We start from the raw sequence: 57,671 nt of genomic DNA, 5'->3' as shown, positions 1-57,671 counted from the left end.
CAGCGGTCAAAAATACAAGCGTTGCTGTTTAGAAAAAGATAAAGCCAGCAATGTCATACCTATTACTTCCGGGAGCCGCGCCTCGCATAAAGAGAAAAGCGACGGCAATGCGGAGCCGCAATTGCCGAGCTTTCAACCCGAAAGCGTGAAAGAGCTTATCGAAGATGAATTGAACTGGGAGAGTCCGCAATATCAATCGATTGCCCGCCTCTTCGTCGACAATACGGCGGGCAAGTACGAATGGGACATCATCGGCGCGACGGTATGCTTCTGGCATATGTACGCGCACAAAACGAAACCGAATATTAAAAAAGCGGGAGTTTTCCCTGCAGCGCTCGAATATTTTGTCGGTCAGGCATACGGTTTCGAATCCGTGACACGCTCGTATTTATCCGAGAAATATGATATATCGGAAGGTACGATTACCCAGCGCACGCGGCAGCTGATAGAATTCGCCGAAGAGAGCACCGGCAGGGCGCGATAGATTTATATTACCACTCAAAAGATCGGAGGCAGCGTTAGCGCCTCCGATCTTTTGTTGTTCCCGCTTATCTCCAAGGTTGGATGCACACCGGCTTGCCGACGTGAACTTCCTCGCCGACTTGCCGCAGCCGTCCCGTATCGCCGTCAATTTCGTACGTAACAAGACTGTCTGTGTTTTGGTTCGCCGCGATCAGAAACTTTCCGTTCGGCATAAGGGCGAAATTGCGGGGAAACGAACCGCCCGTCGGAGCGAATTGTACCGGCGACAATTCTCCCGTTTTAGCGTCGATCGAATAGACCGCAATACTGTCATGCCCCCGATTGGATCCGTATAAAAACCGCCCGTCCGCAGAAATATGGATATCCGCGCACCAGCTTTCCCCGGCGAAATCGGCGGGAAGAGTGGAAATCGTCTGAATCTCCGCGAGCGAACCATGTCCCCCGTCGTAAGCGAAGGCTGTAACCGTACTGTCCAGTTCATTGATTACATAACCGAATCGTCCGGAAGGATGGAAGGCGAAATGGCGCGGCCCGGCGCCCGGTTTCAGCGGAACGGCGTCATGGCGGACAAGCGCGCCGCCCGCCGAATTCGTACGGTACACGACGATTCGATCCATGCCCAAATCCGGCGCGAATAGATACGACTCGGACCTATCTGCGACGATGGAATGCGGATGCGCAGCCTCCTGCCGATCGGGCCGTACGCTGCTGCCGATATGATCGATCTTCTCCGTCATGGCGCCGATCCCTTCGTCGCTGAGGGGATAATGGCAGATGTTCCCGCTCGAATAGTTCGTCACGTATAACCGCTTGCCTTGCGAATCGGTCATGACATAACAGGGATCGGCGCCGAGCGTCGGCTGTTCGTTCAAATAGACGAGCTTGCCGGACTCGGGATCGATCATATAACTGACGACGGAGCCTTCGGCGGTTTCGCTGACCGAATACAGACGATTGCGTTTCGGATCCAACGTTAAGAACGAGGGATTCGCTATATTCGAATAGCTTTCAATAAGAGTTAAAACTCCCGTCTCGGCCTGAAACGAAAATAAATAGATTCCAGGCGACGACTTGTCGGCATAGGAGCCGACATATACAAATATTTCATTCTCATTCGCTTTCATAGCATTCCCCTCCACATAAAGAAACTGTTAGTCTAAACATTTCGACATCAAAGATGCAATCCCTCTAAACATGCAGCACGATTTTCAAGTTGCGGCGAGCCTGTAGAAGCGCTTGCTTTCCATTATTTTAACATCACGAAGATTCTCCCTTTCTGGTAGTATAGTATTAATTTCATATTTTGAGTGGAGAGTCGAATATTTTGAAAGTTTTACATATATTTGCTATGTTATTCGTTATATGCTCCGGAACAGCCGGTCTATTTCCCGGATTGGCGGCGGCGCAACCGGATCCGCCTTTCGGCGATATTTCCAATAGTTTTGCCAAAGATGAAATCATAGATTTGTATGAACGGGGCATCGTTACCGGTACGGGCAATCATACGTTCGATCCGAAGAAACCGATCGCCCGTGCCGAATTTATCGCATTATTGATGCGAATGTTCGGCATGCAGCCTGTGAACGCGGCCGTCCCCGCTTTCTCCGATGTGCCGGCAAACGCATGGTATTACGGATGGGTATACGCCGCCTTGCATTTGAATATCGCAAACGGAACGGGAGAAGATACGGCAAGCCCCTTAAATCCGATTACCCGACAAGAAGCCGCAGCCCTTATCGCACGGGCGCTTAAGCAGGAAGGCGCTCAGCCGGCAAACGATAACCTGCCTTTTGCGGATGCGGACGATATTTCCGGTTGGGCGAAGCCGCTTGTCGCGTCAATTCGGCAATTCGATCTGATGTCGGGCGACGAGAGCGGATTCCGCCCGCATGATCCGATCACCCGAGAGGAAACGGCTGCCGTATTGTCCCGCATCCTGCGCTATCCCCGGCTCAAAACCCAATTCGATCGGGAATCCGGTTCCATGCTGCAGATCGGCTGGCAGTATAATGAGCCGGCGGAACAATTTATCCGAAGAGCGGAACAATCCAATCTCGACGTCATATCGCCCCGCTGGTTTTTCCTGGACCGGAACGAATGGTTTCGCGATGAAACGGATCAAACTTTATACGCTTGGGCCAAGCAGAGCGGCATGGAAATATGGGCGATGCTCGGCAACCGGTCCGACGCGGAACTGACGCATGACATGCTGTCGGACGATGAACGGAGAGCGGCATTAGTCCGCACGGTCGCGGACCGGGTACAAAGTTACGGGCTGGACGGCATCAACGTCGATTTTGAAAATGTTGCTCCAGCGGACCGCACCGGAATGACCGCTTTCATCCGGGAGCTTGCCGACGCGCTGCATGCGCTGCAAGCGACGTTGTCGGTTAACGTTTCGCCCGATTTAGGATCGGATTGGACCGCGGCGTTCGATTATCAAGCATTGGGCGAAGCGGCCGATTACATCGTATTAATGGGGTACGACGAGCATTGGAACGGCGCGCCCTCCGCGGGATCGGTCTCTTCTCTCCCCTGGCTCCGCCAAGGAATCGAGACATTGCTGGGGAACGTCCCCGCCGGGAAAACGATACTGGCGCTCCCTTTCTATACGCGCGATTGGGCCTTGCAACCAGAAGGAGCGAAGGCGACGGATATGACGCTCGAGGGGCAAAATGAATGGATGCAGGCAACGCGGGCCAAGCCCGTATGGAACTCTACGCTCGGGCAATATGTCGCCGGATATAAGGTCGGCAGCGTCGAACACCGCTTATGGCTGGAGGACGGCCGCTCCTTGTCCGCCAAATCCGCGATGGCATCGGAATACGGAATCGCGGGATTCGCCTACTGGCATGTGGGAGGGGAAAGCCCGGACATATGGGCAAGCCTGAAAAATGCGGAGCGGTACGCTTTATTTGGGTTCGGGGAATGAGAAATAAATAGCAACGGCCTTAACTCGATCGTTCAAGTTAAGGCCGTTCCTATCAATCTTCTTCGATTAAATCCCGATTCAGATACGTTTCCAATATGTTCGTTCCCCGAAAGACGGTATGCGCCAATTCGTAGTTCGGGAAAGCATGCTCGCATTGTTCTTTATAAGCCATATCGGCGTCGTAATGCGTCAGATGATCCGCCACTTCTTGTTCCGACAAGCCTTGCTGGCGCTGCCTTTGCACGACCGTATCGCGGTCCGCAAAGATGAACAGCCGCACGACATGTTCTCCGTACATTTGCTTCAGGATCTCCGCCCCGTGCGGATTAACTACCAGATAAAACGATCCGTTCTGCTTGAACGCTTCTTCGATATCGCGCTTATTAATCCCGTACCAATTCCCGTTAATTTCAACGCTCTCCAGGAATTCTCCGTTCGCTTCCGCTTCCTTAAATTGCTCCAATGTCACGAAATGATAATCTTGCCCGTTCAATTCGCTAGGACGAGGCTTTCTCGTTGTGTATGATATGACTCTCTTTATTTCCAATGTCGATCCAATCGAATGCGCTACCGTTTTGCGCCCAACGCCGTCCGGGCCGGTAAAAGCAAAAATGAAATCGCGATCCTTCAATTCATACATACTATCCCCTCCTAAAAGTTTGTGAGCGACACTTCAACGATGCGACAAATCGTTTGGGCGAAGCGTCGGATTCGTTTCGTTGCGGAATAAAGCGCTTACTCATGTTTTACTTTCGCAGAGCACAAAAAAGTTGCGTATACATTATTATACAATAAAATTAATAAACATGTGAACCTTCTTTTTTAGGAAATAACGTAATTTACAGCCAAATTCCGCTCAAAAGCTTGATTCCCTCGTCAATCCGCTCCAGCGGAATGCCGCCGAAGCCGATAAAAAACTCCTTTCGCGCCGTCGCGGGAGGACTAAGCCAGGTGAACGCCGCCGAACTGACTCTTATTCCCGCTTCTTTCGCTTCCCGCACCATTTGCTCCTCCGGCTTGGGGCTGTCAACCTCCAATAAAATGTGGAACCCCGCATCCTTGCCGATAACGTTCGCTTTCTCTCCAAAGTGCGTCCGAATCGAATCGATCAACAGATCGTGCTTTTTCCGGTAAACGTTGCGCATTTTGCGGATATGTTTTTCCAACAAGCCTTTCTCCATAAAAAGCTGGAGCGTCGTCTGGTGCAAAGGAGATGAAGACTGCTCGAATAAAAGATCGTATTGCAGCCGCTGATAATCTTCGAGCAGCGAATAGGGAAGAACCATGTAATTGACACATAATGCAGGTGCCAGCACTTGCGAGAATCCTCCCAAATAGATGACGTTGCCGTTTCGCCGTAATCCCTGTAAAGATGGAATCGGCCTGCCGTGGTACCGGAATTCGCCGTCGTAATCGTCCTCAATGATATATCCGCCCGTTTCATCCGCCCATTCCAGCAACTGCAGCCGTTTCGAAATCGGCATGATCATGCCTCGCGGAAACTGATGCGACGGTGAAACGCTCACAAGCTTGGCGCGGCTGGCATTCAGTTCACGAATATCGATGCCGTCCTCCTCAAGCGAAATGGGAACGATCCGGTAGCCGTGCTTCCGAAACGTAGACGAAAACAGAACGTATCCGGGGTTTTCGAACGCGATTTCCCCCGACCGGTCTTTCAGCATCATGCTCAAAAAATTCAATAGCAGATGCTGATCCGCCCCGATTACAATTTGTTCGGGCGAGCATGCGACGCCTCGGAAGCGATGAAGGTACTTGGCGATTTCCTGCCGCAATCCGGGCTCGCCTTGAGGATCTCCATAGAACAGCAACCCGGAACGTTCCGGGCACAGCGCCTGACGGAACAGCTTGCGCCATGTTTGGAACGGGAAGTTCGTAAAATCGTTTTTGGACAGATGGAAATCATATTCATACACCTTATTGTCCCGGGTCGGAAAGGCCCGTTTCCCGTTATATCCGTCATCCGGTCCGCCGTCGTTTCCCAGGCGCGCATAAGGCTCCGGCAGCTTCCTGACATAAAGCCCACGCCTTGGTTCGCTCTCCACGAATCCTTCGGCCACGAGTTGTTGATAAGCGAGTTCGATCGGCGTTGCGCTTAAGTCAAGGAAATCGGCCAGTTTGCGAACCGACGGCAAGCGGTCGTTCTCCTCCAGCCTGCCGGAGACGATCTCTTGTTTGATATGCTCGTATAATTGTACATATTGAGGGACCGGACTGCTCCCGTCCAGTTTTGGAATGAGCATCGCATTCGCACCTGCCAATCTGTCCTTTTCATTTTTGCAAAACTGCATATTTTCAAGTATACAATGATCGGCTATAGTAAGCTATACAAAGCGAAGGAGGTTCATAACACATGCAATCGCAAGCGGAAACAAATTCAGCCGTAAAATTATTGGAAGGCGACAAAGTCTACTTGCGGCCAATCGGCGTGGACGATACGGAACTCTATTTCCGTATGCTGTTTCATCCAGAAACGCGGAGGTTGACCGGAACGAAGAAGCATTTTACAAAAGAACAGATCCGTCAATATATCGAAGGAAAGACGCATGATTCTTCCACCGTTCTCCTGTTGATTGCGCTATGCGAAACGGACGAGGTCATCGGCGACATCGCTTTGCAGGATATCGACGCGACGAACCGCAACGCCAATATCCGCATCGCCATTGCCGGGAGCGGCCATCAAGGAAAAGGATACGGAAGCGAAGCGTTGAACTTGATGCTTGATTACGGCTTCGGCATCCTCAATTTGCACCGGATCGAACTGAACGTTTTCGATTATAACGGTCGAGCCGAGCATGTTTACGAGAAATTGGGATTCAAGCAGGAGGGCGTGCAGCGGGAGGCGCTGTTCTATGATCATAAATATCACGACTCGATAATGATGAGCATTCTGGAGGACGAATACCGACTCATGCGAAATATCCGGTAGGCGGGACGAGGCTAATGCAACGTTCAAATTTGTAACGGAAGTGAAAGAACTTAAAGTGGAAAGAATCAGGTTTTGCGGATTCTAACGGAAATCAGCGCTCTTATTCGTAGTTTTGCCGGCGAGAAATAAACGAATGACCGCAAATAAGGCTTCTCACTTCCGTTACATTTTGAAAAGTCCCGAATTTTCTTAAATAGCGTTCCGTGCATCCGTTAGCCGTAATGTCGAACCGCAACCGCCGTATTCTTGCTTCAAGACGATTGCAGTTCGGTCGCTTATCGATCGGCAAATCGGCAGAAAGCTACAAATTCGGGATTTGCCAATCGATCTCCTCCCGGCCCTGCTCCCGCAGCCATGCATTCACCCGGGAGAAATGCTTGCACCCGAAAAATCCGCGGTGCGCGGACAAAGGGCTCGGATGCGGCGCCCGCAGCACCAGATGCTTCGTTCGGTCGATCAGTTGCATCTTGTTGCCGGCATGACTCCCCCATAATAAGAAGACGACCGGTTCTTCCTTATGATTCAACGTTTGAATGACGCGGTCCGTAAACTGTTCCCAGCCCATCCCTTTATGGGAATTCGGGCTGCTCTCCCTTACCGTCAGCACCGTATTGAGCATCAGCACTCCCTGTTCCGCCCAATGGCGCAAATAGCCGTTATTCGGGATGTAGCAGCCGAGATCGTCCCGCAATTCTTTGAACATATTCAACAGCGACGGAGGCGTCGCCACGCCCGGCTTCACCGAGAAGCTGAGGCCATGCGCTTGCCCGGCGCCGTGATACGGGTCTTGTCCGAGAATAACGGCCTTCACCGCCGCGAAAGGCGTATAATGAAGCGCGTTGTATATATCATGCATATTCGGATATATCGTTTGCGTCGAATACTCTTGTTTCAAGAAGCTTCTTAATTCGGCGTAATACGGCTTTTGGAATTCTTCGTCCAGCCACTCCGCCCAATCGTTTTTCAAAATCGGCATATTCCCTCTCCGCCTTTCTCCGCTGCAATTCTACTCGCCGCCTATTGTAACATGACTATATTCGCTTGAGAATAGGACATGCCTCCCGATGAAGAAAAAAAGCCGAGATTTTAAGAAAAAAGGATTTTCGACCGATAATCGCCCATAATCCCGCTTCCTTTCCGTTCTATGCAAAGTCACCTCTTCATTTCACTCCAAATCTTACGATAACTTCCAATTCCGAACCATTGCTCTCCCTCCCCCGAATTCGCCTTGTTTTCCGTGCTATAATATGGATATTGTGTGGAACGAGGAAACAAAGGTAAAGGAGATTGCAGCAGTGATCGTGGAAGATAACGCAGCACCAAAACGGGTAAATCGTTGGCTTGTATTGGCGAATGTTTCCGTAGGCACCTTTATGGCAACTCTGGACGGGAGCATTGCCAATGTGGCGCTGCCTACCATTGCCGAAGAACTGCAAAGTCCGGTACATGTCGTGCAATGGGTTTTGACCTCCTATTTGCTCACCATTTGCGCCTTGCTGCCCATCATGGGGAAAATATCCGATTTGCTCGGAAGAAGCCGGATTTACAATTTCGGCTTTTTGATTTTCACGGCGGGATCGGCTCTTTGCGGTTTATCGGATACGCTGGCTCTGTTAATCGCGGCAAGAATCGTGCAGGCGGCGGGAGCCGCTTGTTTAATGTCCAACAGTCAGGCGATCGTAGCGGAATTGTTCGCGGGCGGGGGACGAGGCCGAGCATTGGGCATCGTCGGCACCGTCGTGTCTCTCGGATCGCTAACCGGCCCGGCCATCGGCGGCATTCTCGTCGGCAGCCTGGGGTGGCCGTCCATCTTCTGGATCAACGTTCCGATCGGCATCGCCGGCATGATCGCGGGATGGTTCATTTTGCCGCGGCATTCGGGCAAGAGAGCGCAGGAACCTTTCGATTTTCGCGGCTCCGTCCTCTTTATCGTCGGCATCGTCGCCTTCCTGTTTACGGTATCGAACGGCCAAGATTGGGGCTGGTCCTCTCCGGCTACATGGGGACTCGGTATCGGGGCATTCGCGGTGCTCGGCTGGTTTTATCTATGGGAAAAGAAAACGCGCTATCCGATGCTCGATTTCGGGCTATACCGCATTCGTGCGTTCGCCTTCGGCAATATGGCCGCATTGTTGTCGTTCGTCGCCCTTTTCTGCACGAATGTGATGATGCCGTTCTATATGCAGAATGTGCTCCATTATTCGCCGGAGAAGACAGGTTACGCGATGATGCTGTATCCGCTCACGATGGCCGTTATTGCCCCGCTGTCGGGATGGCTGTCCGATAAGATCGGCTATATTTGGTTAACGACAACGGGGCTTGCCGTCAATGCCGCAGCCTTCGCGCTGCTCAACACGTTAACGACGCAAGAAAGCGTCTGGACGGTCGGACTGCATCTTGCCCTGTTCGGGCTTGGAGCGGGATTATTCCAATCGCCCAATAACTCGAGCGTCATGGAAGCCGTTCCCCGGTCCAAACTGGGAACCGCCGGCGGATTAAACGCTTTGGTCCGGAATATCGGCATGGTGCTCGGCATCGCCTTGTCCGTGTCGCTGTACTCTACCCGTTTATATCAAAGCGGAACCGTCTCCGGCGCGGACCCCGCCGCCGATCCGCAAGCCATATTAAGCGCGCTGCATTGGGTGTTCTGGACGGCGATGGCGGTTTGCCTGCTCGCCCTGTTCTTCTCGTCGCTTCGCATTCGAAGCAAGGAACCGTCTGCGCAAAACTAACGGTTGCCGGCGCAATGCCCGTAAATACGCGTAAAGGGGATGATGCTGTTGAACGATCGGGGCTTGCTTATCAGTTATGTCAAAGCGAACTGGCCTTATTATTTATTAGCGGTAACTCTTATTATCGCGTCGAACGTCGACCAAGCCGCCCTCCCCCGCGTCCTCGGCCAATTTACCGACGCTTTGAAGGACGGAACCGCCGACCGGTCCTCGATCGTCAAGTACAGCTTGCTGCTGCTGGCGATCGGCGTTTCGTACGGCGTATTGTTCGGCCTTGGACAGTATACGGTCATGAGGCTCGGGCGCAAGTTCGAATTTCAAACGAGACAAAAGCTGTTCCGGAAATTTACCGATTTAAGCGAGCATTATTTCTCCAAACAAGGAACCGGCAAACTGCTCAGTTACGTGATGAACGACGTCACGTCGGTGCGGGAATCGATTTCGAACGGCGTCAATCAAATGACGAACGCGCTGTTTCTGCTTCTTTCATGCATCGTCATGATGGCGTTAAGCTCCATTCCGGCGTCGTTAATCGCGATCAGCATTTGTCCGCTGTTGGTCATTCCGTTTCTTGTCGTCTATTTCGGTCCGCAAATCCGCAGACGGTCCATGAACGTGCAGGAAGCGCTGGCCACGATGACGGAATCGGCGGAAGAACAACTCGGCGGAATCCGCGTGACGAAAACGTTCGCCGCCGAAGACATCGCCAAACGCCGGTTCGCCGGGCCGGTGGACGGGGTTCGCGACGCGCAGCTTCGTCTGGTGCGGCTGTCTTCCGTTTTCCAAGCTTTGCTGCCGTTTCTCGGCGCGTTATCGTTGGTCGCCTCTTTGCTCGTAGGCGGATATATGACGATTCAACATACGATCACGCTAGGCAACTTCGTCGCGCTGACTCTGTATTTGCGCATCATTATGGGCCCGCTGCAGCAAATCGGCAACGTCATCAACATGATGCAGCGTTCGCGCGCGTCGCTTGAACGGGTGAACCGGCTGCTGTCCGAAGTGCCGGACGTGCGCGAGTCGGAGATGGCCGCTCCGCTTGAGAAAGTCGGCGAAATCCGCGTCAGACGCATGTCGTTCGCTTATCCGAACGCGAATGGGCCTTCGCTGCGCGATATCGATCTTGCCGTACGCCCAGGCCGCACTCTCGGCATCGTCGGCAAAACGGGCAGCGGCAAAACGACGCTGGTCAAGCTGCTGCTGCGCATTTACGAGCCGCCCCGGAATACGATTCGGATCGACGGCAAAGATATTCGCGACATTACGTTGGAAAGCCTTCGCTCCAAGCTCGCCTACGTGCCGCAGGACGGATTTCTGTTCAGCACTTCGATCCGTGACAACATTGCGTTCAGCGACCGCGAGGCACCGCTAAGCGAAATCGAAAAGGGCGCGAAGCAAGCGATGATCTATGATAATGTCATTCAATTTCCGGAAGGCTTTGACACGAAGCTGGGCGAGCGGGGCGTCACCTTGTCCGGCGGGCAGCGCCAGCGCACGAGCTTGGCGCGGGGACTGATGAAAAAAGCGCCGGTACTCATTCTGGACGACAGCATGAGCGCGGTGGATGCGGTAACGGAAAGCAACATTATCGCCAATCTGAAGAATGAACGAAAAAATAAAACGACGATCATCATCTCGCACCGCATTAGCGCCGTAAAGCATGCGGATGAAATTATCGTCTTGGACGAAGGCCGAATTGTGCAACGCGGCACGCATGAGCAACTGATTATGGAAACGGGCGGCATCTACGCTTCCTTGCACCGAATTCAAGAGGAGGGATTGCAGCATGTCGAACCGTGACCGAACCGGCGGCGATTCGGCCCCGCATGCGCCCGGCAGCGGGCGGGCCGCCTCCTTCAAAGCGGTATTGTCGTATGCCAAGCCGCATCGCTTGACGTTTCTGGCGATTTTCCTTTGCTCTATCCTTGGCATATCGGCGGAGCTGCTTCAGCCTTATCTCGTGAAAATCGCCATTGACGATCATCTTGCCGCGGGCAATGCGGAAATGAAATTTCTGATCGTCATCGCGGCCGTTTATTTGGGGCTTTCCGCCGTCAGCTTCCTGTTTACTTATTTGCAAAACAATTTGCTGCAATATGCGGGGCAAAATATCGTCGCCCGCATACGAAAAGAGTTGTTCGCCCACATCTCAAAGCTGTCGATGTCTTTTTTCGACCGGTTTCATATCGGCAGCCTGGTGACGAACGTATCCAGCGATACGGAGACGATCAGCCAATTTTTCACCCAGGTCCTTCTCAGTTTAATTCGCGACGGGATGATGCTTGTGCTTATCATCGCGTTCATGTTTCATCTGGACGCCACTTTGGCTTGGTATTGTCTGCTTGTGCTTCCGGTTATCGCAACGATCGCCTTCTTGTTTCGCAAATATTTGCGCCAAACGTATCAACAGGCGAGAAGCCGGCTATCGCGGCTGATCGCGTTCGTCGCCGAAAACTTATCCGGCATGGGGCTCATCCAATCGTTCCATCAAGAGGACGAGCAAGTCAAACGTTTCGCGGTGCAAAATAAAAACTACTGGGAAGCCAATATCCGGGAAATACGCGCCCACGTATTCTTCAACCGCACCTTCGATATTTTGGGAAATGTGGCCCTTGTGCTTATGGTGTGGTTAGGCGGGATGGCGGTATTTCACGAACAGATTCATTTTGGGGTGTTGTACGCGTTCATCAGCTATATCCGCCAATTTTTTCAACCGATCAACCAAATTACGATGCAATGGAATACGTTTCAATCGACGATCGTCTCGATGGACCGGATATGGAACATTTTAAGCGTCTCGCCGGAAGTGAAGGATCCGAATCCCGAAGAAACGATTGACGTTCGTCCGGAACATGTTCGGGGGAAAATCGATTTTAACGGAATCCGGTTCGGATATCGGGAACACCGTCCGGTCATCCGGCAGCTCGATTTGCATCTGGAGGCCGGAGAAATGGTGGGCGTCGTCGGCGCGACGGGAGCGGGCAAGAGCACGTTGATCGGCTTGCTGAACCGGTTCTACGATGTGAATCAGGGCAGCATCGAAATCGACGGCACGGACATCCGGCGCATTCCGCAGGAGACGCTGCACCGGATCGTGGGCTTGATCCAGCAGGAGCCGTTTCTGTTCTCCGGCTCGATCGTCGATAATGTGCGCCTGTTCCGGGAGGACATATCGAGGGAAAAAGTGATCGAAGCGTGCGAATTCGTCGGGGCCCATCCGATGATTATGCGCTTGTCCCGCCAATACGACACGGTTTTGTCCGAGCGGGGAAGCGGACTGTCCGTAGGCGAGCGGCAGTTGATTTCCTTTGCAAGAATCGTCGTATTTCAGCCGAAAATATTAATTTTGGACGAAGCGACGGCGAATTTGGACTCGCAGACGGAACAATGGGTACAGAACGCCCTGCAATCCGTGTCTGCGGGACGGACGACGATCGTGATCGCGCACCGGCTTTCCACCGTAATGCAAGCTGACCGCATTATCGTGATGAAGAACGGGCATATCGCGGAGCAGGGTACGCATGAGCAATTGCTCGCTATGCGCGGATATTACGAGGAACTGTACCGTCATGCGCGAAATGCGGGAGGCGATCGCACAGAAACGGCGCACGGCGCGGTATGAGTTTAACACGAGGCTAGCTGCGGCTAAGTAAATGATCGGAACCTTCCGGCAAGATGCTCGCAGCGAGCGTTTCGGCCTTCTCGGACCTGCCTTGCCCCCCTTTATTCGCCTTTTGCCGGTATCCCGCTCGCTCATGGCATGGTTTAGCGACAGTCAGAGACCGGCGTTCTGAACGAGAGGGATATCGACAGAAGGGCTAAGAATAAAGTAGAAAAGCCATCCTAGGGAGAATATCTACCCTATGATGGCTTTTTGATTGATGCATTGGATGGCTAAGTGCCGCTTGCCTCCCTCTCGACTCTTACGAGCCGGATATTATCGATATAAATGTTGTAAGGAGCGGGAAGCTCCGCATCCGATTCGTTCCTGCCGAAATCGAACATGAATTTGTACGAGCCGTCATTGCCGACGCGGATGATGCCCTCATACGCTTTCATTGTTTGATCGACGGTAAAAGTTTGCTTGGGGACGCCCGAACCGACCAGTTCCACATAGACCGGTCGGCTATTGTCGGAGCGCATATCGAACGCGATTTTGTAGGTGCCGCTCGTGACGCTGACAGGCTCCTGATAGAATTGAATATGCCACCAATCCCAGCCTTCCGCGGCGATCTCCACCTTCGCTTGGCCATTGTCCGCCGTAATGTTCGCGTCTCCGGCCCATTCTTCATAGTCGCCTTGGTTATGCGTTTTCCATCCGTCCAGCCCGCTGTCGAACGTTCCGTTCTCTATCGCATTGTCCCCGACCTCGATCCAGCCTTCTACGGGACCCGGATTCGTTCCGCCACCGCCAACCTCCGTTAATTCCACATCGTCAAAATAAACCGCATGCCGCTCGCCGGGAGTCGCCTTCGCCCCGTTCACGACATTGCCGACGCAGAAATTCAGCTTCAAGGAAACGTTCTGCGCGGCGGTAAATTGATAGGTATAGACTGATTGACGATCGTCGGTAATGTCAAACTTCGCTTCCTGTACGGGAGACGTGTTTGTAAATTCGACGCGAATCGGACGATCGACGGTCGACCATGCTTTGAAACGGAGCTCATACGTTTTGCCCGCCTGCAAAGGAATGCCTTCCTGGAACAATTGCGTAGTCCAATTTTCCGTCCCGATCGCGCTAATATCGAGCTTGGCCGTTCCGTCCTCCACGGTAAATACGGACGCTCCGCCGTTTCCGGCCCAATGGCCCCAATGCTCGTTCCCGCCAGTCCAATCGCCGTTGCGAATCAAGTTTCCGCTTTCCGCGATAATCGTCTGCTTCACTCTCGCATGGGCATACCCTTCCGCCTCGACTGCAACCGTATACGTTCCCGGCTCGGGGAAACGGTCCGCTGCAATCTCCAGCACCCCTTCCTGCAATTGATATTCGCCGTGCTGCAGCGCCGTGCCGTTTATTTTCACCTTGGTCACCGCCTGTCGCCACTCTTCCCGATCCGCATACGTAATTACAACCGGCCGTCCCGCGGAAGCAGGTTCAGCATACAATGCCGGCGGCCGTTTGACCGGCGCGTCTTTCACTTCAAGCGCGACATTGTCGAGAAATAGATCATGCGCGTTCAAGTCCGGGTCTCCTGCAATTTTACCCAGCAAAAACTTCAAGTCGACCGTTTCGTCCCGCGTCATGCGGAACTCGAACCGATAACGCTTCATGTCCTGTGTGAGATCGACGGTTTGGTCGAAGTAACGGAAGTATCCCGCATTTTCCACCGTAACTTGCATTTTCCGGTTCGCGGTGGAACGCGCGTCGAATTCGAGAATATAGTCGATTCCGGCCGCCAGCTTCAATCCCGATTGAATCATCAGATTCCCATGGGGCGCAGATCCCCGGTTCGCGATTTGCAGTTTCGCTTCCCCGTCTACAACCGAACCGGTGATGGCACCGTCCACCGCGATCACCTCCCACGAATCCAGAGCGCGGTCGAACCCGCCGTTAACGAGCGGATAAAATTCAAGCTCCGGATCGTAATATACGCTCGTACGGATCAGCTTGATATTGTCCATCGCGATCGTTCCTTTCGCTCCGCCCAAGTGAAATACGATTTGCGCCTCGCGGTCCGTTGCGCTCGCCATGGAGAAGGAGGCTGTTCTTGAAGCAAAAGAAGAGTCCAAAGCGACGGTTTGTTTGCCGTAGGATGTCTTGCCGTCTTTGCTTGCGAGCTCGATTTCGATCGTTCTGTCCGTAGACGCGCTTGCATCGAACGTTAACTTGTAATCCTGCCCTTCGATCAAATACAATCCCTTCTGGGCCAAGCGGACGCTATGCTTCGAACCGTCGCCCGGATTCGCGATATTCAGTCTCATCCTGCGCTCCGCTTCGCTCACGCTTGCCGACGCTTCCGCGCCGGAATCGGCATACACATGCCAGTATGTCATGCGATCCGGCTCGCCCTGATCGAACGTGCCGTTGTAAATATGATTGCCGTCGCCGCTCAGCGGCGTTTTCGGGGCGTCGTGGTCATACTCGATGCCGTCGATTTCTTCCATTCTGACGTTGCCGATCCAGACCGGGTCGCCGTTCAAGCCGGCATTGAATTCGATGCGGGCGGCGATGTCCGTATCTTGCTTCATCTGAAATTGCAGTTCGTACCGTTTAAATTCGCCGGTTAACGACAACGTGGAAGAAGGCGAATAAGCGGCAAATCCTCTAGCCTCGCCTCCCGTCACTTTCACGCCGATGTCCCGCGCCGAAGTCGTCTTCGCGTCAAAGCTCAATTGATAATACCGTCCTTTGGCGACGGACACGTCCTGCAGCAGTTGCACGGAATAAGGTTGCGTGCCGGGCGAGGCGATATTCATTTTCAAATAGTTGGCGTCGCCAATCCGGTCGATCTGGACGCTTCCCGCACCGCCTTCCCCTCGGAAGAGTCTCCAATAGTCCGTATTCGGAACATCGTCGAGGTTCGGAACGTCCGGTTCGTCCTCGTCGAAGTTGCCGTTATAGACCAAATTCCCGTCCGGCAGCGGCATTTTAGCGTTTGGCGGCAAATCCTCCTTCGGAATGACAGGCGGCTTCGGTTCGCGGTAAGGCCTTCCCGTCAACTCGTACATGCGCACATAATCGATTTCCATCGTTTTCGGAAATACCGTAGTGTCATCGGGATTGCCGTCGAAATGTCCGCCGATCGCCAAATTCATAATGAGATGGAACGGCTGGTCGAACGGCGCGGGATACGTATTGTTGGCAGGTTGATACAAGCTTCTGCTGTACCAATCGTTTTGCGTCGAATACAACTGCCCGTCGACGTACCACCGGATTTCGCCCGGTTCCCACTCGATACTGTATACATGGTAATCCTCGATCGTTCCGCCGTTCGGGAACTCGTATTCCTTGCCCGAATACGTATTATTCGGCCAGTTTCCGCCGTAATGAATCGTGCCCCCGACCTTATGCGGCATGCTTCCCCAACCTTCCATGATGTCGATTTCGCCGGAAGAAGCCCAGGTTCCGTAAGCGTCGTGTTCCGGCATCATCCAGATCGCCGGCCAATAACCTTTGCCTGCGGGCGCCTTGGCGCGAATTTCGAATTTGCCGTACTTCTGGCTGTACTTTCCTTTCGTCTTAATGCGCGTCGACGTATAATCGAAGCCTTCATACGCTTCCTTTCTGGCCGTTATGACTAAAGCGCCGTTTTCGACCTTCACGTTTTCGGGACGATCCGTATAATATTCCAGTTCGTTATTGCCCCAACCGCCTTCTCCGTTTCCGATGTCAAACGTCCATTTGCCACGGTCGATTTCATCGCCCTCGAACTCGTCGTTCCATACGAGAGTCCACATCGGGCGTTGCGGCGTGCTTCCTCCGCCTCCTCCCGATCCGCCGGAGCTGCCGGAACTGCCGGATCCGCTGCTTGCGGCGCTTGGAGTCTTCCCGGGCGGTTCGTTCTGCCCGCTCGAAACAGGTTTCCCGTTCCAATATACGTCTTGCGCATGATTGATTAGACTGCCGATTTCCCCGCTTCCTTCAATGATCGTCCCTTGCGCCTCTTCACTCACGATCAATTCGGAAACGACGGCGCCTTCAGCCAAGATCACCTTCATCTTGCCGTTCAATACGAGCTTGCCGATCTGGCCCGCGATATGCAGCGTTCTCTCCTTGCCGTCCGTCGCGTTCACCTCGACCTCACTCAGCCGGGAATCGTTCAAATTTACGACTCGCCCGCCGTTAATATAGGTAGTTCCTTTTACCGTTGTCCGTTGCAAACTCACTTCCCCTGTTCCGATCCCTTCCGTAATATACAGATTGCCGTCGATGACACTATCTTTCAAAATAACGCCTCCGCGGGCCACGATCGCATTGCTTCCAACGTCCCCCCCTGTACGTTCTCCCGCTTCATTCGCCAGCAATCCGATCATCCGGTCGACGATAGCAGCGAGCTCCGCTCTCGTCATCGCCCGTTCCGGCCGGAATGTTCCGTCGCCGTAACCTTGCACATAACCGCTTGCGGCCAATGCGCCGATTGCTTCTACCGTCTGCGGATTCAGCGCCCCGACATCCGTAAATATGTATCCGCTTTCACGTTTCGCGTGGCCGAAATCGAACAATATCTCGAATGCAAGCGCAGCTTCCGCTCTGTTCAAAGACTTGTGCGGATACGATTTGCGTTCCCCATCCGGCATCAAATATCCGGCCTTCGCAGCCTTCGCCATTTCCGGGCCGTACCAGGTTGCAGACGGCGCATCCGCAATCGGTTCCGTCACGGTCGCCTGCAGGCCTAGCATCCGGTTCATGATTGCGGCGAATTGCGCTCGGGAAACGTTTTCATTCGGGCGTACGGTTCCATCGCCATACCCCTGGATAACGCCTAGCTCCGTCCAACGTCGCATCGCGTCGGCCGCCCAATGATTGGCGGGCAAATCCTTGAATCGGCTTGCCTCTAATCCGTCAGCCAAGCCCATACCGTGCGGCAGCGTTGTAAAGATAAGCAGACAGGCCAGCAACGAGATTGCGTATTTCCTAACATACCGCTTTACCATTCCAATTCCCCTCCCTTAGAGAATTTTTTGCAATTGTCCCACGTGGGACAATTGCAATTAAAATATATAACGAACCGCTCATCGTTGTCAATGAAGGTTCGTTATACGCTAAGGGCCGCAGCAGGAATCGCGGACGACGAGCTCGGCCGTAAATTGCGGGGACGGCCGGGCGGTTTCCCGCTTCTCGATTAAGTCGATGACGGCATCCGTGACATAGACCGCCATTTCGACCCGGGGGACTCTCATCGTCGTGAGCGGCGGGTGCATATATTGCGACACTAGCAGGTCGTCGAATCCGATCACCGAAACTTGCCGCGGTACGGCAACCCCAAGTCGGGCCAATGTTTTGAGAACGCCGTATGCCGTTAAGTCGTTGGAGCAGAACAAAGCTTGCGGCAGATCTCCCGCCGCTATCCACCGTTCCGCTGCCGCAGCGCCGTCTTCTTCGGTATATTTGCCGTAATAAATGCGCGATTCGGGCAACTCTATCCCACGGTTCCGCAAAGCGTCCGCAAATCCGTGCAATCGTTCGGCCGCGCTTCGATTATTCATGTCTCCGGTCACGATGCCAATGTCGCGATGGCCCAAATCCAATAAATATTGCGCCGCCGCATAAGCGCTCCGGTAATTGTCCAATATCGGCACGGGGATGCCGTCGTTTCCGGGGCGAATCGTGTTCTGGTCGAAGACGCCGACATGAAACCCCGCCCCGGCAATTTGGTCGACGATCGCCTGCAAATCGAACCATCCGACCAGCATGCCGGCGTCGATGCTTTTTTGCTTGTACAGGCTTAATAACGAATCGGTATTCGAAATGTCGTGAATCGAGACGAGCGCATTATAGCCGTGTTCCGCGCAGCGGCTGATCATGGAGCCGATCACGGCGCCGTAAAACAAATCGTCGGAATACAATTTGTAATTTCTTTCATCCTGTACGATAAAGATGCCAAGCGTATTCGTTTTGCGGGCGGACAGCCGACGGGCGGCAGCGTTCGGCTCGTAATGATGTTCCTCCATAATCTTGCGCACCTTGTCCCGCGTTTGTGCGGAAACGTTCGGCGCGCCGTTCAACACCCGCTGGACCGTCTTGCGCGAAACGCCCGCAAGGCGGGCGATGTCGAAAATATCCATTAAAAATTGAAATGATCGGGATCCGGGCCGATGCGGCGATTTTCGTTCAACGCGTCGATTGCGCTCATATCGTCGTCGCTTAATTCGAAATCGAATACCCCTTCTTGAACCTTGTACACGCCCAAGCCGAGCCAAGGCATCTTCACTCCGTTATGAAGCGTTGTCGTATCCTGCAAATGTGCTGGCATATGTATCCTCCTTTTTGTGCAACCTGTCGTGTAATACGTTGCGAAATTACTTGTTTACCACACAACATCTATTATGAAAGAAAATGCGGAAAAATAAAAGCTTTGTGCGGGGCGGCAAAAAAATCGCTTGCTTTTTATTCAAATTTGAATATAATAATTTCATGTTATTTTCTATTCAAATTTGAATTCATTTTTTGGAAAAGGAGTACATAAGCTATGGTTTCTAACAACAGTAAAATCGGCTTCGTCGTCGCGGGCTTAATGCTCGGCATTTTGATGGCGGCGATGGACAATACGATCGTCGCGACAGCGATGGGCACGATCGTATCCGATCTCGGAGGGCTCGATAAATTCGTGTGGGTCACTTCCGCTTATATGGTCGCCGTCATGGCAGGGACGCCGATTTTCGGCAAACTGTCCGACATGTACGGACGCAAACGATTTTTTATATTCGGTTTAATCGTATTTTTAATCGGCTCGGCTTTATGCGGACTTTCGCAAAATATCGTGCAACTGAGCATTTTCCGGGCCATTCAAGGGATAGGCGGCGGCGCATTGATGCCGATCGCGTTCACGATTGTATTCGACATCTTTCCTCCGGAGAAACGCGGCAAAATGTCCGGCCTGTTCGGCGCGGTATTCGGCACCTCGAGCATATTCGGACCGCTGCTGGGGGCGTTTATTACCGACTCGATCAGTTGGCACTGGGTATTTTACATTAACGTGCCGATCGGCATCGTTTCTTTCGCGTTCATCGTCTTCTTCTATAAGGAATCGGTGGAACATTCCAAGCAGCGCATCGACTGGGGCGGAGCGTTTACGCTCGTCGGCGCCGTCGTATGCCTCATGTTCGCCCTGGAGCTTGGCGGCAACCAGTATGCTTGGGATTCCATCGTCATTATCGGCTTATTTGCCGGATTCGCCGTCTTATTCGCCCTATTTCTGTTCATCGAGACGAGAGCGGCCGAGCCGATCATTTCGTTCAATATGTTCAAACAGCGTTTATTTGCGTCAAGCTCGATCGTAGCCTTGTGCTACGGCGCCGCATTTATCGTTGCAACCGTATATATCCCCATTTTCGTCCAAGGGGTGTTCGGCGGTTCGGCGACCAATTCGGGATTGATTCTGATGCCGATGATGATCGGCTCCGTAGTCGGCAGCCAAGTTGGCGGGCTTTTGACGACGAAGACGAGTTTTCGCAACATTATGGTCGTTTCGATCGTATTTTTCGTCGCGGGCATTTATACGTTAAGCACGCTAGCGCCTGACACGGCCCGCTCCATGGTAACGTTGTACATGATTCTTACCGGATTCGGGGTCGGTTTCTCGTTCTCCGTATTGAACATGGCGGCGATTCATAATTTCGATATGCGCCAGCGCGGCTCGGCAACGTCGACGAATTCGTTTCTGCGCTCGCTCGGCATGACGCTCGGCATTTCGATTTTCGGGATCGTGCAGCGCAACGCTTTCACGAACAGGATGGCCGAAGCGTTCGGCGGCGGCGGTCCCCTCCCCGGAGGAGGCGACCCGCGCGCGGCGTTAACGCCGGAAACGCGCGAATTGATCCCGCCGGACGTACTGAAAGTCATTACCGAAGCGCTGTCGTCGTCCATCGCCCAAACGTTTATGTGGGCTCTGGTTCCCGCCGTACTCGGAGCGGTGTTCATCCTGACGATGTCCAACGAACGGGTGGAAATCGCGCCGCAGAAACAATGGAAGCCGGAACCGAGGAGGTAAGCGGCCGTGTCGATGAAGCTCGCGATTCTCGGTTTGCTGCTCGAAGCGGATATGCATCCGTATGAAATTACATTGAAAATGAAAGAACGCGCCATGACCCATTATACGAAGATGCAAATGGGCTCCCTCTATTACGCCGTAGATCAGTTGGCGAAAGAGGAGCATATTGAACCGGTCGAGGTGATCCAGAGCAGCAACCGGCCGGACAAAACGATTTATCGGATTACGGAAAAAGGGAAGAAATTATTTCATCAGCTTTTGCTGCAAAAATTTAAAGAACCCGAGCCCATCTTTCATCCGATGTACTTGGCGCTGGCGTTCTCCGACCATGGCGACCAGAACAAAATGGCCGACTTGTTGGAACAACGAATCAAACAAATCGAGCACCAGGTCAATTTCTATTACGCTTTGTACGAGGATCATATCGATCAAGTGCCAAAAGGAGCGCTTCATCTGATGATCGGCATGTACGAGCATTCCAAAACCGAATTGCATTGGTTGAAACGGCTCTATGCCGACGCCCAGCGCGGCAAGCTCGGGGAAGTCGGAGTTCCGCTCGATCTGGTCGAATAGCATAACAATCAAGAAGGCGAAGATGCCGTCATCGGGGCGCATGCTTCGCCTTCGTCTTTTCAAAGCGAGGCGTTGGCGGGCATACTACGCTTTACCTGCTCGCTCCTCCCCCTCCGGACGAGCCTCCTCCTCCCCGTCCCCCGCGGCCGCCCGGGCCTTGCCCGAAACCGCCGCGCCGGAACATCGACAACAACGCGAACGTTACCATGCCGCCCGTAAACTTGAAATCGAGAATAAGAAGGATGATCAGCACGGCCAGACCCAATAGTTTCATATAACCGGGAATCCCTTCGAACAAGCCCGCATCCCCGTAGCCGTCATATGCGCCGGTCAAATCCGTATTGTAAATTTCAGAAGGATCGATGCCGTACTCGGCGGCAACTTCTTGGATGATGGCGGACTGCGTGTACAGAAACGCATCGTCGGTATTCCCCGCGCTCATATGCGGGAGAAAATACGTATCCAGAATGGCTCCCGCTTTCCCGTCCGGAATCGCTCCCTCCAAACCGTATCCGACTTCAATGCGCACGCGGTTCTCCGCAGCCGCATACAGCAGCAGCACGCCGTCGTTCCTCTCTCTGCTCCCGAGCCCCATTTCCCGAAATCTCGCGACCGCCAATTGCTCGATCGTCGAACCGCCAAGCGAAGGCAGCGTTACGACTCCCACCTGCGCCGACCCTGTACGGTCATGAAGCCACGCCGCGTTTTGATAAAGCGATTGCCTTGCCCCATGCCCGATCAAGGACGCTTCATCCTGAACGTATACGCCGTATTCCGACGGGGCGCGCGCTTCGGCATGAAGCGTTCCGGCAGGGAGAAATGTTAAGGCGAGTCCAATGGCGGCATAACGGACCATGTTCCGGAGTTTCATGTTCAGAAGCTCACTTCCGGTACTTTTTCCGCGCCTTCCGTCGCTTTATACAATTCCTTTCTTTCGAAACCGAACATGGAGGCGTATATCGAATTCGGAAATCTTCGCAGCCGGGCATTGTACGCGGACACGGCGTCGTTATAATCTTTGCGCGCCACCGCGATCCGATTTTCCGTCCCGGACAATTCATCCATCAGCCGCGCAAATTGCGTATCGGCTTTTAACGTCGGATAATTCTCCACGACAACCAACAGCCTCGACAACGCTCCCGTCAGCTCCGCATCCGCCGCCGCTTTTTCCGCGGGCGTGCCGGCTCCGACCAATCTGCTTCTGGCGTCGGCAATAGATTGCAGCACTTCCCGTTCATGCGCCGCGTATCCTTTTACCGTATTGACCAGATTCGGAATCAGATCGGCGCGCCGCTGCAAATTAACGTCGATTTGCGAAAATTTATTTTCCACCGCCGTCTCCGAGGACACCAATCCGTTATAGGCGCCGATTCCGCTAACGAGCGCAATGGCTATAATCGCTCCAACCACAATAAGACCAATTGAAGAACGCCTCATGCAAACACCCTCCATCCTTTTCCAAGTAGTGTTTGCCATTTTCACGGAAAATATATTGGACTTCTTCCTGAATCTGAGCGACGGGGATTTTCACAGAAGGACGAAAAAACGGCTTGCGAAAAACCGTTTTGCGAGAATTATTATTATTTCTTGGTGAGCTCGTCGAAAGCGAGCTTGGCCGCCCCCAATAATCCGGCCTGATTCTTGAACCGGGCGGGGAGAACGACGGGACGGCGCACCGCCTCATTGGCGTAGCGGCCGATCTTCTCCAGCATCGCATCCCACCAATACGATTGCGTCTCGATTAGTCCGCCGCCGATAATGAAGACTTCCGGATCGTAAATATTGCATAAGCTGGCCATAGCGATCGCCAGATCGTCCGTAAACGCGTCGAGCACTTGTCTGGCGATGCCGTCCCCGGATTGCAGCAGGGCGAAAAACTGTTTTCCGGATGAAACCGCATGTTTCCCGCAAAGCTCGTTATACGTTTTAAATAATGCCGTACCGGAACAATACTGCTCCATACAACCCCATTGTCCGCAGTTGCAACGTTTTCCCTTTGGATACAAAATCATATGTCCGATCTCTCCGGCGCTCCAATGGTGTCCGCGCACGATTTCCCTATTGACGAAGACGGCCGCAGCAACGCCCGTTCCAAGCGTCAAGCAGACGACCGAAGAATACTGCTTTCCGGCGCCCAGCCACATTTCGCCGATGCCGGCCGCGTTCACATCGTTATCGACTACGGTTGGGATGCCGAATCGATCTTCCATATGTTGTTTCAAGCGGACTCCGGTCCAATCCGGCAAATTCGGCGTAGCGTAATAAACGGTTCCTTCATAAACGTCAATTCTCCCTGCGCTGCCGATGCCGATGCCATCCGCCGAAGTTTCCGCGAGCAATTCTTCCGTCAGACGTTCCAAATTTTCCAGAAGATACGCTTTTCCTTTTTCCGCTTCCGTCGCACGTTCTACGCTCCGAATCATGTTGCCTTGCTCGTCGACAATGCCGCCGACTATTTTTGTGCCGCCGATATCGATCCCGATTGCCAACATCCTCCTGTTGCCTCCCCACGGATTAAATTGAACGCAAGCTGGTTAAATAACGGTTGATTTCCATTACATTTTTTTGCGTAATAATTTGCGGCCGGGTAATACCCGCCCCGATCACCACGGAATAAGCGCCGAGGGACATGGCTTTCACCGCATTTCGATAGTCCCAGAACCTTCCTTCCGCCACGACGGGAACCTCGATGCGATCGGCCAGTTCCGATATAATATCGAAGTTCGGTTCGCGCAATTCCATCGGCAAATCGGATTTCTCCCTCGTATATTCGGTATAGCCCGCCAATGTGGTGGCAACGATGTCCGCGCCGGCCTTCCATGCGGCAACGCCTTCTTCCGCCGTAGATACGTCTGCCATCACCAACAGGTCGAACCGTTCTTTAATATGATGAATGAATTGTTCGGTCGTTTTGCCGTCAGGCTTTAACAGCTTTGTCGCGTCGACCGCCACAATGTCGGCCCCGGTGTCCGCAACCTCCTGAACTTCCCGGATCGTCGGCGTAATATAAGGATAACAATCCGGATACTGCCGTTTAATAATCCCGATAACCGGAATGGACACCGCCTTACGCACCGCAACGATGTCCGGAACCGTATTTACCCGAACTCCGATCGCGCCTCCCATTTCAGCCGCGACCGCCATTTTGGCCATATAGTCCGATCCGAAGAAAGGCTCGTCCGGCTGCGCTTGGCAAGATACGATCAATCCCCGTTTGAATTCATGTATGTTCAATAGAAACCCTCCGTTTTTTCGTGATGTAGTCGAAGCTGACGGCCGCGAGCAACACGCTTCCCTTCACTACCAATTGGAAATATTCGCTAATATTAAGCAAGATCATGCCGTTCGTCAAAACTCCCATAATAATAATTCCGGTAATGACGCCGGTAATGCGCCCTTCGCCGCCGTTCATGCTGACGCCGCCCAGCACGACGCCGGTAATAACGTCCAATTCGTATCCGGTTCCCGCGATCGGTTGGCCGCTATTCACGCGGGACAATAGAACGATACCCGCCAAAGCGCTCAAAAAACCGCAAAAACAATACGTAATATACTTCACTTTGCGAATGTTGACCCCGGACAGTCGGGACGCTTCTTCATTGCTGCCGATGCCGTATACGTAGCGGCCGAATTTTGTTTTCTCCAGCACAATATATCCGATGGCGAAACAAACGACCATAATGATGACCGGGACGGGAACGCCCAGAACATATCCTTGTCCGATCGCACTGAAGCCTTTGGGGAAACCGTATACGGGGAGCCCGCCAGTTATTAAGTAAGCGACGCCGCGCAATACGGTCATCGTGGCCAGTGTGACAATTAACGGCGGAATTTTGATTTCATGTATAAAATAGGTGTTCAAAAAGCCGATCCCAACGCCCGCCGTTAACGTAATGATAATGGCTATGACGGGATGAACTCCGGAAACCATCAGTTGTGCGGTCAAGACGGCCGATACACCGATCACCGCTCCAATGGACAAATCGATGCCGGCTGTCAGGATGACGAATGTCATGCCGACCGCAACGATTCCGATGACCGCCACCTGTCTCAATATGTTCATAAAATTGTCTACGGATAAAAACGCGTCGGACGCGATAGAAAAGAAAACGATCAGAAATACCAGGACGACATAAATCCCGTATTTCGTAAATATATTCCGCGCACTCATTCGCCTACCGCCTTTCCATCTGATTCTTCGCTTGTAGCCAAAGTTAAAATACGTTCTTGCGATATTTCGGCACCGCGGACTTCTCCTTTGATCCTTCCGTCCTTCATGACGAGAATCCGATCGGACATGCCGATCAGTTCCGGCATTTCCGAAGAAATCATAATGATCGATCTTCCTTCCAATACGAGTTCCCGCATCAACTGGTAAATTTCCTGTTTCGCGCCGATATCGATCCCTCTCGTCGGTTCGTCGAAAATCAAAATATCGCATTGCATCGCCAGCCATTTGGCGAGGACCACTTTTTGCTGGTTGCCTCCGCTTAAATTTTTGACGTATTGATGCTCGGACGGGGTCTTCACGGCAAGGGCGCCGATAAAGCGGTTCGCCATTTCTTTCTCTTTTTTCTTGCGGATGAAACCGTACTTTGAAAGCTTCGGCAAGGAAGCGAAAGAGATATTAAATTTGATATCCATTTGCAGTAAAGCGCCGTGTTGTTTGCGGTCTTCCGGGATGAGGCCCAATTTATGCTTAATCCCGTCCAGCGGATGGCGTATATTCACTTTTTGTCCGCGTACGACAATCTCGCCTTTCAGAATCGGGTCCGCCCCGAATATCGCCCGGGCCAGTTCCGTTCTTCCGGCGCCTACCAATCCCGCGATTCCCAGGATTTCGCCCTGTTTCAGATGAAAAGAAACGTCGCGAATTTTGTTCGTCGATACGCCTTTGACTTCGAGGATGAGCTCTCCTTCCGACCCCGTCTTCGGCGGATAGTTTTGCCCTAGTTCGCGCCCTACCATTAAACCGATCAATTCCTGGCTGTTCGTCTCCCCGCAGGCCAATGTTTTAATATACTTGCCGTCTCGCATCACAGTAATGCGATCGGACAAGTGGAACACTTCCTCCAGCTTGTGAGAGATATAAATGATCGTTACGCCCTTCCGTTTCAGCTTCCATACGATTTCGTACAGTTTTTCTACCTCTTTATCGGTGAGCGGCGCTGTCGGTTCGTCCATAATCAATACCTTTACATCCCTCGATACCGATTTGGCTATTTCCACAATTTGCTGATATCCGACACTCAGATCTTTGGCCAGCGTTTTTGGAGATATAGGAATATCCAACTCAGACAAGATTTGTTCGGACTTGCGATTCATCTCTCGCTTGTTCAAAAAATATTTTCCTGTCATTTCCCTGCCGTAAAAAATATTTTCCGCTACCGTCAAACTCGGAATTAAATTGAATTCCTGATATATGGCGCCGATCCCTTCCCGCAACGCATAAATCGGATCCATGAACGGCATTTCAACGCCCTTGTACGTGATGAGCCCCGATGTGGGCTGAATGGCGCCGGTTATCGTTTTGATCAGCGTCGATTTACCGGCACCGTTCTCTCCTACGATCGAATGGACTTCCCCTTCCTTAAATTCGATGCTTAATTGATCCAACGCGACGACGCCGGGATACACTTTCCGTATTTGGTCGAGACTTAATATGGTACCGTTCACATGCTTTCCCTCCTGCCACAAGAATCCCTCTCCGAGATGATATAATGCGGAAATGAACATGCTGTACTCTGCGAGAGGGATTCGGTATCGCGTACATCGGTCTACTGCTTGATATATTCGGCTACATTCTCGGTCGTAACCGCTTTCATAGGAACGGCGATCGTTTCCTCGATCGGTCCTTCTTGCACCACTTTCGCGGCCGTGTCGACAATCAACTTCCCTGTGCCGAACGGATCGATATCGATCGTTGCCCGGTAAATGCTATTCTCGTTAATTTTGGCAATCGCTTCTTTCGTTGCGTCCAAACCTCCAATGAAGAAATCGTCGCTATTTTTGTTCGCGGCCATGACCGCTTCGAAAGCTCCTAACGCTCCGGCATCGTTGACTCCCGCCACCACTTTCACATTAGGGTGCGCCTGCAAAATCGTCTCCATCGCCCGCATTCCTTTTTCCGGCGTATTCGCGGATTGGTTCGCCACGATGGTTGCATTCGGCGCATTCTTCAAGATTCCGTCCTTGATGCCGTTCGCCCGGTCGATAATCGGCTTCAATTCCGGAAAATCGAGAATGGCGACCTCGGCTTCCCCGTTTAATTTGTCCGCGATCCATTGACCTGCGACCTCCCCGATGGCAAGTCCGTATTCATATTCCGGCACCGTAATGAACGCGTCGACTCCTTCGACTTTCTGATTGGCGCCGATGACGCGAATTCCCGCTTCTTTGGCTTTTTGCACGACGGGAACGAGCGATTGGTCGTCAATCGGGCTAATGACGATGACATCCATTTTTTTCGTAATAAAGTTCTCGATCGCGTTAATTTGCTGGAGGGCGTCCGACTTGCCGTCATGAATCGTGATATCGTATCCCAGTTCCTTGCCCCGCGCTTTTACGCCTTCGGATAAATCGACAAAATACGGATTGGAAAGATTCATCACGGTGTATCCGATTTTCAAAGATGGATTGGCCGGGTCGTTTTTTGTATCTGTTTCGTTCCGGCTCTCCGCTTTATTCCCCCCGTTATTTTCCTGAACCGCCGCACCGCTCCCTCCGTTGGAACAAGCTGCGGCCAACAACGTGAAAACCAACATTGTTACGATGAATACCGTTTTTTTCATTTCGATTTTCATTCCCCTCGTTGTCAATAGTCTGTTACTACCCGAAACGCAAACGCTTTCAAATTGTTCTAAAACGAATGTTGCCTGTTTAGATATTCACCTCCCTTCCGTACCGTTCCCGCGCGGTTCGCTGAATTGGCATTAGCGCAGCACAACCTTATATTTGTACTTGTCCCTATTCACGATGCGATGATTGAATTCGATCGGCGTCTCGTCGGAATAGGTAACGCGCTTGATTAACAATCCCGGCGTATTTTTATTAATTTCCAGAAGATCCGCATTTTCTTTATTGATTAAGATAGCGTCGATCGTTTCCTCGGCCACATTGGCGACGATGCCGTAATGTTCCTGCAACGTCTGGTAAAGCGAATGCTGTTCAAAATCGTATTGTTCGAGTTCCGGAAACAATTTGCACGGCAAGTAGGAGCGGTCGATGACGATAATTTCCCCGTTCGCTAACCGCAACCGTTTGATCAAATAAACTTTCTCCTGAATGTCCATACTCAAAGCCGTTCTTATCTCTTCGTCCGGATAAACGACTTCAATATCGATCAGCTTGGACGAGGGAGTAAAACCTCTAATTTTCATTTCTTCCGTAAAGCTGTAAAATTTCGAAAGCTCTTGACTGATCCCGGCAAACTTCACAAATGTCCCTTTGCCCGGTTTTCTTTCGATCAGACCTTCGTGCTCCAGTTCGGTCATCGCTCTTCTGGCGGTGATTCGACTGATATTGTATTGCTCGCACAATTCGGTTTCCGACGGGATTTTATCGCCGACTTTCCATTCCCCGTCGTTAATTTTATTCATAATAATTTGCTTCATTTGGATGTATAAAGAAAGCGGATTCTTTTTATCCAACATCGAACGATCCTCCTTTGAATTATGATAATATTATAACATTATAATAATTAAATTTGTCAAATCTTTTTTTTCGCTGCAGGCGAAACGACAAAAGGGAAACTTAATTGACATTTTTTTCGTATTATTGTTGTACAAGTTCAGTAACGGAGGTGGCGGGAATGAACGGATTTTTTCGAAACACGGCGTTCCGGGCGGCGTTAAAACAAGCTGCAACCCTGTCCTTTTTTTGTTTTATGTTCTTCTTTTTTGCCCCTGTCGCCAAAGCGGGTTTATGGGACAATTTGAAGCAATTTTCCGAACTGCCGTCCGAGGTCAATGAATTGAAGCAAAATTACCGGCAAACTTTGGATAACTATAATGAAACGTTGACGAAGCTGGATCAAGCCAATGAATCGATCCGTTCGTACCGGGAAGAAAACGATAAGCTGATCGAGCAAAACGAAGCGCTCGCCTCAATGGTGCTGGAGTTGCGGCAGGCGGAACAAACGCGCGAGGAAAACGCTCGAAAGGTTAGATCGTTCCTGTTCGCGGCAATCGGCGTTCTGGCGGGGTACTTTATGCTGCTGCGCGCGATTCGTTTCGCGATGCGCGTACGGACGAGGCAGCATGGATAGAGAATCACTTATGGCGGATGAACGCAGCCAATGCGGGATACGGGGAGGGATTGCCGAATGAATATCGTTTTCGAAGAACAAGGCGGATACGGAAGCGGACAAGCCGTCCGCTTTTCACTGCAGCAGGGCGAACTCGTCCATGTGCTGCATCCGCAGCAAATTATCGCGTACCGCGGAAATCCCGAAGGAAGAGCGGACAGCCTGATGAACATCAAAGGCATGTACCGCAAAAAAAAGCTGATCCAGGCGCGCATTTCGGGACCTAGCGAATTTCTGGCCGCCCTTCCCCCCAGCTTCAGCATGAAGGCGATCCGTCTCGAAGGGGAAAGCGATCTGCTCTACGATGCCCGCCATCTGTTCTTCTACAGTACGGGCGTTACGATGAAAACCCGAATTCTAAGCGTCAAAAATATGTTCGTTACCCGCGATGCGGTCAAGATGAAATTTGCCGGAAACGGAGAGATCGGCATTTTGACGCAAGGGATCGTATGCGAAGCCGAGCTTCACCCCGTCGAACCGCTGTTCGTGGATGCGGGGAGCGTCATCGCTTATCCCGAGAACGCCAAGCTTGAACTATGCGTCTACGGCAATCATCTCGCAAGCCAGCATATGAACTATCATTGGAAAATGACCGGCCGCGGTTCGGTTCTGATCCAAGCGGGACGGCAAAACGACAAGCTGGAGCGGGACATGAAAGACGACGGGCTCGTCAAGCGGATTTTGCGGGAGGTTATTCCGTTCGGCGGCATTGTGATCAAATGAAAAATTAACGGGAAAGTTTGCGAAAAAACTTTATTCCTAGCGAATTATCTAATACAATAGATGAAATAGACAATGTAAACGAGGAGAATGAGAGATGGAATTTGTCAGTACGCGCGGCGGAGTGCGCTGCGGTTTCATAGAGGCGTTTCTGCAAGGATTGGCGAATGACGGAGGATTGTTCGTTCCGGCCCATGTTCCGAAGGTGTCCAAGGATGAGTTGAAGAGCTGGCGCGGGCTTTCCTACCAAGAGCTATTCTTGAAAATCGCAGCTCCCTTCGTCGGCGACGAAATCCCGGAGCAAGATTTGAAAAAATTAGTGCACGACAGCTACAGCACGTTTCGCAGCCCGGAAGTAACGCCGGTACAGCCGATCGCAGACGGATTGTACGTACTGGAACTGTTCCACGGCCCGACATTTGCGTTTAAAGATGTGGCTCTGCAGTTTATGGGCAATCTGTACGCTTACGTTTCGCAGAAATACGGTGAAAAAATACACATTATCGGCGCGACTTCCGGCGATACGGGCGCGGCAGCCATCCACGGCGTCAAGTCCAAGGAAGGCATCAAAATTTGCATTTTGCATCCTCACGGCAAAGTTAGCAAAGTGCAAGAGTTGCAAATGACTTCGCTCCTTGACGACAATGTGCTGAATTTGTCCGTGCGCGGCAATTTCGACGACTGCCAGCAAATCGTAAAGGAATTGTTCTCCGATGTCGCGTTCAAAAGCGAGCATTCGCTGCGCGCGGTCAACTCGATTAATTTCGTGCGCATCCTGGCGCAAACGGTATATTACTTCTACGCTTATTTCAAAGTCGCGGACGACAGTATGACGGAGGAAATCCATTTCAGCGTGCCGACGGGCAATTTCGGCGATATTTTCGCCGGTTACCTGGCGCGGCTCATGGGATTGCCTGTCGGCAAATTTCTGCTCGCGACGAATGAAAACAATATACTGGAACGGTTCGTCAACGACGGCGTATATCGTCCCGAAAATTTCAAAACGACGTACAGCCCCGCCATGGACATCCAAATCGCCAGCAACTTCGAGCGTTACCTGTATTATTTGCATGGAGAAGACGGCACGGCGGTCACCCGCATCATGAACGATTTCCGGGAAAAAGGCTTGATCGCCGCCGAGGGAGATACGCTGCGCCGCGTGCAAAGCGACTTTGCCTCTTATGCCGTCAGCAACGCGGCATGCCTCGAGACGATCAAAGATTACAACGAACGGCACGGCTATTTGCTTGACCCGCATACGGCTTGCGGCGTCGCAGCCTACGAACGCATGTTCAAGAACGGCGGCGGCAAATGCGTCGCCCTTGCCACCGCCCATCCGGCCAAATTCGACGAGGCGATCGCCGAATGCGGCATCCGGCAAACGTTCCCCGAGCCGATTGCGGAACTGTGGGATAAGCCGCAGCGGATGACCGTCGTCGATAGCGACAAACAACAAGTGATCGAACAGCTGCTGGCGTTTTTTAAATAAGCAAGGCGATGCCCCCATAGAGTTGCGGGACGAGTTGGGAACGATGTTGTCTTATTCGCGAATTGATATTCGTTCATAAGGCGGCATCGTTTTTTTTGGCGTAATTTTATTTTTCCGATCTCGGCATCCTCCTTATTTTCCTTTTGTCGATATCCCTTTCACTCAGTTCTGAACGAAGGGGATTTCCACAAAAGGCCGAACTTCACGCAACTGCCGAATAACGTTTTCGACAGACAGCATCCCTCCTTCCGTTCAAATTGTCATAGCAAACTATCTCTACCTTAATTCCAAAATGGTCATAACAAATGAAACAACCCGTTTTAATCGGGTTTAAATTATTGTAAAAATAAGTAAATCAGACTTCGACTCTCAAAAACAAACTATTGTTTATTCCATTTTGGTATTAAGTATAGTATACTGGAATCAATCCAAACTGAAAGGTGATTACAATTGAATAAAACAGATGCAAAACTGCTCCTTCAGTTGTTTTGGTCGTTTGCCAAGCTTAGCCCGACTTCGTTCGGCGGGGGGTACGCGATGATCCCGCTCATCGAGCGGGAAATCGTCACGAAGCGAAAGTGGCTCAATCAAGAGGAATTGACCGACATGTTCGCCCTTACCGGCTCATTGCCGGGCACCGTCGCCATCAACTCGGCAACGCTCATCGGGTATCGTACCGCCGGGGTGGCCGGGGCCGCCGTAGCGACGTTCGCCATCCTCCTTCCTACGTTTGTCATCGTGCTCATACTGTCCGTCTTATTTACGCTCATGAACGATTCGCCCAAAATCAATGCAGCCTTCGCCGGAATCAAGATCGCTACCGTCGCGCTGATCGTCTATGCAGGAATTCGCGTCGGACGAACGGCGATTTCGGACAAGACTGCGCTCGCAACGGCAATTATAACGATATTGGTGCTGTTGTTTACGCCGCTTCATCCTTTGCTCGTCATTATCGGAGGCGCGGCAGCCGGAATGGCGATCATGCCGTTGAAGAAAAAGTTGGGACATTCCACCGCTCCCCGCAACAAAAATGAGCAGCATCAAATTGAATATTATATATAGAAGGGACGAAAAACCGGTATGCTATGGCAATTATTCTATACTTTTTTATTCATCGGTTTCGTTTCCTTCGGCGGAGGCTATGCCATGATTCCTATGATCGAACATGCCGTCGTCGAGCAGTTCGGGTGGATGAGCGCCGCCGAATTCACGGATACCGTCTCGCTGGCCGGCATGTCCCCCGGTCCGATTGCGACGAACATCGCCGTCAGCGTCGGGTACCATACGGCCGGTGTGCCGGGCGCCGTCATTTCCACCGCCGGAATTGTGTTTCCTTCTTTTTTGCTCGTCATCGTTATCAGCGTCTTTTTGTATAAATATTATGCCGACAAATGGGTACAATCGGCCCTGTACGGACTGCGTCCCGTCATTACGGCCATGATCATGTACGGTGCGTACCGCTTCGCCGTAAACAGCGGCATGATCGGATCGCTCGGTTGGAACACCGCCATCGTTTTCGCTTTATTCGTTTTCTCGCTTTTCGCCTTAATCCGCTTGAAAATGCATCCGTTGTATGTCATATTTTTATCGGGACTGATCGGGATTGCCGTTTACAGCTAGCCCAAGTTCCCGATTTCATCGGATAAAGGAAGTGGAAGCGTGCTACGTATCGAAGATCGGATCTCTAATCCGAAGCATAAAGCGATCTATCGGCTCATTCGAAACCATCCTACCGTTTCGAAATTGGAATTGTTGGAACAGACGAAAATGCCTGTCAGCACGTTAACGAGATTATTGGAAGAACTCATTCAGCAGCGATTCATCGTAGAAGCGGGTTTCGGGGATTCAACCGGCGGAAGAAAGCCTGTTTTGTACCGAATTCATTCCGATTATGCTTATGTATTCGGTCTCGAAATTTCCCGCACAAGATCGAAGCTGGTTCTCTACGATATGGATCTGCAAAAACTGGCTTCCGAGCAATGGAGAATGGACGAGCATAGCACGCCCGATTATTTGCTGCAAAGCATCGCGCAAAGCGCTCGCTATATGTTGGCCGATCGACAAATTGCCAAAGAAGACGTTCTCGGCCTGGGCATCGGTTCGGTCGGGCCTCTGGATCGGTCAACCGGCACGTTGCTAAAGCCTCAGCATTTCCCGGCTCCGGGGTGGGTCAATGTGCCTGTCGCCGACATCCTGAGCCGGTCGCTTGATATCCCCGTCTTTTTGGATAATGGGGCGAATACGGCGATCCTTGGCGAATATTGGCATGTACGCGACAAAAGGTACAAGCACCTGCTCTATGTTCATGCCGGCGCCGGCATCCGTTCGGCGATGATCGCCGGCGGCAGCGTCGTATACGGCGCTGTCGATACCGAAAACGCGATCGGTCAAATGATTATCCAGTCGGACGGCCATCGGCTTACTCCCGACAGCAACTTCGGATCGCTGGAATCTTACGTCTCGATCCCGGCCATTGAACGCGAAGCCCGCTCGAAACTGAAGCAAGGGCGGCAAAGCGTTGTAACGATGATGGAGCCTGATCCGGAAAAAATCAGTTTCATTCATTTGCAGCAAGCGTTGACGGCGAACGATCCGCTCGTGACGGAAATTTTCAAGCAAGCGTCCGCGTATCTGGGCATCGGCCTCGCCAATTTATTAAATATATTGCATCCCGAGAAAGTCATTCTCGGCGGTCCGATTTTGTACAGCCATCCGTTAGTGTTTGAAACCGCTGTCGAAGTCGCCAATCGCAACACGTATCATCATTCGGATTACCGGGCCGAGTTCAGCCGGGGGAATCTCGGCGAAGAAGCGTTAGTGCTCGGCGCGGCCGTAATGACCATTCATAAGCTTGCCGATTAAGCAATCAAGTCGAACGGAGGAACAACATATGACGAACCCGCAATTGAAGCCGTGCTGCGCAGCCCGCAGAACTTCCGCAGGAGAACAGGCGGCTCCGGCTCCGTTATCCGAATTAAACGTCGCCGCTAAGCCCGGCGCCTCATCCCGCGAAGGAATGATCTATTTGGACGGGGGCGAATTTTGGATGGGAACCGACGACCGGGAAGGATTTCCGCAGGACGGAGAAGGGCCTATACGCAAAATTACGTTGAAACCTTTTTACATTGACCCGTGTGCGGTCAGCAACGAACGGTTCGAGCAATTTGTCAACGAAACGGGATACGTGACCGAGGCGGAACGATTCGGCTGGTCTTACGTGTTCCATCTTTTCCTTGACGAAGCGACGGCTCGCGATGCCGTTTCGGTACCGCAAGTCCCTTGGTGGAAAAAAATCGACGGCGCCAGCTGGAAGCATCCGGAGGGACCGGCATCCGGCATAACGGATCGTATGGACCATCCGGTCGTGCATGTGTCGTGGAACGACGCGGCGGCTTACTGCAAGTGGTCGGGCAAGCGTTTGCCGACGGAAGCGGAATGGGAATACGCCGCCAGAGGCGGTCTCGTGCAAAAGCGTTATCCTTGGGGAGATCTGCTCAAACCGGACGGCGAACACCGCTGCAACATTTGGCAAGGGAAATTTCCCCTCAAAAACAACGCAAGCGACGGGTATATCGGAACGGCGCCGGTCATGTCCTATCAACCGAACGGATACGGATTGTTTAATGTCGTCGGCAACGTATGGGAATGGTGCGCGGATTGGTTCAGCCCGACCTTTCATATCGACGGGCCGCGCGTCGATCCTCAAGGCCCGCCGAACGGACAAGCCAGGGTGATGCGGGGCGGTTCGTATTTATGCCATAAGTCGTACTGCAATCGTTATCGGGTCGCGGCCCGCAGTTCCAACACTCCGGACAGTTCCACCGGAAACATGGGATTCCGCTGCGCCGCCGATGCGGAATAACCGGACAAGTATCAATAGCGTGATTATGTCAGAGAAGGAGAGGTTTTCGCTATGGCAGCAGCATGTCTATCCTCGAGTCGGCCCGAAACCTTCGGGATGATGTGGAAAACGGTTTCGGAAGATTGCAATTTGGCGTGCGATTATTGCTATTACAGCACATGCCAAGGAAAACCGGGACCGCAAATCAATAGAATCGATCCGCGCATCCTCGACAAATTGATCCGGGAGTATATGGCGCTATCGAACGGGACCGCGTCGTTTGCCTGGCAAGGCGGCGAACCGCTGCTCGCCGGGCTTGATTTTTTTCGCGAAGCGGTCGCTCTGCAGGCCAAGTACGCCCCTCCCCATACGAGAATCGGCAATTCGTTGCAGACGAATGCCACATTAATCGATGCGGAATGGGCTCGTTTTTTTAAGGCGTACAACTTTTTGATCGGCGTAAGTCTGGACGGGCCTCAACCAATCCACGACGCTAGGCGGACCACCGGGTCGGGCAAAGGCAGCTATCGGCTCGTAATGCGCGGCATCGAATATTTGCGCGATGCGGCAGTCGATTTCAATATTTTAACGGTCATTCATGAAGATAATGTGGGAAAAGCGAAACAACTGATGGAGTTTTATCGGCAGGAAGGTTTCGGATTCGTCCAATTCATTCCATGCATGGACTTTCGTTCGCAGCAAACGGAAGCGGAGGGCAAATATTTAATCACTCCCGAGCAGTACGGCCGTTTTTTATGCGAAGCGTTCGATATATGGTATAACGACGGGATGCCGGAACTTTCGGTGCGTTTCTTTGATAATATGTTAAGCGTCTACCTGCACCGCGAAGCGGAATTATGCATCCATCGCCCCGAATGTGCAAGCACGTTCGTATTGGAGCGCAACGGAGACGCTTATCCTTGCGATTTCTATATCAACGACGATTACAAATTGGGAAATGTCGGTATCGATTCGTTGGAGTCCTTGTTCTCCAACCCTGTGTACGAACGGTTTCGGGCTATGAAGCCGGCGCTGCCGAAACGATGCGCAAGCTGCCCTTGGTTGAACATGTGCTTTGGCGGCTGTCCCCGCAACCGCAATTGGAACGCCGCAAACGATAGCTACGATGCGGATTATTTCTGCGAGAGCTATCGGCAGATCTACGCTTACGCGCATGAGCGAATGACGACGCTCGCCGAAGCCGTCAAGAAGCGGTGGCTTGCAAGCTACAAGTCGTCCGGCCGGCGCCTGCCGGGCAGAAACGACTTATGCCTGTGCGGCAGCGGGAAAAAGTTCAAACAGTGCTGCGGCTTAATCTCGTGAGATGTTGTGCCGTTCCCTCTCATCCCGTAGATTTGAGCGGACTCCAGTGACCTTATTCGGCATAACAGCAGCCTTTTGGTAGTGCCAGCGGACTCAGATGATCTTATTTGGTAAAAATGAGGCGAAAATCGGGGATATTGCATGAAATAAGCGCATCTGTGTCCGGAGTATGCGATAAAACAGCCCGTTTTGCGGAAATAAGGGCTCTACGGTCCGTTACGAGTTTAACTGGCCGCTTGTCGACATAGGATACGATAATTCGATCGAATTCGCCTCGATCTCTCCATTTTATATTCGCTATAAAACGATCCAATATAGTATAATGGTGAAAAGTACGATGACTTTAGAGAGGAGGACAAGCAGCATGAGCGACCAAATTTTAAATCAAATTTTGGAGGAACTCGGTGGAATCAAAACTGAACTTGGTGGTGTCAAGGAAGACATTAAGGGAATCAAAGCCGAACTTGGTGGCGTCAAGGAAGACATTAAGGGAATCAAAGCCGAACTTGAGGAGGTTAAAGCCGAACAACGCAAAACCAATGAACGGCTTGACCGGTTGGAGACCAAAGTCGACCGCCAAGAAGTCACAATTAACGCTATCTTCGAACAAACCGCCAACCTTATCGAATTTCGTTCTGAAGCAACCTCGAAGCTTGAAACCATCATCGAAGATCAAAAATCGATCCATGAAATTCTGGGCGAACATGAAGTATCGATCCGAACCCTTCGCAGAAAACCCGTCTAACATTGAAAAAAAAAGCACCTGTACGGATTATTGATATATATGATAAATGAATACTCTTTACATGGAATGAAACTCCCCCTTATTATGCATCTTTCGACTGATAAGGGGGAGTTTATGTTGTCAGGACGACTTCCTCATGCGCGACTTTCCGTTGTCCTCCGGGCTTGGACGGCTCCGGTCGACGACCGGTTCCGCTTCCCCGACCTCCCGCATTGGGCACAACAATCTCCCCTGCATGACATTCGCCCCGCTTAAGCACCTTAATTCCCACCGCACAAGCATCGAAATAAATTCGAGATTATTGAACACCAACTCATCGATTCAAAATAAGGATAGCTAGCAGTTTTTTTAATATTGCATTTCATATTCGTATGCGATATATTACATATTAATATTAAAGAAGGAGACAGAAGACATGCCTATCCCCGCCAATTATTCGACGCCGGTCCGAATCTCTGCCAAAGACCGGGCTTTATCGCAAATTCAACGATGGATCATCGACGGAACGCTCCAACCTGGCGAGAAATTGAACGACGCCGAGTTGGCCGAAGCTTTGGGAGTCAGCCGGACGCCGGTCAGAGAAGCGTTGCAATTGCTTGAAGTGCAAGGATTGGTTCAGATGCAACCCGGCAGAGATACGAGAGTGACAACGATTGAAAAGGAAGACATCCTGAAAATGTATTCCACCCTCTCCGCCCTGCACGCGTTAGCCGCCGAACTTGCCGCCCCGCTCATTCTGCCGGAGCAGATCGAAATGTTAAAGCGACTTAACGCAGAGTTCGCGCAGGCGATCGAAACGGGACAGCCATATCAGGCGATGGAACTCGACGAACAGTTTCACGGCATGATTATTGACGCGGCGGATAATCCTTATATTTCATCGTTCAGCGCGTCGCTCCAAATTCATATTCGCCGTTATAAGTATGTATTTTTGAAACGGCCCTTCCCCAGCGCCAATGCTTCGGTACTGGAGCATGAAGCGCTCGTTGCGGCATTGGAGAAGGGGGACGGGAAGTCCGCGGCCGATATCATGAAGCAAAATATATGGCGGCCGATGACGGAACTCCAACAATTCATTTCTAAGGAAGAAGGGTGATACCATGTCCAAGCAAGAAGATTTACGAATTCGCAGCCGTGCGATCAGCGAGGGCGTTAACCGCGTCCCGAACCGTGCCATGCTGCGGGCTGTCGGGTTTCAAGATGAAGATTTCCAAAAACCGATGATCGGGGTGGCCAGTACATGGAGCGAAGTGACGCCCTGCAATATCCATATCGACCAGTTGGCCAGAGAAGCCAAGCTCGGCGTTCGAGCTTCCGGCGGAGCGCCGCTCATTTTTAACGCGATCACCGTATCGGACGGCATCGCGATGGGCCATGACGGCATGTTCTTCTCGCTGCCGAGCAGAGAGGTCATAGCCGACTCCATCGAAACGGTCGCCGGCGCGGAGCGCTTCGACGGTCTCGTCGCCATCGGCGGCTGCGACAAAAATACGCCCGCCTGCCTTATGGCGATCGGCCGGTTGAATCTTCCCGCCGTATACGTATACGGGGGTACGATCCAACCCGGCAAATTGAACGGCAAAGATATCGATATCGTATCCGCATTCGAAGCGGTGGGCCAATTCCACGAAGGCGCGATCGACGAACGCGAACTCCATCAAGTGGAATGCCATGCCTGCCCGGGCGCGGGAGCTTGCGGCGGTATGTACACGGCGAACACGATGGCGGCCGCGGCCGAAGCGCTCGGCATGAGTTTGCCCGGCTCCTCCTCCACGCCCGCGATTTCCCCGGGCAAAGCGGAAGAATGCGGACGAGCGGGCCGAGCCGTGATGGAGCTTCTGCGGAACAATATTGCGCCGAAAGACATTATGACCAAAAAAGCGTTCGAGAACGCTATTACGGTAGTGATGGCGCTCGGCGGATCGACGAACGCGCTGCTGCATTTGATCGCGATCGCCCACTCGGTTCAAGTCGATTTGACGTTGGACGATTTCGAGCGGATTCGGCGCAATGTGCCGCATTTGGCCGATCTGAAGCCGAGCGGCAAATACGTCATGCAGGATTTGAACGATATCGGCGGCGTGCCGGGCGTGATGAAGCTGCTGCTTGAGCAAGGCATGCTGCATGGAGACTGCTTGACCGTTACCGGCAAAACGTTAGCCGAAAATTTGGCGGAGGCCGCTCCATTGAAGGAAGGCCAGCGGATTATCCGGCCGTTCGACAATCCGTTGAAACCGACAGGCCCGTTGGTCGTTCTGCGGGGAAATCTGGCCCCGGAAGGCGCGGTGGCCAAAATGTCGGGCTTGAAGATTCAACGTTTCACCGGTCCCGCGCGCGTCTACGATAGCGAACGGGAAGCGACGGAGGCGATCATGAACGATGATATACGCGAAGGCGACGTGCTGGTTATCCGTTACGCCGGACCGAAAGGCGGACCGGGCATGCCTGAAATGCTGTCGGTGACGGCCATGTTGGTCGGCAAAGGGCTCGGCGGGAAAGTGGCGCTCCTCACGGACGGCAGATTCTCCGGCGGTTCCCACGGCTTCGTCGTCGGTCATGTCGCGCCGGAAGCCCAAGTAGGCGGTCCGATCGCCTTGCTGCAGGAAGGCGATACGATTACGATCGACAGCGAGACGCAAGAAATTTCGTTCGACGTGAGCCGGGAAGAATTGGAGATGCGAGCGAAACATTGGGTGCGGCCGCCGTATAAGTTTACGACGGGCGTATTGGGCAAATATGTCCGGCTCGTGTCGTCCGCCTCCAAAGGCGCGGTTACGGATCTCGAACACCCGTCATTCTAGGCGTGAGCGCCGGTTTGCACAAAGTTGTACGTTTTACAACATAATACAGGGTTGAATCGTATGGTTGGGACGTTATGTTGCAGAATATACAACAACATCGCAAAATCGCAGGCCAAATCCGCTCATTTTCCCCAATAACGTTGTAAAATTTACAGCATAGACGCAAACGACGGGGCAAAAAGGGCTTATAGTTGTATATTGTGCATTATACGCCCGCACACATCGTCGAATCGCAATAAAGAGAACCTGACGCAATGGGTCAGGTTCTCTCCATGCATGAATCATTTCTCCATGAGGGAAAGCAGATTATGCATCATTTTGGCGCTCTCCGCCCTTGTCGCATAGCCTTCGGGCTGAAATTCAACGCTCGAACGGCCGTGAACGAGCCCGAGGGCATAAGCCGTTCGAACAGCGTTCCGCGCCCATTCCGGAGCGGAACGCGTATCGGCGAACGGCAGCGGCGCCGTTGCGTCCGCCTTCTTTCCAAGCGCGTATTCATACGCGCGCACGATCATCGCCGCCATTTCCTGCCGCTTGATTTCGGCATCCGGCGCGAAGGACGTTCCGCCGACACCGACGATCAATCCGGCTTTCGCGGCAAGAGCCACCTCGTTCGCGTACCAGCGATCCGCCGGCACGTCGCTGAATACCGCATTGCCTTCTCCTTGCAAGCCGAGCAGCCTTACGAGCAATGCGGCGAATTCCGCGCGCGTAACATGCCGGTTCGGCAAGAAGCGGTCGCCGGACTCCCCGTTAACGATATGTTTGGCCGCCAGTTCCCGGATCGCATCCGCTGCCCAGTGTTCGGACGCCATATCGGAGAACGTCTTGTTGTATTCGAGCACGGAGTAGATGCCGACGCGATCGATCGATGCGGTCCACGCTCCGCCCGCCCAAGTTCCGCCGGCATATTGCAGCGCTCCCTTGCTGGCGATGCCATACATGCCCGCCAATTTACGGTTGACTTCCGATTGTGTCCGTAGTTTCAGCGAGACCGGTTTTGCAAATTCGCTCAGCGCGCGCTCATGCCCGTCCTTGGTTTTTATGGCGAAGCTGAACTTGAATAACGGTGTCGCGGCTTGCAAGCGCGCGCCCGAACGCCGTTCCGCAGTCGCCAACAGCTTCTCCGCTTCGGGGGCGCTTAACGGAACCGATTTGAGAATCATTTTGGCGGCCCCCCTCTCCTCCTCGGACACCAGCTGTTCCAGCGCGCGGATCACCTCGCCCGGAATGGCAAGCTCCATCCATTTCGATACGATCGTAAACCGCGCATTCGAGGTCAATGTCGCCGCATTCCCCGGCAAAACAAGCTCATGCAGCGCTTGATCCGTTTCAATGACGACTCCGTCCGGCCCGGCCAATTTCTTGATTTGCTCAGCCGTTAATTCCATTCGGCCTGTCCGCGTTTCCGGTTTCGGCGCCCGCTCCGGCTTCGTTCTGCCCGACGCTCCGGACTCACCTCCGGACGGTGGAGGAGATGTCGTCGCTCCTTCCACGGTAAGCGAAAAGCTCGCCGACCATTGTTCGTAGGTAGCCGTAATGACGGTAGAACCTTGACGAAGCGCCTTGACGAGCCCGTCTTCATTCACGGAGGCTACTTGAGGAAGGCTGCTGGCGAATGCGACCCCGTCCTTCAACGGTTTGACGCTCTCGTCGCTGTAACGCCCCAGCGCTTCCGCCCGCTTCGCAAGGCCGACTGTCATCTTTGATTCCAGTCCGTGAATTTCCAATGCTACAAGCTGCGGTTCCGGAGCGATCCGCGGAATGACGGTCAATTCATATCCTGTCGTTATCGCGGCATACGTCGCTGTAATGACGGTCGTTCCTTCCTGATGCGCCGTAATCGTTCCCGCGGCATCCACCGTAGCAACCTGCTCGTTGCTGCTGGCAAAGGCAACGCCTTCCGTCAATACTTCTTGCGAGCCGTCGCTATATACCGCCTTCGTAACGGTTTGGCTCGTTTCGCCGACTTGCAGCATAGCCGGACCCGTCAATGAAATATCGACAAGCGAAGGCTCATCAAGCGACACTCGCAGCATATAACTGTCCGTAAATCCGGAATATGTCGCGGATATGACCGTTTCGCCGACTTCAAACGCCCGAACCTTCCCGTTGCCGTCGATGTCGGCGATTTGCGGGTTGCTGCTGGCGAACATAACTCCTTCCGCAATCGGACTGCGCTTCCCGGAGGCATGCAGCGCTTCAACGGCAACCTGGTCGGTTCCCCCAGGCTTCAGCATCGTCCGGCCCAGCAACGATATTCCAGCGATCGGATCGGGTTCTCCCATCTCCTTCGTGAGCGTAAAACGATCCACTTCCCGTCCGTCAATCGTTCTCGCTTCAAAAGTTAACGTATTGCCCTTCGTCTCGATCGACGTATAGATTTGCGTGTGTTCGTCGTCGACGATTTGATTCCAAGGCCGCTGTGTCAGACCGTAAAATTTCGGGCCTGTCGAGCCGGCGACGACGTAGGTCGTTCCTTCTCCCAGCATTTTTTTCTCGCCGTCCTTCATCGTCGTGCGCAAGTAAATATGGTCATGCCCGTTCAACACCAGATCGACGCCGAACTCTTCCAGAACGGGCACCCAGTTGCTTCTCACCACTTCCGTGTCGTATTGGCTGCCGTACGGCCCCCGATGGAAAGCGACGATCTTCCACGGTTTTTCCGTCTTGGCCAAGTCGTCCCGCAGCCATTCGGCCTGGCGCTCGTATTCGTATTCGCTATTCAGAACAACGAAATGCACGTCTTTGTAATCGAAGGAGAAGTTGGTGCCTTCCAAGCCTGCCAAACCGTTGCCGGGCTGATTGAAATGCGCGAGAAAATCGCTGTTCGCTCTCGTTCCCATCACTTCATGGTTTCCGATAATCCCGACGAGCGTCGTATTCATGAATGCGTCTTGCGCTTCGTCGAACCACATATTCCATTCCTTTTCCAAGTATCCCTTATCAACCATATCGCCCGCATGCATGATAAACTCGGCATCCGGATGATCGGCGATCGCTTTATGCAAAATATTGCCCCATAGCTCGAATCCCTTCTGATCGCCCGCCTGGGAATCGCCGAAAAAGAGAAACTTCGTGCCGTCGCCCGACGCTTCGGCGGTTGCGAAGCTGCCTTGCCCGCTTACATTGCCGTCGCCGTCGCCCACCCGATACACATAACGGGTGCCCGGCTCCAAATCCGCAAGGACCGCCTTATGAACTCTCATCAAGCCGGTGTCCTCAGTGAGATACAAATAACTTTCGCCGTCTGTTCTCATGACATTCGGCTGCCGGAAATCGGTAAACTCCGCTGCCGTCGCAAATTCCACTACCGTTCGCTCGGCGAGCGGATTGGTTTGCCATGTAAAGGCGCGCGAAGCGGCGGGATCCGCACCCATATTGACGGTTACGTTGCGCGGAAGCTCGGATCCGGCGAGCGGGGACACTTTGAACGTCACAACCGGACTGAACCGCAGGTCCTTGGTCGCCTGAAGCCGGTATTGCTTGACGTCCCGCGTCAGGGCGTCCGTCGCGAGCGCACCCTCTTGATCGGTTAACAACACGCCGCTGCCGTCGCCGACTTCTGCGCCGTCCGCCAGCAGCTTGGCGCCCGCTACGGGCGAGCCGCTTTCGTCCGTCACGCGGAATCGGGTCGTAAACCCTTGCGCCGCGCCCGTTTCATCCCATTGGAGCGACAGATGATGTTTCACCGCCGCTTCCACCGGCATGCCGATGTATTCCTTGCCTTCATCCGGCCCCCCGTTCAATACGATCAAACCGGATTTGTAGTCGATCACATTTGTGCCGGAAGCGTCATGTTTGACCGTGAACCGGATTTGCCCGAGCAAATCATTGTCCGTTAACTGCGCGGAGTTCAACTGCTGCAAATTCAATCGAACCGTCCCCGATTCTTCGTCTACGGCCGGTTGAAGCTGCTCCTCCGTCAGTTTGGCGCCCCGTACGACGTTCAAACCTTCCACCTTGGACGGATCGAAGCCGAATTCGACATGCCCGCCGCGAAGTTCCGCCGCTTTCTCCGCCCCTACGTTCAATTCGTACGTGTTCCCTGCATAGACCTCCGCCGGACTGTCGTATACGAATTTGGGCGATCCCGTATCGACATTGAATATCCATTCGCGAATCGTTTGATTGCCGGCGAGATCCCTAACGGCCAGCTTCACCCGATGAACGCCGTCCGCAAGCGGTTCGTTCGGCGTATAAGAAATTCTCCCTTCGGGCGGATACAGCGCATGATCGACCCGTACGCCGTCAACGTACAGCCGGATCTTGTCCGGATCGATCAATGTCGTTCCCGGATGAAGGGAAGGATCGTATCCGTCATCTTCCGCATAAGCCCTGATCGTCGGCATGTTTGTCGTTAGCGTGCTTTTATCGGCAGGACCGATATCTCGAATCAGCGGCGGATCCGTATCGTCGTCGGTCGCGCCGTAAAGGGCCCGTATTTGGTCGACATAGATAACGCCGGCATCCTTCTTGCCGTTATCGGTTTCCATATATCGGATCATCTGGTCGAATTTCAACGGAAGCGGTTTTCCCGGGGGCACCTCCGCCTCTACGTATTTCCACCCGATCCAATCCACGCCGACGGTCTGGTCGGTGAAATCGATCGGGACCGCATTCCCTTTCCCGTCCCTCATTTGGCCGCGGAGCCAGTGGCGTTTCCCGTCTCCGTACACCCACATGCCGATCTTCTCGGGATACCCGGGTATATCGACATAAGTCCCCGTTAACGTCTGCAAATACGCTCCCGATGTGCCTTGGGTTCCGATAAAGTCGTATTCGAGTTTTAGCGAGTGACCGCCGAAGCGGACGATGTCTTCATCCCTTTCAAGCGTCGCTTCCACTTTATTGTAGCGGGCCCCGGAGGCGATATAGCGATCCAATCCGCTTTCGAAATCCTCCAAAACGACCGGAGGCAACCCCACTTTGACGTCCATAGACGTTTCAACATCCTTGTACTTTACGTAAATTTTGCCGCTTTTTTCGTTTTCGTTCGTGGCGAGGAAGCGTCCGTCGCCGTCGATCGTGCCGATCTCGCCTTCGACCCGCCATTCCAATCGGCTGTTGTCCGCCTGGATGACTTGGCCGTCGCGCAAAGCGGACACTTGAAGTACGACCTCGGCCCCGGATTCGAACGTTTTCTCCGCATCGGGAAATTTCAATTCCGTCAAGCGATCGACGACTTCCACCTCGCCTTTGCCCGTCAAAGTTCCCGCTCGAACTTCGATCGTCCCCGTTCCCGCGGCGGCGCCAGCCGTAAAGGTTCCGGCTTGATCGACCGTGCCTATCGCCGTATCCGCGCTCCATAGCCGGACGCCCTCAAAGGTTGCGGGATGGCCGCTCGCATCGACCGCGGCCGCTCCGAAAGAAAAGGACGAGCCCTCCAGCACTCTCTCGAAATTCGGTTGAACCACCAATTTGTCGGCGGCTCCTTCCGGTCCCTTATTGACGAGCAAAAGCCCGTTCGCCGTCCGTCTCTCTCCGCCGTCCGAGCCTCTATTCATCATGTTGCGGAACGTTTCCCCGGGAAGCCTTGCGACGAACGTCGACGAGCCGCCCCCATCCAAGTTCATGGCGTTCACGACGCCGAGGTCCTTCAAAATGTTGGCCAACTCCAGCGTCTCTACGCCTTCGCTGAAACCGGGCGAACGGCCGTCGATTTCGAACAAGACGACCGATCCGTCTGCTTTCGTGCCGATGGCGGTCCGGGGATGAACGCCTTCCGGCCCGATCCCGTTGTGCACCACGCCGTCCTTAATAAGCAAGCCGGAACCGCCTACCACCGTTTTGGCTTGATCCCACGGTTCAGGCAACGCAATCGTTACGGTTGCTATATCCCCGACCCGTAGGCCTGCCAACAGCTGTTTGTATTTCCCGGATGCGGATAAGACAACGGTTCCTTCCGCAAGCGGAGCGTCGCCTTTGCCGTTTCGAATTGCGGACACTTGCAACTTCAGCGTTTGTCCGCTCTTGACCTGCCCTTCCAAGACGTTCAAAATCGCTTCGTCCCCTTGATCGCTCGTCTTCGTGGAAGCGAAGAAATCGGCGGTATAAAGCACAAGTTCTTCCGCGCCTCTCGGCCGGTTAATATGCGTAATCGTCTCCGCCGCGCCTCCGATCGAGACCGTTTTGATAAGCTCGGGACTCGAACCGTATACGGTCGTGCCGTCCTCCAACATGCCGAATGCGTATCTGCCGTTGACGGGACTGTTCAAAATAATGCCGTCATCGACGAAAAGCCCGTACGGAACGCCGTTGGACAAATCGTAGAAATCGGCGTTAATTCCGGCAATGACCCGATTTCCCGCCCGGTCGGCATCATCCGCCATTTTCGTCACGCCCTGGAACCCGTATACTTTGCCGTTCGATCTCCCGGCCTGCAATTCCAGGTTCGGATTGGCGGGATCGAACTCCACGAAATGGACTTTTTGCAAGCCTCGATCCAGTTTCATATTGTACCAATAATAATCCGCATCCGGCGCCAATTCCCCTGTCCGCATATCGAGCACTTGTCCGAATGACGTTTCCGGCATCTCTTGCGCAGCCGCATTCGGGATAGGCTGCATGAGAGACAGCAACAATAGAACGACAAGAATGATACCCGTGTTTTTTCGCCGCTTGTTCATGTTAGATCGTTACCTCCATGCTTCATTTGTCTAACGCCATTCCATTCTCCTGAGCGACATATGCGAAGTTCCGGAGCACTCCTCCCTTCATCTCAACCTATGAAGCCTAGCTATCAATAAAATAAGTATGATATAGGATTGTTAAACGATGACCTCATCAGAGTAAAATCTCTGTTAAGGGGCAAAATAAGGAAGGAAGTCTCATTTTCGATGTGTACGAAACAAAATTTCACAAAATATTCTAGTACTTGACTCATATGTTTCATATTTTTGCTCCCGCCGTTGGATAGCGTTACAATAGAATTGCAAACGATAGTAACGACAATAACGACTACAAATACGCAGAAATGAGGGATGATGGCATGAGCCAACTTTTTTCGCCAATAACCGTGAAAGGACTCGCCTTGAAAAATCGAATCGTCATGTCGCCGATGTGCATGTATTCCTGCGACGCCCGAGACGGCAAAGTGACGAATTTCCATAAAACGCATTATACGAGCCGGGCTGTCGGCCAAGTAGGACTCATCGTAGTAGAAGCGACCGCCGTTACTCCCCAAGGAAGAATATCCGACCGCGATCTAGGCATTTGGAGCGACGAACATATCGCGGGATTGAAGGAGCTTGTCGATCTGGCGCACGAAGCGGGGGCGGCGATCGGCATTCAGCTCGCCCATGCCGGAAGAAAAGCGGAATTGGAAGGACCGATCGTCGCACCGTCGGCGCTCCCGTTCAACGAGCGATACAAAACCCCGGAGGAGATGACGCAGGGGCAAATCCGCGAAACGATCGAAGCTTTCAAGCAAGGGGCAAGCCGCGCCAAACAAGCCGGTTTCGACGTGATTGAAATTCATGCGGCGCACGGATATTTGATCAACGAGTTTTTGTCGCCGCTCACGAATCGGCGCAGCGACGAATACGGCGGTACGCCGGAGGGAAGATACCGCTTCTTGAGCGAGATTGTCGAGGCGGTGAAAGAGGTTTGGTCCGGTCCGCTGTTCGTCCGCATTTCCGCAAGCGACTACCATCCCGAAGGATTGACCGTCGACGATTATGTCGGCTACGCGCGTACGCTGAAATCGCAAGGAATCGATCTGATCGATTGCAGCAGCGGCGCCGTCGTTCCCGCCCATATCGATGCGTTCCCGGGGTACCAAGTTCCGTTTGCGGAACGGATTAAACGGGAAGCGGAACTGATGACCGGCGCGGTAGGGCTTATTACAACCGGAACGCAAGCGGAAGAAATCATACGGGGAGGACAGGCCGATCTCATCTTTATCGCCAGGGCGCTCCTGCGCGATCCGTACTGGCCTCGCACCGCGGCCAAAGAATTGGGAGCAACGATTCCGGCCCCGCCTCAATACGGGCGCGGCTGGAACATGTAGGAACAAGAAACCGCTGGAGTTCTCGCTCCAGCGGTTCTATTTATTAGTTATTCGCTTACGATCCGCAGCCGCATCAGATCGAATGGTCCGAGACAGGCCCTCCCCTCCCGGAAGAAGGGGGGCGGAGGGAGGCGCGAAGTCATTTCATGCCGATGCCATCCACCACTTTATCGACCAAGCCGTATTCCTTCGCTTCGGCGGCGGTCAAGAAATGGTCGCGGTCCGTATCGCGCTCGACCTTATCGAGGGGCTGGCCGCTCGTTTCCGCGATAATGCGGTTCGTCGTCGTCCGCAATTTAAGAATTTGCTTGGCGTGAATCTCGATATCGCTTGCTTGGCCTTTGATTCCGCCGGAAACCCATGGCTGATGAATCATGATCTCCGAATTCGGCAAGGCCAGCCGTTTGCCGGGATGGCCGGCCGTAAGCAATACCGCCGCCGCAGAAGCGGCCATGCCGACGCAAATCGTGGACACGTCGGGCTTGATATGCCGCATCGTGTCGTAAATGGCCAATCCGGACGTGACGCTGCCCCCCGGCGAGTTGATATATAACGAGATATCTTTCTCCGGATCGTCGGCCGAGAGAAACAGCAATTGGGCAATGATCGAATTCGCTACTTGATCGTCGATTGCGCTGCCCAAAAAGATAATGCGGTCGCGAAGCAAGCGGGAATAAATATCGTAGGAACGTTCCCCGCGCGACGTTTGTTCAACAACAATAGGAGTGAAATTCATGCAATGATCCCCTTTCCCAAATCAGACTTAAGCGGCGCATCTCGGCGCCGACGAGCGATACGTCGCCTGCACGTTGCCGAATCCCGAAGAGACGCGCGTGATGACGAGCGGCTTTCTTCCCTCTTCCAGCGGTATGTGCAAACGAACAAACGACGATTCGCTTGTTTGGACGGGAAACGGGATGACATGGCCGGATTCGGATCGGTCCCGCTCCTCCCTCCCATTCGCAGTTTCCCAAACAATGGTCGGCTCATTTTGTTCGGCTGCATTCGTCTTTTCCGTTTCATCGTTTTTCACGTTTCGGATCCTCCTTTGTCCGTATCCGGCTCCGGATAAACGGCTGCCAACACTTGATACGCAACCCCTTCCCCGGATCCCTGGTATTTCTCGGCCAACTTCTTCATCGTCTCTACATACTCCCGGACGAAGGCTTCGCGCTGCTTCTCATCCGTGAGATGAATTTGCAATTGCAGCGAGGCCGAGGGCACCTCTTCTCCTTCGTCGGAAACTTCCATCAGCCGCAGCGCATCCTGTTTCAATCGGGTGGAAGCAGCGACCAAATGCGCAAGCGAGCTCTGATCTTTCATTTTCTGCACCGTATCCGCGTTCCATCCGAGCTGATCCGCCAAAATAAACGTGCGGGCAAGCGCCTGATACAGCACTTCCACCAAATTGCGCACATTGCGCGTGCCGACGCGCCGGACCAAACCGACTTTCTCAAGCGCCTTCAAATGGTAATTGACGCGCTGCGCCTGCTCGTTCATCGCTCTGGCGACTTCGGAAGCGGACGACGGTTCCCTTAAATAAGTCAACATGTCCGCGCGGAAGGGATTCATCAAGGCCATTCCTTGCTCATGCGACTCAACGACATACGATTCCAGTATTTGATGCTCCATATTTTCCTCACATAAAAATAATATTTTACGTAAAGTTATTTTATTACGTTATTACCGTTTTGTCAAATCGTACTTTTCCTCGCAAACGAACCGTTTTATACTTAATGAAGCGCCGAACAAACCTAAGCTGCCTGAAAGGAGAGGAATCCGGCATGAAGTCGTTTCCCCAAGACGCGCAATTCATTTACGAATGGAGAACGTATCAGCAAAGAGCTCTCGACGAGTTGGATCATCATCTCCGCAACCGGCATCTCCATCTTGTCGCTCCGCCCGGTTCGGGCAAAACGGTGCTGGGACTGGAAGTCATCCTGCGCCTGAACGAGCCGACGCTTATTTTGGCTCCCACCTTGACGATCAAAGAACAATGGGTCGACCGGTTCGTCGCTTTGTTTTTAAACCGGACGGACGTCCCCGATTGGATATCGACGGATTTGAAAAACCCGCGTTTTCTGACGGTAACTACGTATCAGGCGCTTCACAGCCTTGTTTCGAATTCGGTCGGTTACGAAGCCGGAGCGCAAATCGAAGAGGATGCGGCAACTGCTGAAGTTGCGGATGAGGAATCCCGCTCGGATGCGGCTAGCGATATTCCGGCAGCCGATGAGATCGATGTGACGGCAAAAGCCCGGATCGAAGCGGCGATTCGGGACATCGGGTTTCAAACGATCGTGCTCGACGAAGCGCATCATCTTCGGTCGGAGTGGTGGAAGAGCGCGGTGGAATTTCGCAACGGGTTAGACCGGCCCAACGTTGTCGCACTTACCGCTACCCCTCCCTATGACGCCGCCCCTGCGGAGTGGGACAGGTACATCGAGCTGTGCGGGCCGATCGATCTGGAAATCAGCGTTCCCGAACTGGTGAAGGAACGGGATTTATGCCCTCATCAGGACTATATTTATTTTTCGGCACCTACGGCGAAGGAACGCAACATCATCCATACGTTTCGAACGAACGTCGGGCTTGTTCGCAACCGCTTGCTGGAAGACGAAGCGTTCGTCCGCATGATCGACAGCCATCCTTGGATTGCACAGCCGAACGAACATCTCGAAGCGATATTGTCGAATCCGGGGTACTTCTCGAGTTTGCTTATATTTTTGAAGCAGACGGACAGCCGGAGATGGGAGCGACTTATTCCTATATTAGGCACGGATCAACATTCGGTTCCCGATTTGACGTTGGAATGGTTGGAGGAATTGTTGACCGGCTGTCTTTTTCAAGACGAATATACGAAAAACCGGGACGATATTTTGCATGAACTAAAACAATGGCTTCAGCAAATCGGGGCGGTTGAACGCAGGAAAGTATACTTGCGGACGTCAAGCCAAATTAACCGGATTCTCGTAAGCAGCGTATCCAAACTGCAGAGCGTCTCCGATATCTTCCGTTTCGAGGCGGGCGTCCTGCAAGACCGTTTGCGGCTGGTCGTTCTGACCGATTATATCCGGTTGCCCGATTTGCCGAAGAGCAGAGAGGATGAGAAGCCGCTTCACCGGCTGGGCGTCATACCTATTTTTGAGAAATTGCGCAGAGACGATAAGGAGCCGCGTCTGAAACTCGGAGTGCTGACCGGATCGATCGCCATCATCCCGGCGGATGCTGTCCCCGCTTTGGAAGCTAGTACGCCGGAACTGGAACAAGAGCGTATTCGCTGCACGCCGCTTCCGCATGACGAACGGTACGTATCCTTTCAAATGAAGGGCAAGCAACATCAGCAATTGGTGCGCATCATTACGGATCTGTTTACACAGGGGGAGATTCACGTTCTCATCGGGACGACGGCCCTGCTAGGCGAAGGCTGGGACGCCCCATGCATAAACGCGCTGATTCTCGCTTCCTATGTCGGCACCTTCATGCTGTCAAATCAAATGCGGGGGAGGGCAATCCGGGTTCAACCCGGAAATGAAGATAAAACGTCGAATATATGGCATTTGGTTTGTCACGATCCGACGCAGAGCGAACGCGGCTACGATATGGACACCTTGACGCGCCGATTTCAATCCTTTGTCGGCGTCTCCTATGAAGGATATCGCATTGAGAGCGGAATCGGGCGTCTGGAATTGGATGCTCCTCCGTACGATGCGGACACGATCGAACGCATGAATGAAAGAACGTTCCGGCTCGCCGGAAATCGGCAGCAATTGCGGCATCAATGGAACGAAGCGCTCGGGGACAAGCCGAAACGGATGACCGAAGCGTTCCGGACGGATCCGGAAGTTTTGCCAAGGCCGTTCATCTTGCAAAATACGATTCGCATGTTATTGCTGCAAGGTTTGTCTCTCGGAAGTTCCGTCGCTCTATCGCTGCTCAATAGCATCGACGCGCATCATCGTCTTCCTTATCAAGCGCTCCTAACGTTTGCCGTGTATGCGCTGATTCTGGGAATGATCGCCGCCTTGCCGAAAACGGTAAAAGCGGTGCGGCTCTTGATCAAGCACGGCACGATCGAATCCAGCATGAAGCAAGTCGGGCTTGCGGTTTGCGACACATTGCAGCATATGAACCTCATCAGAACCGCATCGAAACATTTGCGGATCCATGCGGACCGCGATGCGAACGGCTTCGTCACTTGTTGGATGGACGGAGGGACAACGTACGAGAAGACGCTGTTTCTGGACGCTGTCCAAGAGGCGGTCGGGCAGATCGACAATCCGAGATATTTGCTGGTGCGGCAGTCCAAATGGGGTCCCGTTGCAAGAACCGATTACCATGCCGTTCCGCAGCACATCGGGCGGGCGAAAGACAGCGCTCAATATTTCTGCGAAGCCTGGAAGCGGATCGTCGGGAAAGCGGAACTGATCTTTACCCGGAACACGGAAGGAAGGCAACGATTGCTGCAAGCCCGGGCCAAATCGATGTCATCCGCTTTTGTCAAAAAATCGGAACGGATCAGCGTATGGAGATAAAGTCAGTCTTTACGGGCGAAATAGATATGTTTCGCTTCGATGCGGGCGCCGACGCGCAATAAGCCGAACGAATACTTCTGCTGAAATCTTTTGTCCGTCGGCGATCCGGGATTGAACATGAGAATCCCGTCCCTGACGTCCTTGTACGGGACATGCGAATGGCCGAAGACGATCGCATCGACATGTTGTCCCGCGAAGGCCTGAAACGCATTATCCGGCGTCGACCGCCCGTAACCGTCTCCGTGCACGATGCCGATCCGTTTTCCTCCCGCTTCGACGATTCTTTTGCGCCCGAAGCGGCGGACAATGTCCGTTCCGTCATTATTGCCCGCCACCGATTCCACCGGGGCGAACCGTTCGAGCATCGCAATCACATCGGGCGATGTCCAGTCCCCCGCGTGGATAATAAGCTCGGTACCGGTCAAGCCTTCGATCAGCGCTTTCGGCAAAGCCTTAGCCTTATGCGGCATATGGGTATCCGACACAACTCCGATCAGCATATCCTCACTCCTTCGATGCATGGTAAATTCCGTCGCTTAAACTATATTATATTATAAGGATACGGACGTTTTTCGTATACCAAGTTTGCCGCATAATCTATGAACTTCGCCCGAATGCCTCGCGGACAAGCGACCGCGTTTGGGGAAGGGGTTCCGAAACTCGCCGTAACCGCCCGCGAAGAGGCGGTTCTTCCTCTCGGCGGGGGGAATCGCGGTTCGATCCGGCCGCGACAGCATGCGAATTAGGGCACTTTTCCTCTCGGCGGCGGGGAATTCCGGTTCGCAAAATGACAAATTATCGACTTTTGGAACTAAACAACAGAAAATGCCCCCCGTCTCCCCGCCTCCCATTGGAAAATATCCAACAGAAAATGCCCATTTATCGTTCCAAGCGGCCTTCCATTGGAAATTGTCCAGCGGATCCCCCTCATTCTTCATGTTTTAGCGCTATTTCGAAGATTTCATTGGATCATTTCCAATGAAAAGGCCAAGTCCCGGTTCAATACGGGTAAACCATTGGATAAAATCCAATGACCCGGCTTGACCTCATTAGCACTGCATTAGCTTCTTCATACCTTTCGTGCAGATCAAGCGTTTTTTCGGCCCTTTGTGAAAATCCCCCTCATTCAGAAGTTCAGAAAGCCGGGTTCTGTAAGTTAAAATGCGACCGGATCGATGCGTGAAGTTCCGAATAAATGAACTTGTCCGCGGGAACTGCCGGTATTGTTCGATACCATTACGCCTCAGGCGTATATCGCATCCTAATTGCCTTTATGAAATTGGAGTTGTTATGTCGGACACACCATTTCATTCTGCTGAGCGAAGGGGATTTCGACAAAAGGGGGGAGAAGAAGATGCCTCGGATCGACAGAACCTTCGAGCCGTTATGAAACGGACTGTAAGCCCATTATTTCGATCTTCATCGCCGTTACCGACAAGCCGGCGAATAAGCGCGGACTTACGATTTACGGCAAGCATTTCGGCAATTACAGCCAGGATCTACCGGCTCGCGTCCTGTACGACGTCCGCGACGGGAACGTCTGATCCGGCGGCAGGTTGCCGCCCCCGGATCAAAGGCCTATGAATCAAGCCTCGTTCAATGCCCGCAGCAGCGTATAACGGTCGCGAAGCCGATGCGCTTCCCGCAAACTTCGGGCAAACAATTCGTCGTCGATCCCGAGCTCTGCCCGATCGGTCGGTCCGCCGGCCTGACTTAACAGCTCGCGGATTTGCGATTCCCTCGGCACGGCGGCGAGCCACTCCCTGATTTGGCCGCCGTACCGCCGCAGTTCCTCGGGTTGCCGCCCCGGATAAATGCCTCGCTCCGCCGCCTCGTGGTACATGCGCGAAATTTCGGCGCAAGCCGCGCCGACTTTGGCGCCATGCAGCAAAGCTCTATTGCCGCGGCGCAAGTATTCCATTTCCCAGTAATGGGATAGATGATGCTCCGCGCCGGAAGCCGGATGCGACCGGCCGAACCGCAGCATGGCGATGCCCGATTCGATCAAGGCCGCCATCAGAACGCGTATGCCGCGCTCCGTGCGTTCGCCGATTTCGCGAACATGCTCCACGCAAGACGCCAAAGCCCGTTCGGTCATCGACGCGACCGATTCGTCGTAAGGTTCGCCCGCCGCCAAATGCGAGAACTTCCAATCGAACAGGGACGTATACTTGCCGATCATATCGCCGAATCCGGCCGCAATGAGCGGCTGCGGCGCTTTGGCGAGAATATCGGTATCGGCGAAGATGGCGACAGGCGCGGTTGCCTGCACCGTCTTCTTCACGCCGCGAACGATCAATGGCGCTCCCGCGGACGTGAAGCCGTCCACGGAAGGAGCCGTCGGCACGGAAACGAACGGCGTACCGGTCGTAAAGCCGGCGAAGCGAACGATGTCGTGAATCGTCCCGGCTCCTGCGGCAATGAGCATATCGGTCCTCCCCGGCTCGATTTCGAGCAGCAACTGGACGATCGAAGCCTCGTCGGCGACGACATCGCCCGCGTCGCCCGGCGTGACGAGGCACAGCCCGACCTGCGCCCCTGCCTCCCGGAGCGTACGCTCGATCGCTTCTCCCGCCGCTTCGTAAGTATTGCGGTCGCCGACGAGCACCGTACGCGCGATGCCTCGTTCGTGGAAATAAGAGACTATTTCCTTCGTCGCCCCCGGCGCCAGCACAAGACGTTCGAACGGATGTTGTTCGATCGTATTCATGGCTATTCCACCGATGTCTTGATTTGTTTCAACCGTTTCATCACATCGTTCGCTCCGCGGCCGAAATAATCATGCAGCGCGTTGTACTCTTGATACAACCGCTCGTATACTTCCACGTTCTCCGGAATCGGTTTGAACGTTTCTTCCTTCACCCGCGCCATCTTGGCCGCAGCGTCCAGAATCGTGTCGTAACCGCCGGCATCCGCTCCGGCCGCCACCGCCGCGAACATCGCCGCCCCGAGCGCGGGCGTTTGTTTCGAATCGGCCACGAATATTTCGCGGTTCGTTACGTCGGCATAGATTTGCATGAGAAGCCTGTTTTTTTGCGGGAGTCCTCCGCATGCGTACAGTGAATCCACGCTCACCCCGTTCGAGTGAAACGCATCGACGATTTTCCGCGTGCCGAAGGCGGTCGCTTCCAGCAGCGCCCGATAAATTTCCTGCGGCTTTGTTAGCAGCGTCATGCCGAGAATGAGTCCCGTTAAATCGGTATCGACCAAGACGGAACGGTTGCCGTTCCACCAATCGAGCGCCAGCAAACCGGTTTGTCCGGGCTTATACGCCGCCGCTTCCCTCTCCAGCCATTGATGGACGTTCAATCCTTCGCGTTCGGCGGCTTCCTTGACATAAGCCGGCAGCGCCTCCTCCACATACCATTCGAAAATATCGCCTACGGCCGATTGGCCCGCCTCGTATCCGTACAGGCCGGGAACGATTCCGTCCTCGACGACGCCGCACATGCCCTCAACCTGCTTCTCTTCGGTGCCAAGCAGCATGTGGCAGATCGACGTTCCCATCGCCATAACGAGTTTGCCCGGCGTCACGACGCCGACGGCCGGTACCGCGGCATGGGCGTCCACATTGCCGACGGCAACCGCAATGCCCGGTTTCAATCCCATCATGTCCGCCATTCGCTCCGTCAGCCCTCCGGCATTCGTTCCGAGCGGAATGACGTCGCCGCGCAGCTTCGTTTCGACCAAATGCTCCAACCGAGGATCGAGCGCTTTGAAATATTCCTTGCTCGGGTAACCTTCCCGCTTGTGCCAAATCGCTTTATAGCCCGCCGTACAACTGTTGCGGACAATATTGCCGGTCAATTGGGAGATAACCCAATCCGTAGCTTCGAGGAATAGATCGGTCCGTTCGTAAATGTCCGGGGCTTCGTCGAGAATTTGCCAAATTTTGGCAATCATCCATTCGGACGATATTTTGCCGCCGTATCGCGGCAAAAACGCTTCGCCGCGCTCCGCGGCGATCCGGTTGATCTTGTCCGCTTCCGGCTGGGCGGCATGATGTTTCCACAGCTTCACCCAACTATGCGGCCGATCGGCGTATTCCGGAAGAAGACATAACGGTTCTCCCGCTTCATCTACCGGGAGCATCGTACAAGCCGTGAAATCGATGCCGATGCCGATCACATCGTCCGGGCTTACGCCGGATTGCCGTATGACGGCCGGGACGGACTGGCGCAGCACCTCCACATAATCCAGCGGATGCTGCAGCGCCCAATCATGTTCCAATTTGACGCCCGAATTCGGCAACCGTTCGTCGATCACATGATGCGGATACGGCGTCACGTGGTCGGCTACTTCGCGCCCGTCCGCCAAATCCACTAATACCGCGCGGCCCGACTGAGTGCCATAGTCAATTCCGATCGCATATTTCTTGTCCATGTCTTTCCCCTCCAATGACATTTTTAAGCTTCTCGGAATTCACATTCCGTTGCAGACTCTAGCTTCCTAGCTAGGGTCTTCTATTGTTTCACCCCCAAACATGGGGTGCGAACAAACATTCCTCTTGACTTTTCAAAATCACCCCAATAATCGCCGAGAAGGCTTTTTTTATTTCTAATGAATTGGGTGATTTTCATGAA

Annotated in this window: 42 protein-coding genes and 4 pseudogenes (1 of these 46 running past the window's edge); 23 read left to right on the top strand and 23 right to left on the bottom strand. The window is 53.2% G+C overall.

Annotated elements, in window-relative coordinates:
• Window positions 1-31, top strand: a pseudogene (locus tag KQI79_RS28245) (SEC-C metal-binding domain-containing protein); its annotated part reaches 74 nt to the left of the window's first position; the annotation flags it as partial.
• Between the two features lie 90 nt (window positions 32-121).
• A complete protein-coding gene (locus KQI79_RS12670; RefSeq protein WP_253298120.1) occupies window positions 122-484 on the top strand; it encodes a hypothetical protein in 363 nt (120 codons plus the stop codon).
• 64 nt (window positions 485-548) lie between these two features.
• Here the strand turns inward: KQI79_RS12670 and KQI79_RS12665 are convergent, their stop codons facing one another.
• A complete protein-coding gene (locus KQI79_RS12665; protein WP_216538607.1) occupies window positions 549-1,607 on the bottom strand; it encodes a lactonase family protein in 1,059 nt (352 codons plus the stop codon).
• 200 nt (window positions 1,608-1,807) lie between these two features.
• On the opposite strand from KQI79_RS12665, the gene KQI79_RS12660 reads away from it, so the two are divergent.
• Window positions 1,808-3,415: a glycosyl hydrolase family 18 protein gene (locus KQI79_RS12660; protein ID WP_253298119.1), complete on the top strand. Its 1,608-nt coding sequence runs from the start codon at window positions 1,808-1,810 to the stop codon at window positions 3,413-3,415.
• Window positions 3,416-3,467: 52 nt separating this feature from the next.
• On the opposite strand, the gene KQI79_RS12655 is transcribed toward KQI79_RS12660, so the two are convergent.
• Together KQI79_RS12655 and pdxR are read right to left on the bottom strand one after the other, a co-directional pair.
• Window positions 3,468-4,055, bottom strand: a complete 588-nt coding sequence (locus KQI79_RS12655; protein ID WP_216538606.1) for a guanylate kinase — start codon at window positions 4,053-4,055, stop codon at window positions 3,468-3,470.
• Window positions 4,056-4,254: 199 nt separating this feature from the next.
• Window positions 4,255-5,676, bottom strand: a complete 1,422-nt coding sequence (gene pdxR / locus KQI79_RS12650) for a MocR-like pyridoxine biosynthesis transcription factor PdxR (RefSeq protein WP_216538605.1) — start codon at window positions 5,674-5,676, stop codon at window positions 4,255-4,257.
• Window positions 5,677-5,786: 110 nt separating this feature from the next.
• Here pdxR and KQI79_RS12645 point away from each other — a divergent pair, with 110 nt between their 5' ends.
• On the top strand, window positions 5,787-6,362 hold the full coding sequence (locus tag KQI79_RS12645) for a GNAT family N-acetyltransferase (protein ID WP_216538604.1): 576 nt from the start codon (window positions 5,787-5,789) through the stop codon (window positions 6,360-6,362).
• Between the two features lie 301 nt (window positions 6,363-6,663).
• Here the strand turns inward: KQI79_RS12645 and ung are convergent, their stop codons facing one another.
• Entirely contained in the window at window positions 6,664-7,338 is a 675-nt protein-coding gene (gene ung, locus KQI79_RS12640; protein WP_216538603.1) for a uracil-DNA glycosylase, read from the bottom strand.
• Window positions 7,339-7,657: 319 nt separating this feature from the next.
• On the opposite strand from ung, the gene KQI79_RS12635 reads away from it, so the two are divergent.
• From KQI79_RS12635 to KQI79_RS12625, 3 genes are read left to right on the top strand one after another with little or no spacing between them, the layout of a single operon-like run.
• Complete coding sequence (locus KQI79_RS12635) at window positions 7,658-9,094, top strand: MFS transporter (protein ID WP_367398178.1); 1,437 nt, start codon at window positions 7,658-7,660, stop codon at window positions 9,092-9,094.
• Window positions 9,095-9,142: 48 nt separating this feature from the next.
• Entirely contained in the window at window positions 9,143-10,894 is a 1,752-nt protein-coding gene (locus KQI79_RS12630; protein ID WP_216538601.1) for an ABC transporter ATP-binding protein, read from the top strand.
• Window positions 10,881-12,716, top strand: coding sequence for an ABC transporter ATP-binding protein (locus KQI79_RS12625; RefSeq protein WP_216538600.1), 1,836 nt, complete (start codon window positions 10,881-10,883; stop codon window positions 12,714-12,716). Before KQI79_RS12630 ends, KQI79_RS12625 begins: the two co-directional genes overlap by 14 nt.
• Window positions 12,717-12,988: 272 nt before the next feature.
• On the opposite strand, the gene KQI79_RS12620 is transcribed toward KQI79_RS12625, so the two are convergent.
• The 4 genes and pseudogenes from KQI79_RS12620 to KQI79_RS12605 all read right to left on the bottom strand — a co-directional run.
• Window positions 12,989-17,689: a carbohydrate binding domain-containing protein gene (locus KQI79_RS12620; RefSeq protein WP_216538599.1), complete on the bottom strand. Its 4,701-nt coding sequence runs from the start codon at window positions 17,687-17,689 to the stop codon at window positions 12,989-12,991.
• A gap of 108 nt (window positions 17,690-17,797) precedes the next feature.
• Window positions 17,798-18,820 carry a LacI family DNA-binding transcriptional regulator gene (locus KQI79_RS12615; RefSeq protein ID WP_216538598.1) on the bottom strand — a complete coding sequence of 341 codons (1,023 nt, stop codon included), beginning with the start codon at window positions 18,818-18,820 and terminating at the stop codon, window positions 17,798-17,800.
• Window positions 18,820-18,918: pseudogene (locus KQI79_RS12610) on the bottom strand (aldo/keto reductase); the annotation flags it as partial. The pseudogene KQI79_RS12610 and the gene KQI79_RS12615, both read right to left, overlap by 1 nt.
• Window positions 18,919-19,008: pseudogene (locus tag KQI79_RS12605) on the bottom strand (aldo/keto reductase); the annotation flags it as partial.
• 216 nt (window positions 19,009-19,224) lie between these two features.
• On the opposite strand from KQI79_RS12605, the gene KQI79_RS12600 reads away from it, so the two are divergent.
• Both KQI79_RS12600 and KQI79_RS12595 read left to right on the top strand, forming a co-directional pair.
• A complete protein-coding gene (locus KQI79_RS12600) occupies window positions 19,225-20,745 on the top strand; it encodes an MDR family MFS transporter (RefSeq protein ID WP_216538597.1) in 1,521 nt (506 codons plus the stop codon).
• A gap of 12 nt (window positions 20,746-20,757) precedes the next feature.
• The gene (locus KQI79_RS12595) at window positions 20,758-21,318 is read left to right on the top strand and encodes a PadR family transcriptional regulator (protein WP_253298124.1); all 561 of its coding nucleotides are present in this window, start codon (window positions 20,758-20,760) and stop codon (window positions 21,316-21,318) included.
• 91 nt (window positions 21,319-21,409) lie between these two features.
• Here KQI79_RS12595 and KQI79_RS12590 read toward each other — a convergent pair whose 3' ends face one another.
• The 8 genes from KQI79_RS12590 to KQI79_RS12555 form a co-directional block, all read right to left on the bottom strand.
• Complete coding sequence (locus tag KQI79_RS12590) at window positions 21,410-22,189, bottom strand: TPM domain-containing protein (protein WP_216538595.1); 780 nt, start codon at window positions 22,187-22,189, stop codon at window positions 21,410-21,412.
• A gap of 2 nt (window positions 22,190-22,191) precedes the next feature.
• On the bottom strand, window positions 22,192-22,755 hold the full coding sequence (locus KQI79_RS12585; RefSeq protein ID WP_216538594.1) for a LemA family protein: 564 nt from the start codon (window positions 22,753-22,755) through the stop codon (window positions 22,192-22,194).
• Between the two features lie 143 nt (window positions 22,756-22,898).
• Complete coding sequence (locus KQI79_RS12580) at window positions 22,899-23,810, bottom strand: ROK family protein (protein ID WP_216538593.1); 912 nt, start codon at window positions 23,808-23,810, stop codon at window positions 22,899-22,901.
• 22 nt (window positions 23,811-23,832) lie between these two features.
• Complete coding sequence (locus KQI79_RS12575) at window positions 23,833-24,552, bottom strand: N-acetylmannosamine-6-phosphate 2-epimerase (protein ID WP_216538592.1); 720 nt, start codon at window positions 24,550-24,552, stop codon at window positions 23,833-23,835.
• Complete coding sequence (locus KQI79_RS12570) at window positions 24,539-25,489, bottom strand: ABC transporter permease (protein WP_216538591.1); 951 nt, start codon at window positions 25,487-25,489, stop codon at window positions 24,539-24,541. Before KQI79_RS12570 ends, KQI79_RS12575 begins: the two co-directional genes overlap by 14 nt.
• Entirely contained in the window at window positions 25,486-26,994 is a 1,509-nt protein-coding gene (locus tag KQI79_RS12565; protein WP_216538590.1) for a sugar ABC transporter ATP-binding protein, read from the bottom strand. Before KQI79_RS12565 ends, KQI79_RS12570 begins: the two co-directional genes overlap by 4 nt.
• Window positions 26,995-27,095: 101 nt before the next feature.
• Complete coding sequence (locus KQI79_RS12560) at window positions 27,096-28,109, bottom strand: sugar ABC transporter substrate-binding protein (RefSeq protein WP_216538589.1); 1,014 nt, start codon at window positions 28,107-28,109, stop codon at window positions 27,096-27,098.
• 141 nt (window positions 28,110-28,250) lie between these two features.
• On the bottom strand, window positions 28,251-28,970 hold the full coding sequence (locus KQI79_RS12555; RefSeq protein WP_216538588.1) for a GntR family transcriptional regulator: 720 nt from the start codon (window positions 28,968-28,970) through the stop codon (window positions 28,251-28,253).
• A gap of 158 nt (window positions 28,971-29,128) precedes the next feature.
• On the opposite strand from KQI79_RS12555, the gene KQI79_RS12550 reads away from it, so the two are divergent.
• The 11 genes from KQI79_RS12550 to ilvD all read left to right on the top strand — a co-directional run bounded on the left by KQI79_RS12550 (window position 29,129) and on the right by ilvD (window position 40,542).
• The gene (locus KQI79_RS12550; protein WP_216538587.1) at window positions 29,129-29,584 is read left to right on the top strand and encodes a hypothetical protein; all 456 of its coding nucleotides are present in this window, start codon (window positions 29,129-29,131) and stop codon (window positions 29,582-29,584) included.
• Between the two features lie 57 nt (window positions 29,585-29,641).
• Window positions 29,642-30,346 (top strand): AIM24 family protein, encoded by a 705-nt coding sequence (locus tag KQI79_RS12545; protein WP_216538586.1) that lies wholly within the window; start codon window positions 29,642-29,644, stop codon window positions 30,344-30,346.
• Between the two features lie 94 nt (window positions 30,347-30,440).
• The gene (gene thrC / locus KQI79_RS12540) at window positions 30,441-31,832 is read left to right on the top strand and encodes a threonine synthase (protein WP_216538585.1); all 1,392 of its coding nucleotides are present in this window, start codon (window positions 30,441-30,443) and stop codon (window positions 31,830-31,832) included.
• 450 nt (window positions 31,833-32,282) lie between these two features.
• Window positions 32,283-32,894 carry a chromate transporter gene (locus KQI79_RS12535; protein WP_230191436.1) on the top strand — a complete coding sequence of 204 codons (612 nt, stop codon included), beginning with the start codon at window positions 32,283-32,285 and terminating at the stop codon, window positions 32,892-32,894.
• 18 nt (window positions 32,895-32,912) lie between these two features.
• Window positions 32,913-33,452, top strand: a complete 540-nt coding sequence (locus tag KQI79_RS12530) for a chromate transporter (protein WP_216538584.1) — start codon at window positions 32,913-32,915, stop codon at window positions 33,450-33,452.
• A gap of 39 nt (window positions 33,453-33,491) precedes the next feature.
• Window positions 33,492-34,694 carry an ROK family protein gene (locus KQI79_RS12525; RefSeq protein WP_216538583.1) on the top strand — a complete coding sequence of 401 codons (1,203 nt, stop codon included), beginning with the start codon at window positions 33,492-33,494 and terminating at the stop codon, window positions 34,692-34,694.
• A gap of 28 nt (window positions 34,695-34,722) precedes the next feature.
• Window positions 34,723-35,694: a formylglycine-generating enzyme family protein gene (locus KQI79_RS12520; RefSeq protein ID WP_216538582.1), complete on the top strand. Its 972-nt coding sequence runs from the start codon at window positions 34,723-34,725 to the stop codon at window positions 35,692-35,694.
• A 51-nt stretch (window positions 35,695-35,745) separates the two neighbouring features.
• Window positions 35,746-36,996: an anaerobic sulfatase maturase gene (locus KQI79_RS12515; protein ID WP_216538581.1), complete on the top strand. Its 1,251-nt coding sequence runs from the start codon at window positions 35,746-35,748 to the stop codon at window positions 36,994-36,996.
• 364 nt (window positions 36,997-37,360) lie between these two features.
• Window positions 37,361-37,741 (top strand): coiled-coil domain-containing protein, encoded by a 381-nt coding sequence (locus KQI79_RS12510; protein ID WP_216538580.1) that lies wholly within the window; start codon window positions 37,361-37,363, stop codon window positions 37,739-37,741.
• 415 nt (window positions 37,742-38,156) lie between these two features.
• Entirely contained in the window at window positions 38,157-38,837 is a 681-nt protein-coding gene (locus tag KQI79_RS12505) for a GntR family transcriptional regulator (protein WP_216538579.1), read from the top strand.
• 4 nt (window positions 38,838-38,841) lie between these two features.
• The gene (gene ilvD, locus KQI79_RS12500; protein ID WP_216538578.1) at window positions 38,842-40,542 is read left to right on the top strand and encodes a dihydroxy-acid dehydratase; all 1,701 of its coding nucleotides are present in this window, start codon (window positions 38,842-38,844) and stop codon (window positions 40,540-40,542) included.
• Window positions 40,543-40,823: 281 nt separating this feature from the next.
• On the opposite strand, the gene KQI79_RS12495 is transcribed toward ilvD, so the two are convergent.
• Window positions 40,824-47,171, bottom strand: a complete 6,348-nt coding sequence (locus tag KQI79_RS12495) for a phosphodiester glycosidase family protein (RefSeq protein WP_216538577.1) — start codon at window positions 47,169-47,171, stop codon at window positions 40,824-40,826.
• A gap of 362 nt (window positions 47,172-47,533) precedes the next feature.
• Between KQI79_RS12495 and namA the strand changes: the two genes are divergently transcribed.
• On the top strand, window positions 47,534-48,553 hold the full coding sequence (gene namA / locus KQI79_RS12490; protein ID WP_216538576.1) for an NADPH dehydrogenase NamA: 1,020 nt from the start codon (window positions 47,534-47,536) through the stop codon (window positions 48,551-48,553).
• A 139-nt stretch (window positions 48,554-48,692) separates the two neighbouring features.
• On the opposite strand, the gene clpP is transcribed toward namA, so the two are convergent.
• The 3 genes from clpP to KQI79_RS12475 are packed head-to-tail and all read right to left on the bottom strand — an operon-like array spanning window position 48,693 to window position 50,185.
• A complete protein-coding gene (gene clpP / locus KQI79_RS12485; RefSeq protein ID WP_216538575.1) occupies window positions 48,693-49,289 on the bottom strand; it encodes an ATP-dependent Clp endopeptidase proteolytic subunit ClpP in 597 nt (198 codons plus the stop codon).
• Between the two features lie 27 nt (window positions 49,290-49,316).
• Complete coding sequence (locus KQI79_RS12480) at window positions 49,317-49,586, bottom strand: hypothetical protein (RefSeq protein ID WP_216538574.1); 270 nt, start codon at window positions 49,584-49,586, stop codon at window positions 49,317-49,319.
• Entirely contained in the window at window positions 49,583-50,185 is a 603-nt protein-coding gene (locus KQI79_RS12475; protein ID WP_216538573.1) for a winged helix-turn-helix domain-containing protein, read from the bottom strand. The genes KQI79_RS12480 and KQI79_RS12475 overlap by 4 nt, the downstream gene beginning before the upstream one ends.
• Before the next feature lie 152 nt (window positions 50,186-50,337).
• Between KQI79_RS12475 and KQI79_RS12470 the strand changes: the two genes are divergently transcribed.
• On the top strand, window positions 50,338-53,088 hold the full coding sequence (locus KQI79_RS12470) for a DEAD/DEAH box helicase family protein (RefSeq protein ID WP_216538572.1): 2,751 nt from the start codon (window positions 50,338-50,340) through the stop codon (window positions 53,086-53,088).
• A 2-nt stretch (window positions 53,089-53,090) separates the two neighbouring features.
• Here the strand turns inward: KQI79_RS12470 and KQI79_RS12465 are convergent, their stop codons facing one another.
• Window positions 53,091-53,588 carry a metallophosphoesterase family protein gene (locus KQI79_RS12465; RefSeq protein ID WP_216538571.1) on the bottom strand — a complete coding sequence of 166 codons (498 nt, stop codon included), beginning with the start codon at window positions 53,586-53,588 and terminating at the stop codon, window positions 53,091-53,093.
• 918 nt (window positions 53,589-54,506) lie between these two features.
• Here KQI79_RS12465 and KQI79_RS27590 point away from each other — a divergent pair.
• A pseudogene (locus tag KQI79_RS27590) lies at window positions 54,507-54,632 on the top strand (transcriptional regulator); the annotation flags it as partial.
• A 41-nt stretch (window positions 54,633-54,673) separates the two neighbouring features.
• On the opposite strand, the gene KQI79_RS12460 reads toward KQI79_RS27590, so the two are convergent.
• Window positions 54,674-55,798 (bottom strand): sn-glycerol-1-phosphate dehydrogenase, encoded by a 1,125-nt coding sequence (locus KQI79_RS12460; RefSeq protein ID WP_216538570.1) that lies wholly within the window; start codon window positions 55,796-55,798, stop codon window positions 54,674-54,676.
• Window positions 55,799-55,800: 2 nt separating this feature from the next.
• The gene (locus tag KQI79_RS12455) at window positions 55,801-57,471 is read right to left on the bottom strand and encodes a ribulokinase (RefSeq protein ID WP_216538569.1); all 1,671 of its coding nucleotides are present in this window, start codon (window positions 57,469-57,471) and stop codon (window positions 55,801-55,803) included.
• Between the last annotated feature and the right edge of the window lie 200 nt (window positions 57,472-57,671).

The sequence above is a fragment of the Paenibacillus sp. MSJ-34 genome (genome assembly GCF_018918005.1).
Lineage (GTDB): Bacteria > Bacillota > Bacilli > Paenibacillales > Paenibacillaceae > MSJ-34.
The sequence above is the reverse complement of the archived record's forward strand: the minus strand, read 5'-3'. Positions and strand labels throughout refer to the sequence as shown.

Bases quoted from the DNA above. Each gene is read 5' to 3' on its own strand.
- KQI79_RS12505 (WP_216538579.1), top strand. From the start codon at position 38,157: ATGCCTATCCCCGCCAATTATTCGACGCCGGTCCGAATCTCTGCCAAA.
- KQI79_RS12590 (WP_216538595.1), bottom strand. From the start codon at position 22,189: ATGAAACTCCGGAACATGGTCCGTTATGCCGCCATTGGACTCGCCTTA.
- KQI79_RS12475 (WP_216538573.1), bottom strand. From the start codon at position 50,185: ATGGAGCATCAAATACTGGAATCGTATGTCGTTGAGTCGCATGAGCAA.
- KQI79_RS12655 (WP_216538606.1), bottom strand. From the start codon at position 4,055: ATGTATGAATTGAAGGATCGCGATTTCATTTTTGCTTTTACCGGCCCG.
- KQI79_RS12495 (WP_216538577.1), bottom strand. From the start codon at position 47,171: ATGAACAAGCGGCGAAAAAACACGGGTATCATTCTTGTCGTTCTATTG.
- KQI79_RS12600 (WP_216538597.1), top strand. From the start codon at position 19,225: ATGGTTTCTAACAACAGTAAAATCGGCTTCGTCGTCGCGGGCTTAATG.
- KQI79_RS12545 (WP_216538586.1), top strand. From the start codon at position 29,642: ATGAATATCGTTTTCGAAGAACAAGGCGGATACGGAAGCGGACAAGCC.
- KQI79_RS12550 (WP_216538587.1), top strand. From the start codon at position 29,129: ATGAACGGATTTTTTCGAAACACGGCGTTCCGGGCGGCGTTAAAACAA.
- KQI79_RS12465 (WP_216538571.1), bottom strand. From the start codon at position 53,588: ATGCTGATCGGAGTTGTGTCGGATACCCATATGCCGCATAAGGCTAAG.
- KQI79_RS12455 (WP_216538569.1), bottom strand. From the start codon at position 57,471: ATGGACAAGAAATATGCGATCGGAATTGACTATGGCACTCAGTCGGGC.
- KQI79_RS12570 (WP_216538591.1), bottom strand. From the start codon at position 25,489: ATGAGTGCGCGGAATATATTTACGAAATACGGGATTTATGTCGTCCTG.
- KQI79_RS12580 (WP_216538593.1), bottom strand. From the start codon at position 23,810: ATGTTGGCAATCGGGATCGATATCGGCGGCACAAAAATAGTCGGCGGC.
- KQI79_RS12530 (WP_216538584.1), top strand. From the start codon at position 32,913: ATGCTATGGCAATTATTCTATACTTTTTTATTCATCGGTTTCGTTTCC.
- KQI79_RS12560 (WP_216538589.1), bottom strand. From the start codon at position 28,109: ATGAAAAAAACGGTATTCATCGTAACAATGTTGGTTTTCACGTTGTTG.
- KQI79_RS12595 (WP_253298124.1), top strand. From the start codon at position 20,758: ATGAAGCTCGCGATTCTCGGTTTGCTGCTCGAAGCGGATATGCATCCG.
- KQI79_RS12615 (WP_216538598.1), bottom strand. From the start codon at position 18,820: ATGGATATTTTCGACATCGCCCGCCTTGCGGGCGTTTCGCGCAAGACG.
- KQI79_RS12645 (WP_216538604.1), top strand. From the start codon at position 5,787: ATGCAATCGCAAGCGGAAACAAATTCAGCCGTAAAATTATTGGAAGGC.
- KQI79_RS12665 (WP_216538607.1), bottom strand. From the start codon at position 1,607: ATGAAAGCGAATGAGAATGAAATATTTGTATATGTCGGCTCCTATGCC.
- KQI79_RS12585 (WP_216538594.1), bottom strand. From the start codon at position 22,755: ATGAGGCGTTCTTCAATTGGTCTTATTGTGGTTGGAGCGATTATAGCC.
- ung (WP_216538603.1), bottom strand. From the start codon at position 7,338: ATGCCGATTTTGAAAAACGATTGGGCGGAGTGGCTGGACGAAGAATTC.
- KQI79_RS12555 (WP_216538588.1), bottom strand. From the start codon at position 28,970: ATGTTGGATAAAAAGAATCCGCTTTCTTTATACATCCAAATGAAGCAA.
- pdxR (WP_216538605.1), bottom strand. From the start codon at position 5,676: ATGCTCATTCCAAAACTGGACGGGAGCAGTCCGGTCCCTCAATATGTA.
- thrC (WP_216538585.1), top strand. From the start codon at position 30,441: ATGGAATTTGTCAGTACGCGCGGCGGAGTGCGCTGCGGTTTCATAGAG.
- KQI79_RS12620 (WP_216538599.1), bottom strand. From the start codon at position 17,689: ATGGTAAAGCGGTATGTTAGGAAATACGCAATCTCGTTGCTGGCCTGT.
- KQI79_RS12510 (WP_216538580.1), top strand. From the start codon at position 37,361: ATGAGCGACCAAATTTTAAATCAAATTTTGGAGGAACTCGGTGGAATC.
- namA (WP_216538576.1), top strand. From the start codon at position 47,534: ATGAGCCAACTTTTTTCGCCAATAACCGTGAAAGGACTCGCCTTGAAA.
- KQI79_RS12625 (WP_216538600.1), top strand. From the start codon at position 10,881: ATGTCGAACCGTGACCGAACCGGCGGCGATTCGGCCCCGCATGCGCCC.
- ilvD (WP_216538578.1), top strand. From the start codon at position 38,842: ATGTCCAAGCAAGAAGATTTACGAATTCGCAGCCGTGCGATCAGCGAG.
- KQI79_RS12515 (WP_216538581.1), top strand. From the start codon at position 35,746: ATGGCAGCAGCATGTCTATCCTCGAGTCGGCCCGAAACCTTCGGGATG.
- KQI79_RS12460 (WP_216538570.1), bottom strand. From the start codon at position 55,798: ATGAATACGATCGAACAACATCCGTTCGAACGTCTTGTGCTGGCGCCG.
- KQI79_RS12520 (WP_216538582.1), top strand. From the start codon at position 34,723: ATGACGAACCCGCAATTGAAGCCGTGCTGCGCAGCCCGCAGAACTTCC.
- KQI79_RS12470 (WP_216538572.1), top strand. From the start codon at position 50,338: ATGAAGTCGTTTCCCCAAGACGCGCAATTCATTTACGAATGGAGAACG.
- clpP (WP_216538575.1), bottom strand. From the start codon at position 49,289: ATGAATTTCACTCCTATTGTTGTTGAACAAACGTCGCGCGGGGAACGT.